This is a genomic window from Sphingobium sp. KKT206 (assembly GCF_055640555.1).
In genome coordinates this window covers 657,870-714,482 of sequence record NZ_CM145765.1, presented here as the reverse complement: position 1 = coordinate 714,482, position 56,613 = coordinate 657,870, and the positions used below count along the sequence as shown (strand labels likewise).

At 62.5% G+C, this 56,613-nt stretch carries 56 protein-coding genes and 2 pseudogenes (2 of these 58 running past the window's edge); 16 read left to right on the top strand and 42 right to left on the bottom strand.

Annotated features, from left to right (window positions below):
• The 3 genes and pseudogenes from ACZ2HM_RS21370 to ACZ2HM_RS21360 all read right to left on the bottom strand — a co-directional run.
• Positions 1-149 (bottom strand): annotated as a pseudogene (locus ACZ2HM_RS21370) (IS3 family transposase); its annotated part reaches 37 nt to the left of the window's first position; the annotation flags it as partial.
• Positions 150-165: 16 nt separating this feature from the next.
• On the bottom strand, positions 166-1,224 hold the full coding sequence (locus ACZ2HM_RS21365) for an IS110 family RNA-guided transposase (protein ID WP_470425396.1): 1,059 nt from the start codon (positions 1,222-1,224) through the stop codon (positions 166-168).
• Between the two features lie 195 nt (positions 1,225-1,419).
• Positions 1,420-2,360: pseudogene (locus ACZ2HM_RS21360) on the bottom strand (IS3 family transposase); the annotation flags it as partial.
• Between the two features lie 74 nt (positions 2,361-2,434).
• On the opposite strand from ACZ2HM_RS21360, the gene ACZ2HM_RS21355 reads away from it, so the two are divergent.
• From ACZ2HM_RS21355 to ACZ2HM_RS21340, 4 genes are read left to right on the top strand one after another with little or no spacing between them, the layout of a single operon-like run.
• Positions 2,435-2,641: a toprim domain-containing protein gene (locus ACZ2HM_RS21355; RefSeq protein ID WP_470426977.1), complete on the top strand. Its 207-nt coding sequence runs from the start codon at positions 2,435-2,437 to the stop codon at positions 2,639-2,641.
• Complete coding sequence (locus tag ACZ2HM_RS21350; RefSeq protein WP_470426976.1) at positions 2,638-3,276, top strand: thermonuclease family protein; 639 nt, start codon at positions 2,638-2,640, stop codon at positions 3,274-3,276. Before ACZ2HM_RS21355 ends, ACZ2HM_RS21350 begins: the two co-directional genes overlap by 4 nt.
• A complete protein-coding gene (locus ACZ2HM_RS21345; RefSeq protein WP_470426975.1) occupies positions 3,273-3,602 on the top strand; it encodes a hypothetical protein in 330 nt (109 codons plus the stop codon). The genes ACZ2HM_RS21350 and ACZ2HM_RS21345 overlap by 4 nt, the downstream gene beginning before the upstream one ends.
• A complete protein-coding gene (locus ACZ2HM_RS21340; RefSeq protein WP_470426974.1) occupies positions 3,599-4,030 on the top strand; it encodes a hypothetical protein in 432 nt (143 codons plus the stop codon). The genes ACZ2HM_RS21345 and ACZ2HM_RS21340 overlap by 4 nt, the downstream gene beginning before the upstream one ends.
• An 85-nt stretch (positions 4,031-4,115) precedes the next feature.
• Here ACZ2HM_RS21340 and ACZ2HM_RS21335 read toward each other — a convergent pair whose 3' ends face one another.
• Positions 4,116-4,388, bottom strand: a complete 273-nt coding sequence (locus tag ACZ2HM_RS21335; RefSeq protein WP_470426973.1) for a type II toxin-antitoxin system YafQ family toxin — start codon at positions 4,386-4,388, stop codon at positions 4,116-4,118.
• The gene (locus ACZ2HM_RS21330) at positions 4,385-5,011 is read right to left on the bottom strand and encodes a hypothetical protein (RefSeq protein WP_470426972.1); all 627 of its coding nucleotides are present in this window, start codon (positions 5,009-5,011) and stop codon (positions 4,385-4,387) included. Before ACZ2HM_RS21330 ends, ACZ2HM_RS21335 begins: the two co-directional genes overlap by 4 nt.
• A gap of 394 nt (positions 5,012-5,405) precedes the next feature.
• Between ACZ2HM_RS21330 and ACZ2HM_RS21325 the strand changes: the two genes are divergently transcribed.
• Together ACZ2HM_RS21325 and ACZ2HM_RS21320 are read left to right on the top strand one after the other, a co-directional pair.
• Positions 5,406-5,678, top strand: a complete 273-nt coding sequence (locus ACZ2HM_RS21325; RefSeq protein WP_272800780.1) for a type II toxin-antitoxin system RelB/DinJ family antitoxin — start codon at positions 5,406-5,408, stop codon at positions 5,676-5,678.
• Between the two features lie 597 nt (positions 5,679-6,275).
• Positions 6,276-7,211 carry an ArdC family protein gene (locus ACZ2HM_RS21320; protein WP_470426971.1) on the top strand — a complete coding sequence of 312 codons (936 nt, stop codon included), beginning with the start codon at positions 6,276-6,278 and terminating at the stop codon, positions 7,209-7,211.
• Between the two features lie 126 nt (positions 7,212-7,337).
• Here ACZ2HM_RS21320 and ACZ2HM_RS21315 read toward each other — a convergent pair whose 3' ends face one another.
• The 10 genes from ACZ2HM_RS21315 to ACZ2HM_RS21270 are packed head-to-tail and all read right to left on the bottom strand — an operon-like array spanning position 7,338 to position 18,875.
• Positions 7,338-9,866, bottom strand: coding sequence for a heavy metal translocating P-type ATPase (locus ACZ2HM_RS21315; RefSeq protein WP_470426970.1), 2,529 nt, complete (start codon positions 9,864-9,866; stop codon positions 7,338-7,340).
• On the bottom strand, positions 9,863-10,468 hold the full coding sequence (locus ACZ2HM_RS21310) for a cation diffusion facilitator family transporter (protein WP_272800783.1): 606 nt from the start codon (positions 10,466-10,468) through the stop codon (positions 9,863-9,865). Before ACZ2HM_RS21310 ends, ACZ2HM_RS21315 begins: the two co-directional genes overlap by 4 nt.
• Positions 10,465-11,148 (bottom strand): ZIP family metal transporter, encoded by a 684-nt coding sequence (locus ACZ2HM_RS21305; RefSeq protein ID WP_470426969.1) that lies wholly within the window; start codon positions 11,146-11,148, stop codon positions 10,465-10,467. The genes ACZ2HM_RS21310 and ACZ2HM_RS21305 overlap by 4 nt, the downstream gene beginning before the upstream one ends.
• Positions 11,149-11,179: 31 nt before the next feature.
• Entirely contained in the window at positions 11,180-11,557 is a 378-nt protein-coding gene (locus ACZ2HM_RS21300) for a hypothetical protein (protein WP_470426968.1), read from the bottom strand.
• Positions 11,557-12,051, bottom strand: coding sequence for an SRPBCC domain-containing protein (locus ACZ2HM_RS21295; RefSeq protein WP_272800785.1), 495 nt, complete (start codon positions 12,049-12,051; stop codon positions 11,557-11,559). Before ACZ2HM_RS21295 ends, ACZ2HM_RS21300 begins: the two co-directional genes overlap by 1 nt.
• 57 nt (positions 12,052-12,108) lie before the next feature.
• Positions 12,109-15,333 (bottom strand): efflux RND transporter permease subunit, encoded by a 3,225-nt coding sequence (locus ACZ2HM_RS21290; RefSeq protein WP_470426967.1) that lies wholly within the window; start codon positions 15,331-15,333, stop codon positions 12,109-12,111.
• A 4-nt stretch (positions 15,334-15,337) separates the two neighbouring features.
• The gene (locus ACZ2HM_RS21285) at positions 15,338-16,516 is read right to left on the bottom strand and encodes an efflux RND transporter periplasmic adaptor subunit (protein ID WP_470426966.1); all 1,179 of its coding nucleotides are present in this window, start codon (positions 16,514-16,516) and stop codon (positions 15,338-15,340) included.
• Positions 16,513-17,802 (bottom strand): TolC family protein, encoded by a 1,290-nt coding sequence (locus ACZ2HM_RS21280; protein ID WP_470426965.1) that lies wholly within the window; start codon positions 17,800-17,802, stop codon positions 16,513-16,515. Before ACZ2HM_RS21280 ends, ACZ2HM_RS21285 begins: the two co-directional genes overlap by 4 nt.
• Positions 17,803-17,859: 57 nt before the next feature.
• A complete protein-coding gene (locus ACZ2HM_RS21275) occupies positions 17,860-18,192 on the bottom strand; it encodes a hypothetical protein (protein ID WP_083217033.1) in 333 nt (110 codons plus the stop codon).
• Between the two features lie 32 nt (positions 18,193-18,224).
• The gene (locus tag ACZ2HM_RS21270) at positions 18,225-18,875 is read right to left on the bottom strand and encodes a cation efflux transmembrane domain-containing protein (RefSeq protein WP_470426964.1); all 651 of its coding nucleotides are present in this window, start codon (positions 18,873-18,875) and stop codon (positions 18,225-18,227) included.
• Positions 18,876-18,946: 71 nt separating this feature from the next.
• On the opposite strand from ACZ2HM_RS21270, the gene ACZ2HM_RS21265 reads away from it, so the two are divergent.
• The 6 genes from ACZ2HM_RS21265 (at position 18,947) to ACZ2HM_RS21240 (ending at position 24,396) form a co-directional block, all read left to right on the top strand.
• Complete coding sequence (locus ACZ2HM_RS21265; RefSeq protein WP_470426963.1) at positions 18,947-19,351, top strand: MerR family transcriptional regulator; 405 nt, start codon at positions 18,947-18,949, stop codon at positions 19,349-19,351.
• 461 nt (positions 19,352-19,812) lie between these two features.
• Positions 19,813-20,004: a hypothetical protein gene (locus tag ACZ2HM_RS21260; protein ID WP_470426962.1), complete on the top strand. Its 192-nt coding sequence runs from the start codon at positions 19,813-19,815 to the stop codon at positions 20,002-20,004.
• A 38-nt stretch (positions 20,005-20,042) separates the two neighbouring features.
• Entirely contained in the window at positions 20,043-21,224 is a 1,182-nt protein-coding gene (locus ACZ2HM_RS21255) for a ParB/RepB/Spo0J family partition protein (RefSeq protein WP_470426961.1), read from the top strand.
• A gap of 112 nt (positions 21,225-21,336) precedes the next feature.
• Positions 21,337-22,851, top strand: a complete 1,515-nt coding sequence (istA, locus tag ACZ2HM_RS21250) for an IS21 family transposase (RefSeq protein WP_021238707.1) — start codon at positions 21,337-21,339, stop codon at positions 22,849-22,851.
• Positions 22,838-23,566: an IS21-like element helper ATPase IstB gene (gene istB, locus ACZ2HM_RS21245; protein ID WP_031304487.1), complete on the top strand. Its 729-nt coding sequence runs from the start codon at positions 22,838-22,840 to the stop codon at positions 23,564-23,566. The genes istA and istB overlap by 14 nt, the downstream gene beginning before the upstream one ends.
• A gap of 242 nt (positions 23,567-23,808) precedes the next feature.
• Positions 23,809-24,396: a hypothetical protein gene (locus ACZ2HM_RS21240; protein ID WP_470426960.1), complete on the top strand. Its 588-nt coding sequence runs from the start codon at positions 23,809-23,811 to the stop codon at positions 24,394-24,396.
• A 167-nt stretch (positions 24,397-24,563) separates the two neighbouring features.
• On the opposite strand, the gene ACZ2HM_RS21235 is transcribed toward ACZ2HM_RS21240, so the two are convergent.
• The 9 genes from ACZ2HM_RS21235 to ACZ2HM_RS21195 form a co-directional block, all read right to left on the bottom strand.
• Complete coding sequence (locus ACZ2HM_RS21235) at positions 24,564-25,082, bottom strand: arsinothricin resistance N-acetyltransferase ArsN1 family B (protein WP_470426959.1); 519 nt, start codon at positions 25,080-25,082, stop codon at positions 24,564-24,566.
• Positions 25,079-25,834: an arsenical resistance protein ArsH gene (arsH, locus tag ACZ2HM_RS21230; protein ID WP_470426958.1), complete on the bottom strand. Its 756-nt coding sequence runs from the start codon at positions 25,832-25,834 to the stop codon at positions 25,079-25,081. Before arsH ends, ACZ2HM_RS21235 begins: the two co-directional genes overlap by 4 nt.
• A complete protein-coding gene (locus tag ACZ2HM_RS21225) occupies positions 25,834-26,157 on the bottom strand; it encodes a YnfA family protein (protein WP_470426957.1) in 324 nt (107 codons plus the stop codon). Before ACZ2HM_RS21225 ends, arsH begins: the two co-directional genes overlap by 1 nt.
• The gene (locus ACZ2HM_RS21220) at positions 26,154-27,440 is read right to left on the bottom strand and encodes an arsenic transporter (RefSeq protein ID WP_470426956.1); all 1,287 of its coding nucleotides are present in this window, start codon (positions 27,438-27,440) and stop codon (positions 26,154-26,156) included. Before ACZ2HM_RS21220 ends, ACZ2HM_RS21225 begins: the two co-directional genes overlap by 4 nt.
• Positions 27,440-27,868 carry an arsenate reductase (glutaredoxin) gene (gene arsC, locus ACZ2HM_RS21215; RefSeq protein ID WP_470426955.1) on the bottom strand — a complete coding sequence of 143 codons (429 nt, stop codon included), beginning with the start codon at positions 27,866-27,868 and terminating at the stop codon, positions 27,440-27,442. Before arsC ends, ACZ2HM_RS21220 begins: the two co-directional genes overlap by 1 nt.
• 11 nt (positions 27,869-27,879) lie before the next feature.
• Positions 27,880-28,212, bottom strand: coding sequence for an ArsR/SmtB family transcription factor (locus ACZ2HM_RS21210; protein ID WP_470426954.1), 333 nt, complete (start codon positions 28,210-28,212; stop codon positions 27,880-27,882).
• Between the two features lie 156 nt (positions 28,213-28,368).
• Positions 28,369-29,001, bottom strand: coding sequence for a cation efflux transmembrane domain-containing protein (locus tag ACZ2HM_RS21205; RefSeq protein ID WP_272800741.1), 633 nt, complete (start codon positions 28,999-29,001; stop codon positions 28,369-28,371).
• Positions 29,002-29,070: 69 nt separating this feature from the next.
• Positions 29,071-31,011: an FTR1 family protein gene (locus ACZ2HM_RS21200; protein ID WP_470426953.1), complete on the bottom strand. Its 1,941-nt coding sequence runs from the start codon at positions 31,009-31,011 to the stop codon at positions 29,071-29,073.
• Between the two features lie 247 nt (positions 31,012-31,258).
• A complete protein-coding gene (locus tag ACZ2HM_RS21195; RefSeq protein ID WP_470426952.1) occupies positions 31,259-31,657 on the bottom strand; it encodes a MerR family transcriptional regulator in 399 nt (132 codons plus the stop codon).
• 379 nt (positions 31,658-32,036) lie between these two features.
• On the opposite strand from ACZ2HM_RS21195, the gene ACZ2HM_RS21190 reads away from it, so the two are divergent.
• Positions 32,037-32,423, top strand: a complete 387-nt coding sequence (locus ACZ2HM_RS21190; protein ID WP_470426951.1) for a DUF3768 domain-containing protein — start codon at positions 32,037-32,039, stop codon at positions 32,421-32,423.
• Between the two features lie 126 nt (positions 32,424-32,549).
• Positions 32,550-34,103 (top strand): Fic/DOC family protein, encoded by a 1,554-nt coding sequence (locus ACZ2HM_RS21185; protein WP_470426950.1) that lies wholly within the window; start codon positions 32,550-32,552, stop codon positions 34,101-34,103.
• A gap of 134 nt (positions 34,104-34,237) precedes the next feature.
• Here ACZ2HM_RS21185 and ACZ2HM_RS21180 read toward each other — a convergent pair whose 3' ends face one another.
• From ACZ2HM_RS21180 to ACZ2HM_RS21145, 8 genes are all read right to left on the bottom strand, one after another.
• On the bottom strand, positions 34,238-34,627 hold the full coding sequence (locus ACZ2HM_RS21180; protein WP_470426949.1) for a copper-binding protein: 390 nt from the start codon (positions 34,625-34,627) through the stop codon (positions 34,238-34,240).
• An 18-nt stretch (positions 34,628-34,645) separates the two neighbouring features.
• Positions 34,646-37,783: an efflux RND transporter permease subunit gene (locus tag ACZ2HM_RS21175; protein WP_470426948.1), complete on the bottom strand. Its 3,138-nt coding sequence runs from the start codon at positions 37,781-37,783 to the stop codon at positions 34,646-34,648.
• Positions 37,780-39,267 (bottom strand): efflux RND transporter periplasmic adaptor subunit, encoded by a 1,488-nt coding sequence (locus tag ACZ2HM_RS21170; protein ID WP_470426947.1) that lies wholly within the window; start codon positions 39,265-39,267, stop codon positions 37,780-37,782. Before ACZ2HM_RS21170 ends, ACZ2HM_RS21175 begins: the two co-directional genes overlap by 4 nt.
• Positions 39,264-39,905: a TolC family protein gene (locus tag ACZ2HM_RS21165; RefSeq protein ID WP_470426946.1), complete on the bottom strand. Its 642-nt coding sequence runs from the start codon at positions 39,903-39,905 to the stop codon at positions 39,264-39,266. Before ACZ2HM_RS21165 ends, ACZ2HM_RS21170 begins: the two co-directional genes overlap by 4 nt.
• 74 nt (positions 39,906-39,979) lie before the next feature.
• Complete coding sequence (locus tag ACZ2HM_RS21160) at positions 39,980-42,949, bottom strand: Tn3 family transposase (protein WP_014072601.1); 2,970 nt, start codon at positions 42,947-42,949, stop codon at positions 39,980-39,982.
• Between the two features lie 91 nt (positions 42,950-43,040).
• Positions 43,041-44,417 (bottom strand): mercury(II) reductase, encoded by a 1,377-nt coding sequence (merA, locus tag ACZ2HM_RS21155; RefSeq protein ID WP_021222959.1) that lies wholly within the window; start codon positions 44,415-44,417, stop codon positions 43,041-43,043.
• A 79-nt stretch (positions 44,418-44,496) separates the two neighbouring features.
• The gene (locus ACZ2HM_RS21150; protein WP_017503487.1) at positions 44,497-44,802 is read right to left on the bottom strand and encodes a heavy-metal-associated domain-containing protein; all 306 of its coding nucleotides are present in this window, start codon (positions 44,800-44,802) and stop codon (positions 44,497-44,499) included.
• Positions 44,803-44,838: 36 nt separating this feature from the next.
• On the bottom strand, positions 44,839-45,234 hold the full coding sequence (locus ACZ2HM_RS21145; protein ID WP_014072602.1) for a mercuric transporter MerT family protein: 396 nt from the start codon (positions 45,232-45,234) through the stop codon (positions 44,839-44,841).
• A gap of 76 nt (positions 45,235-45,310) precedes the next feature.
• Here ACZ2HM_RS21145 and ACZ2HM_RS21140 point away from each other — a divergent pair, with 76 nt between their 5' ends.
• Both ACZ2HM_RS21140 and ACZ2HM_RS21135 read left to right on the top strand, forming a co-directional pair.
• Positions 45,311-45,733, top strand: a complete 423-nt coding sequence (locus ACZ2HM_RS21140; RefSeq protein ID WP_014072603.1) for a MerR family transcriptional regulator — start codon at positions 45,311-45,313, stop codon at positions 45,731-45,733.
• Positions 45,734-45,903: 170 nt separating this feature from the next.
• The gene (locus tag ACZ2HM_RS21135) at positions 45,904-46,464 is read left to right on the top strand and encodes a recombinase family protein (protein ID WP_004213255.1); all 561 of its coding nucleotides are present in this window, start codon (positions 45,904-45,906) and stop codon (positions 46,462-46,464) included.
• A gap of 35 nt (positions 46,465-46,499) precedes the next feature.
• Here ACZ2HM_RS21135 and ACZ2HM_RS21130 read toward each other — a convergent pair whose 3' ends face one another.
• The 10 genes from ACZ2HM_RS21130 to ACZ2HM_RS21085 form a co-directional block, all read right to left on the bottom strand.
• Positions 46,500-47,105, bottom strand: coding sequence for a TolC family protein (locus ACZ2HM_RS21130; protein WP_470426945.1), 606 nt, complete (start codon positions 47,103-47,105; stop codon positions 46,500-46,502).
• A 133-nt stretch (positions 47,106-47,238) separates the two neighbouring features.
• Complete coding sequence (locus ACZ2HM_RS21125) at positions 47,239-47,523, bottom strand: hypothetical protein (RefSeq protein WP_470426944.1); 285 nt, start codon at positions 47,521-47,523, stop codon at positions 47,239-47,241.
• A gap of 103 nt (positions 47,524-47,626) precedes the next feature.
• Complete coding sequence (locus ACZ2HM_RS21120) at positions 47,627-47,977, bottom strand: hypothetical protein (protein WP_470427329.1); 351 nt, start codon at positions 47,975-47,977, stop codon at positions 47,627-47,629.
• A 52-nt stretch (positions 47,978-48,029) separates the two neighbouring features.
• Positions 48,030-48,476: a DUF411 domain-containing protein gene (locus ACZ2HM_RS21115; protein WP_470426943.1), complete on the bottom strand. Its 447-nt coding sequence runs from the start codon at positions 48,474-48,476 to the stop codon at positions 48,030-48,032.
• A 325-nt stretch (positions 48,477-48,801) separates the two neighbouring features.
• Positions 48,802-51,492 (bottom strand): NAD-dependent epimerase/dehydratase family protein, encoded by a 2,691-nt coding sequence (locus tag ACZ2HM_RS21110; RefSeq protein ID WP_470426942.1) that lies wholly within the window; start codon positions 51,490-51,492, stop codon positions 48,802-48,804.
• A 129-nt stretch (positions 51,493-51,621) separates the two neighbouring features.
• Positions 51,622-52,206, bottom strand: a complete 585-nt coding sequence (locus ACZ2HM_RS21105; protein WP_470426941.1) for a DUF305 domain-containing protein — start codon at positions 52,204-52,206, stop codon at positions 51,622-51,624.
• A gap of 198 nt (positions 52,207-52,404) precedes the next feature.
• Complete coding sequence (locus tag ACZ2HM_RS21100) at positions 52,405-53,616, bottom strand: copper resistance protein B (RefSeq protein ID WP_470426940.1); 1,212 nt, start codon at positions 53,614-53,616, stop codon at positions 52,405-52,407.
• Positions 53,613-55,565 (bottom strand): copper resistance system multicopper oxidase, encoded by a 1,953-nt coding sequence (locus ACZ2HM_RS21095; protein ID WP_470426939.1) that lies wholly within the window; start codon positions 55,563-55,565, stop codon positions 53,613-53,615. Before ACZ2HM_RS21095 ends, ACZ2HM_RS21100 begins: the two co-directional genes overlap by 4 nt.
• Before the next feature lie 95 nt (positions 55,566-55,660).
• Positions 55,661-56,230 (bottom strand): RNA polymerase sigma factor, encoded by a 570-nt coding sequence (locus ACZ2HM_RS21090; protein WP_470426938.1) that lies wholly within the window; start codon positions 56,228-56,230, stop codon positions 55,661-55,663.
• Positions 56,227-56,613 carry the 3' portion of a periplasmic heavy metal sensor gene (locus tag ACZ2HM_RS21085; RefSeq protein ID WP_470426937.1) on the bottom strand. It continues 51 nt past the right edge of the window, so the window shows 387 of its 438 coding nt (coding positions 52-438); its start codon lies off the right edge, out of view; the stop codon is at positions 56,227-56,229. The genes ACZ2HM_RS21090 and ACZ2HM_RS21085 overlap by 4 nt, the downstream gene beginning before the upstream one ends.

Sequence of the window (56,613 nt, the reverse complement as noted above, 5' to 3'; positions counted from 1 at the left end):
CCGCCTAGATATGAATGGCGGCGACGGGTGTTGTAGAAGCCATTGATGTACTGAAAGATGGCGGCTTCTGCCTGACGCCGCGTCGGCCAGCTCTGCCGCCAGATGAGTTCCGCCTTCAGGGATTTGAAGAAGGTCTCGACGGACGCATTGAGGCTCCTATATTTGTCAAGCGCTGGTCAGAGATGCTTTTGGGCGACATAGGTGGGTAAAGATTTCGCGAACGATGTATCGCTTAAGGCAGCGTATAATCTCCCGGTTGCTCTTTCCCTCCATTTTTCGTTTGCTGACATAGGCAAGTGTCGGCGGATGGTTGCGCATCCGAACGATTGCAACCCGATATAGCGCGGCATTGGCTTGCCGGTTTCCACCACGGTTGAGTCGGAAGCGGTTGGTCTTGCCACTTGATGCGGGGATGGGACACACCCCGCAGAGCTTGGCGAGTGCAGCTTCGGAGCGGATTCGGGTGGGATCATCGCCGACCAGTATAAGCATTTCTGCCGCCGTCATCGTCGCGATCCCGTGCGATGCCAGCAACGTTGGTGCGTTGGCCATGACCAGTTGCTCGAGCGCCTTGTCGTGCGACTGAATTTCTTCGTGTAGAGCCAGCCAGCGTTGTGCCAAGGCCCGCAAGGCGGTTTTGGCCGATGCGATCGTCGAGGTCATTGCGCCGGGCCTGAGTGCAGCAATATATCGGATCAGCGCGATTTTTCCGTTTATCTGATCGAGCGTGTCGCGCAGCGCCGCAGGTGCGTTGATGATCAGGGTTTTCAGGGTCACCATGGCCTGCGACCGGCATTTGACTGCTGTGTCGCGTGCGATTTTGAGATGCCGGATCATCTCGACGGATCCTGTTTGCGTTTTGGGTTGGGCGATCGCCTGTCCGCCCAGCACCGACCGTGCGGCGCCTTCAGCGTCGAGGCTATCGCTTTTGCCATGTTGATAGCGCAACTGTCGATTAGGTCTGGTGACCTCGATGACTTTATGGCCCTGGGCCAGAAGATGGCGAGACAGCCCGGCTCCGTATGATCCAGTCCCCTCGATGCCAAAGGCTGTGATGGTGCCCAACGCACACGCCCAGTCCTCGAGCAATTTATAGCCCTTTGTTGTCGCTGGAGCCGAAAAGGCCGTCAATCGGCTGCCGTTGTTATCGATTGCCACGGCAACATGGATGGATTTATGGGTATCGACACCGATAATGACGCCGCTGATGTTGGTATTGGTCATGTCCTGTCCTTCTCTGAACGGTGCCCGGGCACCGTTCAGAGAAGGACAGGACTGTGAAGGGGCAAACCCGTCAGGCTCCTATCAAGTCACATCTCGCCCGTTGCCAGGGCGACTTGATGGCCGACACGTCAACGCAATGACACGGGGTCAATCGTAGCATGGGTCAGACCATCAAGCCGCAGCAACATAATCACAGTCGTAGCAATTTCCCTTGCCGCTCATTGATGGACGCAGGCCATAGGCCTGCAGCTTTTTCTGATAGTCGTAGGAGCAATATTGGCTACCGCGATCCGAATGGAAAAGGCAGCCCTCGGGAGGCTGGCGCAGGCGCACCGCCATATCCAGCGCCCTGATCGCCAGGTCTTTCTTCATCCTGTCGCTGACTGCCCAGCCTACGACGCGACGGCTATGCAGATCGAGAATGACGGCAAGGTAGAGCCAGCCTTCGGACGTCCAGATATAGGTGATGTCGCCGGCCCATTTACGGTTGGGCGCATCTGCGGCAAAATCGCCGTCCAGCCAGTTCGCTGCGACACCCAGGCGATGGTGGCTGTCAGTCGTAACCTTGTGCTTGCGCGTGCGGACTGGCTTGATCCCGTTGATCTTCATCAGCCGCCCGACCCGGCGCTCGCCAACATCGAGCCCTACCTCCTTCAACTCCATCGTCATGCGAGGACGGCCGTAGCTGCCAAGGCTCAGCCTGTACTGTTCCCGGATATGGGCCAGCACTTTCATATCTGTCCGCTCCCGCCTGCTGATCGGGCGCGAGCGCCAGGAACGATAGCCGCGTTCACTGACATCCATGACACGGCAGAGCAGTTCAACGGGCCACCGGTGCCGCCAGCTATGCACAAATGCGAACTTCACGGCCTTTGGCTCGCGAAGAACTGCGTGGCCTTTTTTAGCACTTCCCTCTCCTCCCGCAGCACACGGTTCTCAAGGCGAAGGCGTTCATTCTCACGCGCCAGATCTGCCTGCGGCGCTGAAACCAGATCACTGGGCCGATACTGCGATACCCACTTGCCCAGCGTCGACTTCCCTATCCCCAAATCCGATGCAACCCGATCGCGCGGCAACCCGCTGGTCAGCGCGATCCGTACCGCCTCTTGCTTGAACTCTTCTGTATGCTTGATCATCTCGTCGGTCTCCTGTTGCGAGCTCTAATCGCTCAGGTGACCGGCGCAAAACCGTTACAAGTCCAGTATGGCCTGTGCTGGGTATCGAGCGCTATCAGGGCATTGCGATCCCGGAGAGCATCCACACCGTCATCCTCTATAGCCAGCACGGCGTCGAGGCGGCGCGCGCCGTGGAACGCGCCACCCCTCACCTGACCGATAACAGGCGCAGGCTACTCACCAAGCTGCCGCCACATAGCGGCGACTGGAACGACCTCCTGCGCGAGATCCGGGCAGCATGAAGCTGTTTCCCGGCGTCCCGCCCTATCAGCGCTGGATGATGGGGGCGACCTTCGTTGTCGTGGCGGTCTATTCCATCGCGCAGAACAAGGCATCGCTGGTCGAAGCATCGCAGACCCAGCTATCCTCTCCTTCTCCGCGAATTATCGATGGTGATACCGTCGATTTCTCAAACGGTCGCGTGCGGATCGTCGGGATCGATGCTCCTGATGACGATCGGCCGCAGCTCAAGGCGCTGGCGAGCGAGGTGCTGCGTGAGTTGGCGGCCCGCGATGGCGGGCTGACGTGCTCAGCGTCGCTGTTCGACTATGCCCTGCGCCGCGAAGAGCAGTGCCGCGCCACAGCCAAGAGCTATGGGCGATTGAATCTGTCGTGCCGCTTCCCCCGCAACAAGGCGAGTGTCGGGGCGACGATGGTCGCTCAAGGCTATGCCGTCGATTACCGCGTCTATTCGGGCGGCGCCTATGTCGACCTGATGCGCAAGGCGGCAGCGCAGCGCGCAGGTCTGTGGGCCGTCGATTACGAAGGTATGCGGCAGCTTGCCGTGCAGCGTGCCCAAGTGCCGCAAGGGTGCGACATGGGCACGATCAAGAAGGAGCCGGGGCCATTCGCCGGCAAAGGCGCGACGCGGCAATGATCGAACCCGGCACTCCCGTCGCCACCATGATTGGTCGCTGGGGGGGAGCCAGCTCTCTGGTGGTTGGCGCGGTCCTACTTGGGCGCATCATCCGCGACATGCCGTATCTGCTTCCCAACCGCCTGCTCGGCCTGGTTCTCTATGAGTTGGGGCCGGGTTTGCTTCTGGCCGCTGCGATAGGCTCTGCAGTCAGCATCACCCGCGGGCGCTTTCGCGCGCGAACAAGGCTGTTCGCGTTCGTGGCGCTCGCCGGCCTTGTCGGCACGATCGGCATCACCATGGCTTTTGCCGCCTCGCTGGGTGGGGGCTGGATATGGCCGGAGTGATCAGCAGACCGGAACCAGAACGCGCGGTTCGCTATCTGGCCTTCGCCAAAGACTATGCCGATGCGGCGGGCCGCATCCTCTTGATCAATCGGCCAGACGCTGCGGAGATGGCCTATTTCGCGCTGGTTGCGCATGGTCTCGAACTTGCGCTGAAAGCGATCCTGATCGCCGATGGTTGGGACGAAGAGCGGCTTATGTTGATGGGCCATAGCCTGCACCGATGTTGCAGGGCGATCGATCACGGGTCGCTCGATCTTGGCGTAGCTATCTCAGCAAACGACCATGCGACGATCGACGCGCTCGATTGCCCGCACGCCATGCAATGCTTCCGTTATCCTGGCTTGGCCCCGCACGACCTTCCCGCCCCGGCAGCGGCCCATGCCTGCCTTCGGCGTGTGCTGGAGGTGGCTGCCCAGCGTATATACTGATGTTGGATAGGATCGGTGCGCCCTGCGGGGCGAGACAACGGGCCTGCTATGTGGCCGTCGCCTTCGCCCCGGATCGGCGCTCGGATCATCCGAAAAGTTCGCTGTGCGAACCGATACGTGCCAGGACGAGTGCTTCTTCGGTCTTGCGGTAGATCAGCACCAGGTCGGGCTTGATATGGCAATCCCGGTATCCCTTCCACTCGCCGGTCAGCGAATGATCGGACAGGTTGGGCGGCAGCACTTCATCCATCACCAGCATGTCGATGACCAGCTGGAAAATGGCATCGAGGCCGGCGTCGGATCGCTTCTCACGCTTGTAATCGCGTTTGAACCGGCCCGTGATCTCTACTGGTCTCATTTTGCCTCTCCCGTGGCGGGCGCCTCTGGCGTCGCTTGCGGCGCTGGGGCTGCAGGAGCCGGAGGTGGCGGCGGGGGGGGCGGAGCCGAGGCGTCAGGTGGCGCCGGCGTCCACGGGTCTAGCATGTCCTTTGCACCGATTTCCAACGCCATTTCTACGAGCGCTGCATAACTTGTCTGCGTCAGGCCCGGCGTCTTAATCGAATTGTGCCACCGCAAAACGAGGTGCGGATTCCAGATGATCGCATTGCCCATCGCCCCGGACTTGCCCGGCTTGATGTCGATGAACTTCAGTTCCTGAAGTTTCTTCATCCGGTTGGCCCAGGTGTGTTCGCCGCGCTGGCCGCCGAAGCCTGACGCGGTCGACATGTCGCCGTGCTTGTTCAGCACGACGAATGAGTTGTCCCACGTGTGGCACCACAACGTCAGATAGGTAGAGGACACCGGCGCCCCCTTGGTCATGTCGTCCATGATTTTGAGGATCATAGGCATCGTCTTGGGGATCGTTGCGAACCCCTTGTTGGCGAGACGATGCCACAGCATGTCCTCCTTGCCGGGCCAATGCAGCTCGCGCAGGGCAAGCTGCTTTTTCGTGATTGCACTCGCCTCCCTGGTCGTCGTCATGTATTTAACTCCTCATGTCGCCGCCTGATCGCGGCGACAAACGGGTTATGCGAGATTTATCGTAATATTTCAATGACTTAGGTATTTACTCGCGCAGCATCGGATGTGCGCTCGTTGCACTTAGACCATGCGAAATGACCCGATATGCTGCAACTGAAATTTGGTTGTGCAACATATGTTTTTTACGGAGGGTGGTTTTTGGCGTGTTTTCAGGTGGTTATGACCTGACCCCACTGTGCTCATGGGTGCTTATAGTCCTCCCACGTGCTGCATGTGCTTCACGTGCTCCCGGGAGAGTGCAGAGAGGGGTAGTGCTATTGACACTCCGGCGTTAGGAGACCATTTAGGATTTGTAGCTACATTGTGGCTCAAGTGATTATGTGGGGTAAGTGAAGTGGCAGCGGCAGACGTAGTCCGTGCTCGGATTGATTCCGACCTGAAGAAGGAAGCCAGCGCAGTTCTTGCGGGGATGGGCCTGTCTGTGTCCGACGCCATTCGGCTGATGCTGGTGCGCGTGGCCTCCGACAAGAACCTGCCCTTTGACATTCGCGTTCCCAATGCCGCCACCCAGGCTGCGATGCGCGATGCTTCCGAAGGCCGGGTGGAGCGGTTCGCTACCGTTGCCGATCTGATGGGCGCGCTCAATGAGGACGATGACGAGGACTAGGTTCGTTGCGCTGAACCAGCGCCGCGTGCTGCGGTGGGTTCATAGGTAAAAGTGAAAAACACCATGGCCGTCGCCGCTGTCGCTTTGGCAGCAAGGGGCGGCCTTCGTGTTTCAGGGTGCAGAGGGACCTTCTCTTATCTCACCGGGATCGCTTCGAGCGTAGGAGCATCCCACAGGGCGCGGCCCTCGCGGGCACGGCTCTATCGGCGCGAGCACCGACCGAGCCACCGGGCCGGCGTCTCAGCCCATTCGGGTGACGATCCTCGCGCAAGGGGTGTGCCACGTGGCGCACCCCTGTTGCCGCGCCATGGCGCGGTATTGCCTTCTTAGGCGCTTGCGACCCTCCCCCGGAGGCCCGCACGCTTGAGGGAACACCAAGGGCTACTGCCCTTTCGTCCCCGAACGACAATCATGTTCCCCGTGTAATCCGCCAAGCGCGGCACCCGACGCCCTGAAGGCATCGGCCGCGCTAGGGCGGCTCGCCCGCGCCAGGAGCAAGATTCTCGCCCTCCCTCCCCATCCCGTTCCTCGCCGGAAAGGCAGAGCCGCATGCCGCAGAGCAAGCGGCTTTCAGCCTGAACAGGAAAGGACGAAATCATGGGACGCATCACCGACAACCGGGCCGACGTCTATCAGGAGATCACCGACCAGATGATTGCCATGATCGAGGCTGGCACCCGGCCTTGGTCCAAATCATGGAACGGCAGCACGGCCCCCAATATCCCGCTGCGCTCGACCGGGGTTCCTTATCGCGGCATCAACGTCCTGACCTTGTGGGTGGCCTCCATGACCAAGGGCTATGCCTCCCCGCATTGGCTGACCTTCAAACAGGCGCTCGCGCTGGGCGGCTGTGTCCGCAAGGGCGAGAAGGGATCAACCGTGGTCTATGCCAACAAGATCGTGGTGGGCGACGGCAAAGGCGGCGAAGCGAGCAGCGAACAGGGCGAGGCCGGCAGGCGGCAGGTCGCGTTCCTGAAACGCTACACGGTTTTCAATTCGGAGCAGATCGACGGCATCGAAACGCAATATCCCATGCCCGAGCCGATCATCACCGCCACCAATCCCCACGACCGGGACGCCGAGCTTGATACGCTCTTTGGCCGGGTGCCTGTTACCGTGCGCCATCATGGTTCGCAGCCCTACTATCAGCCGACCGGCGATCATGTCGTCATGCCGGCATTCGCCGACTTCCATACCAGCGACGATTATTATTCGACCCTTGCACACGAACTTTGTCACGCCAGCGGTCATGTGGATCGGCTTGCCCGTCCCACCCTCATTTCCACGAAGCGCGAAGACTATGCGCGTGAAGAACTGGTGGCCGAGCTGGGGGCCGCGTTCGTCAGCGGCGCGATCGGCATCAAACTCCACGACCGCGAGGACCATGCCGCGTATCTGGCAAGCTGGCTCCAAGCCCTTCGCAATGACAAGCGGTGCATCTTCACCGCCGCGCGCCAAGCGCAGGATGCAGCCGACTGGCTGCTGAGCCGGATGGGCGCGGAAAGCCCCTTCACGCTGGAAGAGAGCGCCTGAACGGCCAGACCAGCCCCCGCCCTGTGTAGGCGCGGGGCTGGTTCCGGCAAGAAAATCGCGCCTCGTCCGCTCGCGAGCGGACGAGGCGCCGTCGTTTGTGCAAGATCGTTGCGGTCGATCAGCAGGTCATGACGTTTGCTTTGCCACATCGCGATAGGCGAGCAGGCGCAGTGCATTGAAGACGACGAGAAGCGTGGAGCCTTCGTGCATCGCAACTGCCGGACCGATGCCAAGGCCAAGGATCGTTGCTGGCACAAGCAATGCGACGACACCCAGGCTGACGAACACATTCTGCCGGATGATGCCGCGTGTGTGGCGGCTTAGGCCCACCGCGAACGGCAGATGGGCCAGATCATCGGCCATCAACGCTACGTCGGCCGTCTCCAGCGCCACATCCGAGCCGGCAGCGCCCATCGCAATGCCAACGGTCGCCGATGCCATTGCCGGTGCATCATTGACCCCGTCGCCGACCATCGCGACCTTGTCCTCACCCGCGAGCTTCTTGATCGCGGCGACCTTGTCCTCCGGCATCAGGTCACCCCATGCCTCGTCAAGCCCGACATCCCTGGCGACGGCGTCGGCTACCTTCTGGTGATCGCCCGAGATCATGATCATCCGGGTGATACCCATGTCCCGCAGGCGTTTGAGCGCGATCTTGGCCGCCTCGCGCGGCGTGTCCATCAGCCCGATCGCACCGATGTCCCGATCGCCCTTGCGCACCACCATCGTGGTGCGCCCCCCTTCGCGCAGGGCCGCGATGGCGTCAGTAGCGGCCGCATTCAGCGCAGGGATGCCCTCCACGCCGAACATCTCGGCCTTCCCGATCCACACCGTCTCGCCACCGACGGTCGCAGTGACGCCGCGTCCGGTCAGGCTCTTGAGGTCGGTTGCGGTCGGAAGGTCGCGCCCGCCCAGGCGTTCGCGCCCATCCTTGACGATCGCCTGTGCCAAGGGGTGATCGCTCAAACCCTCGACAGCGACGGCGAGCGTCAACAGATCTTCCTCGCTCGCGCCGTCCACCGGCACGACATCAATGATGCGCGGGCGGCCTTCCGTCAGGGTGCCCGTTTTGTCGAACGCGATCGCCTTCAACGAACCGAGGTTTTCGAGCGGAGCACCGCCCTTCACCAGCACGCCGCCGCGTGCCGCGCGCGCAACGCCCGAAAGCACGGCGCTGGGGGTAGCGATGGCGAGCGCACAGGGGCTGGCGGCGACCAGCACCGCCATCGCCCGATAGAAGCTGTCGCGAAATGGCTCATCGATCACGACCCACGCGAACAGGAGGATGAACGATAGAGCCAGCACCGCCGGCACGAAGACACGTTCGAACCGATCAGTGAAGCGCTGCGTCGGCGACTTCTGCGTCTCCGCTTCGCTCACCATCTTCACGACCTTGGCGAGCGCGCTTTCGTTGGAACGCCGCGTCACCTCGATCTCGATCGCGCCGCCGCCGTTGATCGTACCGGCGAACACCCGGGACGTCGCTTCGACACCATCGGGCTTCGCGCGCGCCGCCTCGACGTCGGCCACAGGCTCCTTGTCGACCGGGATGCTCTCGCCGGTGACGGGGGCCTGGTTGATCGCGCTCGAACCCTTGATGACGAAGCCGTCGGCAGGCAGGCGCTCGTTGGGGCGCACGATCACCACATCACCGATTACCAGCTCCTCGACGGCAAGCTCCGTGGTCTGCCCGTCGCGGCGCACCGTCGCCTTGTCGGGTGCGAGTTCGGCGAGCGCTTCGATGGCCCGCTTGGCGCGCCCCATCGCATAATGCTCGAGCGCATGGCCGAGGCTAAACAGGAACAGCAGGAGCGCGCCTTCCGCCCAGGCACCCAGCGCCGCGGCGCCAGCGGCTGCCACGAGCATCAGCGTGTCGATCTCGAATTTCCTGAGCTTCAGATTGTCGATCGCCTCGCGCAGCGTGAAGAATCCGCCAAAACCATAAGCACCCACATAGAAGGCGGTCGGGAGCCATTCGGGCGTGCCCGCTACCAGCTTTTCGACCGCGAAGCCGATCGCCAGCAGTGCGCCGCACGCGAGCGCAAAGATCAGTTCGGTGTTGGGTCCAAGAAAATTGGCATGGGCGTGATCATGCCCGTCACCCGGCCCATGTTTCTCAGCGTCCTCTCCATGACTGGCGTCGCCGTGGTCGTGGTCTGTATGGTCACTGGCGCTGTGATCGTGTCCGACGTGCTCCGAGCCAGTCCGCTGTGCCGGTCTGACCTTGAGCTTGCCGAGCGCCGCGAGGATGAACGCCTCGTCGACCCGCTCCTTGTCATATTCGACACGGATGCTGCCCGAGGCGCTGGCGTCGGCCTGCAGCACGCCGGGCACCCGGCACAGGGTTTCGCCAATGGTGCGCGCGCGGCGCTCGTGGCCGATACCCTCGACCTGCCACCTGGCATGGCCGTATCGTCCGCTAATCTCGGCGCCGGCTGCGCGCACCATTTCGCGCACACGTGACATCGGCAATGCCGCGCTGTCGAAATGGATGCACAGCTTTGCGGGGGTATCGCCATCGACGGGAAGGACATGCGCCTCTTCGACGCCAAGTTTCGCCTTGAGTGTCGCGACAAGCCGGCCAACGCAAGCATCGGCCGCGTCAGGGATCTGCGGCAGCAGGACGGGGATATCGAGTTTGAGCTTGTCGGTCATCGCATCGTCTCCGCGCTGTTTTTCGCTTCTGCACGAGCATCGCGCAGGATTTCTATGCCGCCCTTGATCGCGATGAGCGCGGTCGCCAGGCCGACGATTAGATCGGGCCAGTTTGTCCCCAGCCACAACACCAATGCCCCCGCGATCAGGATGCCGCCGTTGGAGATGAAGTCGTTGAAGCTGAAGGTCGTGGCGGCGCGAAGGTTCACGTCCTTCTGCTTTAGCCGCTGGAGCATCCGCAGGCAGATATAGTTCACGATCGCAGCAACCGCCGACATGACCATCATCGTAGGTCCGATCGGTTCGCTGCCCTGGAGATAGCGGCGTCCAACATCGAGAAGAATGCCGACCGCGAAGATCAGCAGCATCACGCCCGATGCCCGCGCCGCTCGCGTTTTCCAGGTCTGTCCGCGGCTTAGCGCAACAAGGCTCAATCCATAAACGGCCGTATCGGATAGATTGTCGACACCATTGGCGATCAGCGCGCTGGAATCACCGATCAGGCCGGAGGTGAAGAATCCGATCGCAATCGCTGCGTTGAGCAGAAGGACTATCCATAACGTCCGGCGCTCATTGGGCGCCTGTCGGTCTGAGGGCGTCATACCATGATCTCCTCGATAAGCAGCAGTGCGAGAAACCCGACAAAGAACATGGCGCTGATGAGCGGGGAGTCCGGCTTCTCGTGGGCTTCGACCAGCAGTTCCTCGGTCACGAGGTAGAGCAGTGCCATGAGCCCAAAACTCAGGAACCCGGTGATCCATACCGGCGTCAGCAACGCCACTGGCTGCGCGACGAGAGCGCCGAGGGGCAAAAGCAACGCCAGCGCGCAGGTCAGGCCAATCGCTTTGGCCTTGCGATATTTGCCGGCAAGCTCGTTGGTGAGGGTAAGCGCAAGGAACAGCACCTCTAGTGTCAGCGCGACGGCCAGGAGCGCCCCTGCCTTCTCGCCCGCGATGAAGGCGAGCCCCAGAACCAGCCCGTCTATGGCAAGGTCGAGTCCTATTGCCGCAAGAAGCGCGACAGGTCCCTTGAACCGGCTCTCCGCCGCTTTGAGGCTCAGCATGACGGCGACGCCGAGTGCGCCGCCGATCAGCGTCGCGCTCGGAGAACCACCGTGCTTTACCAGGGGCAAGATTTCTGTGGCAGCGGCGGCGAACACGACGCCGGCTGCCAGATGCTGCATGGCCGCGACCAGCTTCTCGCCCGGTGTCCGCCATCCGGCAAGGATGGCCCCGAACATGATCGCGACCATCGGGATGAGGGAAAATTTGAGTGCGGCCATCGTCAGCGCTCCACGATGATGTCTGGACCGGTCACAGGCTCGTCGCCTTCGTGCACACGATGGTTGGCTCATTGGCTTCCTCGATCCTGATCTCGTTACCTCGGAAGGTCGCACTGGCCGTATCGCCAACATATTGGAGGCCCTGTGCTGGTGCGGTCAGGACGATAGGTGCCGCATCGGCATTGCGCCGGATCTCAAGGGTCAGCCCTTCGTTTTTGAAGTCGATGAGAAGCGTGCGCTTGTCGTCGCACTCATACGGATGGCGGCCAGGACTGCCGCTTGCGTCCGCGCTGTCATTCGCGTGAATTTCCTGTTCTGTCGGCGCCTTTGTCGTCGGCTGCTCCGAACATGCAGCCAATGCCATTGGCGCAGCGGCGATCGCCAGCACGCGCGAATATGAGAACGCCATCATGGCCTCCGATTGCTTCTGAAGCCGTTGCGAGCCGGCAAGGTGCGCCCCTTCGCAGCCGGTTGGGCCGACAGCCGCCGCAGATGCCGTTCCAGACCGGCATCCGACTGGGCGAGACTGGCGTGAATTTTGCGGCGCATCATCGCCGCCAGAGGCGCGCCAAGGAGGCCCGAGAAGCGCAGGCTATGCCGCACACGCGTTCCCGTGGCCTCGCTCTCCAGACTATAATTTTCCTCAAACATGAGGAGTTTGGGAACGCCCGCGGTCCAGGTGAACATACGCGGCTTATCGGCGCAGATGATGTTCGCCTTGGCGGTCAGCTCCTTATCGAGCCTACCGATGCGGAAAATGTAGGCGGTCTCGCCGCCCTGGACCGCAGCGCCGGAAAGTCGAATGAAGGGATTCCACCGGGAATGCGCTGGAAAGTCGGTGAGCACCGACCAGATGCGCAGCGGCGATGCCTTGAGGCTGATCACATTTTCGATCACTGACACCTGATGCCTCCTTTCTGAACGTGGTGAGGAGGGCGAAGTTTCGCCCTCCTTTTGCGGTCATGCATGCTGCGGCGGGGCAGCCTCTTCCCTCTCGTCGCCCTCGTCACCCTTCACCGCCTGCTGCCCGAAACGCGCGTAGAGCGTGGGCAGCACGAACAGCGTCAAAAAGGTCGCGGAGATGAGACCGCCGATGACAACAGTTGCGAGCGGCTTTTGCACTTCCGCGCCGGCCCCGCTCGCAAACGCCATCGGCACGAAGCCGAGACTGGCGACCAAGGCCGTCATCACGACCGGACGGAGTCGTTGGATGGCCCCTGTCCGTGCAGCTTCTGCCCGGTCCATGCCGGACCGGATCAGGTCCTGCACCGAACTGACCATGACGAGGCCGTTGAGGACCGCGATACCCGACAGCGCGATGAAACCGACCGCAGCCGAGATCGAGAAGTCCATACCCCGGGCAAACAGCAGCAGCACGCCGCCGACCAAGGCGAAGGGCACGCCGGTGAACACGATCGCGGCATCCCGCGCCGATCCCAATGCCCCGTAGAGCAGCAGCAGGATCAAGATGAAGCAGGCTGGGATCACGAGCTGAAGCCGCTGACTGGCGGACTCCAGATTTTCGAATTGCCCGCCCCATTCAAGATAGCTGCCAGCGGGCAAGCGCACGTTCTGCCCGACGGCCGCCTGTGCGTCCGCCACCACGCTGCCGACGTCACGTCCACGCACGTTCGCCTGCACGACGACGCGGCGCTTGCCGTTCTCGCGACTAATCTGGTTCGGCCCATCGACGACGCCGATACTGGCGACGCTGGACAGCGGCACATAGCCGCCCCCGGCAATCGGCACCTGCACCTGTTCGAGCTGGCGCAGATCGGCGCGCTGCGCGTCCGACAAGCGGATGACCACCGGGAACCGGCGATCACCCTCGAAGATCATGCCGGACTCGCGGCCGCCGATGGTGGCGGTGATCGTGTCCTGTACGTCCTGCGCGGTGACGCCGACCCGCGCCATCGCGTCGCGATTGACGCGAATATCGAGCATCGGCAGACCTGTGGTCTGCTCGACCTTCACGTCCGCCGCCCCTTGCGTCTTGCGCAGAACGCCGGCGATCTGTTCGGCGGTGCGGTTCATGGCAACGAAGTCGTCGCCAAACACCTTGACCGCGATGTCGCCGCGCACGCCGGCGATCAGCTCGTTGAACCGCATCTGGATCGGCTGCGTGATCTCGTAGGCGTTGCCAGGAATCTTGCCGAGCAGGCCTTCTAGTCGCTCGACCAGTTCCTCCTTGGCTAGCTTGGGATCAGGCCATTCATCGCGGGGCTTGAGGATGACGAACATATCGGTCGCGTTGGGCGGCATCGGGTCCGATGCCAGCTCGGCCGTGCCTGTCTTGGAAAAGACGAAGCGCACTTCGGGCTGCTTGGCGACAATACGCTCGATCGGCACCTGCATGGCCTGGCTCTGTTGGACCGATGTCGCCGGGATACGCAGCGCCTGGATGAGCAGATCGCCCTCATCGAGCTGGGGCAGGAAGACTTGCCCCAGCGTAGTGAAGGCCAGCGCCGCCGCGACGAGGCTCACAACGCTTGCGCCGATCGTGAGCGACGGGCGCTTCATAGCCTTTTCGAGACCCGGTTCGTAACGGGCTTTGAGCCATGAGATGATGCGCCCATCCTTCTCCTCGACCCGCTTGGACAGCCAGATGGCAATCGCCGCCGGCACGAAAGTCAGCGACAAGGCAAAGGCGAAAAGCAGGGCGATGATGACCGTCAGTGCCATCGGTACGAATGTCTTGCCTTCCACGCCCGTAAGCGTGAGCAACGGCACATAGACAAGGATGATGATCGCCTGCCCGTAAACGGAAGGCCGGATCATCTCGCGTGCTGCCGTGGCAACGGCTTCGAGCCGCTCCTTCACGCTGAGCAGACGGCCTTCATGGTGCTGTTGCTCGGCGAGGCGGCGCAGCGCGTTCTCGACGATGATGACAGCGCCATCGACGATGAGACCAAAGTCGAGCGCGCCCAGGCTCATCAGATTTGCCGAGACACCCAGACGCAGCATGCCGAACCCGGTGAGCATCATTGTCACCGGAATCACCGCCGCCGCAATCAGCGCGGCGCGGAAATTGCCGAGCAGAAGGAACAGCACGACGATGACGAGCAACGCGCCTTCGGAGAGGTTCTTGGCGACCGTCTTGATCGTCGAATTGACCAGCGCGGTCCGGTCCAGAACGGGTTGCACCACGACATCAGGCGGCAGCGAGGCGTTGATCTCCTTCAGCCGATCAGCGACCGCCGTGGCGACGTTGCGGCTGTTCTCGCCAATCCGCATGATCGCCGTGCCCACGACCACTTCCGTCCCGTTCTCCGAGGCCGAGCCCATGCGGATTGCCTGGCCGGTGCGAACGGTGGCAACCTGGTCAAGGGTGATCGGCACCCCTTCGCGGGTTGCGATGACGGTACGCGCCAGTTCGGCCGCGTTGCGCACCAGCGCGTCGGAGCGGACCGCCAGCCCCTCGCCGTTGCGGTTGACGAAGCCTCCGCCCACGCTGGTGTTGTTCTTTTCGAGCGCGGTGCCAAGATCGGTGAGCGTGATGTTCAGGGAAGCGAGCTTCTGGACGTCGGGGACGACCAGATACTGCTTGGCATAGCCGCCGATGGAATCGACGCCGGCAAGACCCGGCGTGTTCTTCAGGAGCGGCGTGACGATCCAGTCCTGCGCGGTGCGCAGATAGGTCGCCTTGTCTTCTTCGCTCGTCAGCCTCTCGCCTTCCGGCGTGATGTAGCTGCCGTCGGGCTGCTGGCCAGGCTCACCGGGGCGGTGCTTGTCATCCTGCCGATGGTCGAGGCGGACGGTCCACATATAGACCTCGCCCAGTCCGGTCGCGATCGGTCCCATTTCGGGGTTTACGCCGTCGGGCAGGTTCTCCGCGACGCCCGCCAGGCGCTCGCCAACTTGCTGGCGGGCGAAATAGATGTCGGTGGACTCGCCGAAGACCGCGGTTATCTGTGCGAACCCATTGCGGCTGAGCGAGCGCGTGTTTTCAAGGCCGGGAATGCCCGCAAGCGCGGTTTCGATCGGAAACGAAACCTGCTTCTCGACCAGCTCGGGCGACAGCGCCGAGGCGCGGACGTTGATCTGGACCTGGTTGTTGGTGATGTCCGGCACCGCGTCGATCGGGAGCCGGTAGAGGGAATAGGCACCGATGGCGGTGGCGACGGCGGTGAGAAGCAGGACGAGCCAGCGCTTCTCGACCGCCCATGTGACGATACGGGCGATCATGGCATCAATCCTCGTGCGCCGCTTCGCCCTTGCCGAGTTCGGCCTTGAGCGTGAAGCTGCCGGTAGTGGCGATCTGTTCGCGGCCTGTGAGGCCAGAGCGGACGATGACGGTATCGCCGGCGGCATCGCCCAGCGTGACCGGGGTAGCCTGGAACCCCTTGGCGGTGCGGACAAAGACCACCGATTTGCCTTCGACGGTCTGAATGGCCGTCGTCGGCACGCGTACCGCAGAGCTTCCGGCATTGCCGCTCAGCTGCACCGCAGCAGTTACGGGCTCGCCGACACGCCACTGAGCGCCGCGATTGTCGAGCGTCGCGATAACCGGCACCTGCCGCGTTTGGGGATCAAGCGCGGGCGAGACGAAGGTTATGCGCGCGCTGGTCTGCCTGCCCGGCGCCGTTACCGTTACGACGTTCCCGGGCCTGACCCTGCCCGCGTCTTCGGGCTTGAGGTTCAGCGCCAGCGATACCCGGCCAAGATTGGCGATACGGTACAGCTCCGCGTCGGCAGTGACCGTCTGGCCCAGCACGACCGGACGCGAGATGATCTGGCCGGCGATGGGGGCTGTAATACCGAGGCGGTTGAGGCCGCCCCCGCCCCCGCCGCCGCCAGCGGCCGAGACCTGACTTTGGGCCTGACGGTAGGCAATCCTTGCTTCGGTCGCAGCCGTTCGCGCCGCGATCAGGTCTTGTTCGGGCGACACGCGCTGCGCGAACAGGCGCTGTTCGCGTGCGAGGTTGGAATTGGCGAGTGCAAGCCTGGCGCGCGACGCTTCCACCTCTCCCTTGAGCTGTGCCGCTTCCCTGCTTTCGATGACCGCGATGGTTTCCCCCCTGCCGACCGACTGGCCCAGATTGCGGGTCAATGAAACGACGCGGCCTCCGATCGCGGCCGAAACGACCTGCGTCCCTTGCGGATCACCCTCGATAGTTGCGGGCAGTTCGATCGTACCGGCTCCGCCTGTCATCGGGCGCGCGATCTGGACCCCAGCGGCCGTGATCTGGTCGGGCGTGAGCGTCACGGCCCCTTCGTCGGCATGCGCTTCTTTACCGCCGCCCTCGTCGGCATTGGCAGATGCTTCATTGGTTGCAGCAGCATCGCCGCCTTCGGAGCTACCGCCGCAAGCGGAGAGCAGCAAGGCGAGGCCAAGCGGCATCGCGCCGCCCATAAGGATGGTCTTCATCGGTCGGTATCCCCCGAAATCGTGGTCGCCGTCGCGGGAGCGGTCAGCCGCTCCAGTTGCGCGCGGGCATTTTGATAATTGGCGAGTGCGTCGATCGCGGCGACGCGCGTCTCGGCAAGAGTGCGTTCGGCGTCGAGCAGATCGAGCTGGCCGAACTTGCCTTCACGGTAGCCGATCCGGGCGATCCTGGCGGCTTCCTGCGCTGCCGCCAGGGCTGGTCCGGCTGCAGCACGGGCGGTTGTGGCCGCGTTCGCGGCCTCCGCCTGCGCGTTCGTGATCGCTTGCTCGACATCGAGGGCGGTAACACGCCGTAAGGCTTCCGCCTGGCTTCGCTGTGCGCTCGCCTGCGCGATGGCCGCGCGGCCATTGTTGAACAGCGGGATCGGAATCGAGATCGAAAATACCGCAGCGGTGTCGTTGGTCGCTTCGAGCCGCCTTAGAGCCGGGCCGATGTTGAGGTCTGGGACGCGGTTCGCCCGCGCCAGCCTCACGCCGGCATCGGCGACGGCTAGATCGGCGTCGGCGGCGGCGAGTGCCAAAGTGTTTGCCGCCGGCGGCGTCTCGACGGGACCAAAGGTCGGTGCCGGGAGCTGATCGAGAAGCGCGGCATCGAGCATCCCGTCGATAGGTCGTCCAATCCGCCGTGCCAGGTTCGTGCGCGCTGCTTCGGCGAGCCGTGTCAGCCGTTCCACGTTGGCATCGGCGTTGATCCTCGTGACATCGGCGCGCTGCTGTTCGAGCGGCGAGGCCCGTCCCGCCTGAACCCGCACACCCGCGCCGCGCAGCACTTCGGCGGCAATGCGCGCTTGATCGCGCGCTGTTGCGAGCCGGCGTTCGGCCGCAACCGCATCGATATAGAGCTGGGTCACCTGCAGACGAATGTCGCTCGCGGTGATCGCTGCCTGCAGTTCGGCACGCGATAGCTGTGCGCTGGCGACAGCGACACGCGCGCCGCGCTTGCCGCCCAACTCGATCGGGATTGCAACGCCTACGGTCGTCTCCGCACTTTGCAGACCCTTGTATGGGCCAGATCCGGCGACGTTTTCGACCTGCCCCTGAAAGACGGGATTGGGTCGCAGCCCCGCGACCGTCCGTTCTGCTTGAGCCGCTTCGATTGCGGCCGATGCCGCGTCAGCGGCAGGCGCCGCGCCGCCTGCGGCCAATACGGCCTGATCGAGGGTATAGACGCCGAGCGGCTGCGTTGCCGCAGTCGTCGGCGCTTGCTGCGCCTGCGCCATCGAGGCACAGGACGCCGCGGCCATCATGGCCACGAACATCTTTTTCATTATCTGGTGATCCTGACAAAATACGTCTGATCGGCGGATGCCGACCGGCGGGCGATGTCAGGCGGCGGGAGGCCTTAGTGCGGGGCCAGTCCGATAAGACGCCAGGGCGCTTTGCGGCGCAGGGAACGGATGCAAGCCGCTTGCCTCGCCAAGCGAATAAAGATCGCTTGTATCGGGTATGTCCAATGTTGGACCATGGCAGGTGCTGTGGTGATGGGGCATCGCCTTGTCGGCGTCGCCCTGAGACTGATCAGCATCGCCATCTTCATGTACGACGCCGGCGCAATCCACCATGATCTGCCCGGAAACCTCGCGCGCATGGATCGTCGCCGTCAGCACAAGCGACGACGCGATCATAACCAGCAAGAGTGAGCAGAGCCTGCGCAGCATGTGTTGTGACCTAAACGATATCCCGGCCAGTGTCATCGCGTAACTTGGGGAGGCGCTGGCCGCGCGTCGCGCCATGCGGGGATCGCCTCGCCCAGCACGCGCCACGCCGACCGCAGGAAGATGAGCGCGATCACCGCGCCAACGGCGATGTCGGGCCAGACCGAGCCTGTCGCGGCTACCAGTCCGGCAGCAATCAACACGCCGATGTTGGAGGCCACGTCGTTGCGCGAACATTCGAACGTGCTCGACATATTCACATTTTGGGTGCGGAATCGCCACAGCAGCGCCAGGCAAACGACGTTGGCCACAAGTGCGGCGCTCCCGAACGCGAGCATCAGCGTCGATGAGGGCGGCACGCCGTTCACGAGCTTGTCGGCAATCTCGACGACCACCGCGATGCCGAAAACAAGGATGATGCCGCCCTTGGCAAGCGCGGCCCCTGCCTCCCAGCGCGGTCCCCGGCTCAAGGCGTAAAGGCTCAGTGCATAGACGACCGCATCGCCAAACATATCGACGGAGTCCGCCATCAGCGCCGATGAGCGTGCCGCCACGCCGCCGCCGAACTCGGCGATGAACATCACGAAGTTGATCACCATCACGGTGATCAGAACGCGGCGCTGATCCGCCTTTCGGCCCAGCTCAGCGATCGTATCACTTTTTTTCGAACAGCAGTCGTCCGCCATCTGATGCCTCGATTCGTGCGTCGGGCACCCTATATGAACCCTCATCCTACTAGAGGGTCAAGGGACGGCTCATGAAGATCGGTGTCATTGCCAAGCGAACCGGGCTGAAAATCGAGACTATCCGGTTCTATGAGGCCGAGGCGTTGATCGAACCGCCAACACGTAGCGGCGGAAATTACCGGCTGTATGGCCAGACCCATCTCGATCGATTGTCCTTCATCAAACGATCACGCGATCTTGGCTTTACCCTCGATCAGGTTCGCGACCTTCTGCGTCTGGCCGATAATCCTCGGGGGTCGTGTGAGGAAGTGGACAGCATCGTGGCACTCCATATCGACGAGATCGATCGTAAGCTCGCCGATCTGACGGCTTTGCGGAGCGAGGTGGTGCGTTGGGGCGGCGACTGCGAGGCAACGACGATCGCGGAATGCAAGGTCATCGACGCTTTGTCTTCGGGCGCACCGGGGCGCTTGTAACCTCATACGCTGATGTGCGGGCTCTAAGAACACAGGTACAGGGCGCGGCCCTGCCGGGCACGGCTCTATCGGCGGCAGGCGCCGACCAAGCCACCGTACCGGCGTCTTGGCCCATTTAGGGTAACGATCCTCGCGTGAGGGGGTGTGCCATGTGGCACACCCCCAATAGCCGCGCACAGCGCGACATCATCCCTTGGCCCTACGGCCCTCCCCTGGAGGCCCGGGCGCGCGGGGAACACCAAGGGCCGCTGCCCTTTCGTTCCCGAAGCAAAATCGACACCCCCGTGTGGTCCGCCTAGCGCGGCCGACACCCTGACGGGCGTCGGCCGCGCTAGGGCGGCCTGCCCGCGCCAGGCCATCGATTTTCCTCCTCCCTCTCCATCCCGCTCCTCGCCGGAGAGGCAGAGCCGCATGCCGCAGAGCAAGCGGCTTTCAGCCCCGAAGGAAGGAGAACAAGGACAATGGCTTACACACGATACAAGGGCGATCCCTACTGGAAACGGGCCAAAGTGGACGGGACCGGCGCGGACGGCAGCCCCTACCGCAAGGGCGAGCGCGTGTTCTTCTATCCGCGCACTGGCGCGACCTACACAGGCGACGCCGCCACGCGCGCTTCCGCCGAATTTGACGAACTCGCAGCCCTCGAAGGCTGACCTCCCCCAATCGACATTACAGATCAGGAGCATTCATCATGGCTATCATCACCGCCAAGCTGTCGCAGCTTCGTCTTTCCCCCCTCAATCAGCGCCGCATCAAGCCATCGGCAATCGAGTCCATGGCCGACGATATTCACGCGCATGGCCTGTTGCAGAACCTTGTCGCCTATGAGGAAGACGGCCTGTTATGGGTATTCGCAGGGGGACGGCGCTATCGCGGCCTCAAGGAACTGGTGAAGCGCAAGAAGGTCAGGAACAGCGATCTTTTCCCTGTCGAGGTACGCAGCAAGGAAGAGGCCATCGAACTGTCTCTGGCAGAGAATTTCCAGCGGGAAGATATGCACCCTGCCGACAGTATCCGCGCCTTTGCGGCCCTGCGCGATACCGGCATGGACGCCGAGGAAATCGCGGCCCGGTTCGGTCAGGCCGTCAGCTTTGTCTACAAAATGTTGCGCCTTTCAGCGCTCGCTCCGGCACTGATCGGCCTGATCGCCAAGGACCAGTTGACCCTTGAAGCCGCCCGCGCGCTTACCCTCACCGACGATCACGACTTCCAAGTGAAGGTGTGCAAGGCGGCGAACGGGCAGGCCCATACCATCCGCCGGATGCTCACCACCGAGAAGGTCGATACGACCAGCGGCATGTTCCTGTTCGTCGGGCGCGAAGCCTATGAGGCGAAGGGCGGCACGATCACCGTGGACCTGTTCAGCCAAGGGGATGAGGGTTTTGCTGACAGCCCCGAACTGGTGCAGGAATTGGCGGAGGACAAGCTGGAGGCCATCGCTGCCGACTATCGCAGCGTCGGGTGGCACGAAGTGCGCGCGGAAATCGAGCGGCCCTATGACCTCTACATGAAGGGCAGCATGTATCCCGCCACGCGCGAGCCGACCGAGGCCGAAGCGGAGCGCATGGCCGTCCTTGCCGCCGAAATCGAGGCGATTGCCGACGATGAAGGCGAGGACAGCGAGCGGATCGAACCGCTGGTGGACGAGCAGGAAGCGATCATGGAAAGCCAGCGCGCTTTCACTCCCGAGCAAGTATCGGTGGGCGGCGTCGCGCTATGGATTTCGCGGGACGGGACGCTGGGCAAGAGCATCTATCGCGCCAAGGCCGAACCCAAGCCCAAGGCGAGCCAGAGTGGACCGGCACCGCTCTACAGCAACGCGCTGTTTGCCGAACTGTCGCGCATCAAGACGCGGATCGTGCAGGAAGCGTGAGGATCAGCGTGCAATAGGCACCCCCTTCGTGGGGTGATCGGCGTGCAAAAAGGACCCCTTCATCCCGGGGATTTAGTCGGCCGACTGGTTTTGATCAGTTGGCGAGAACGGGATGTTGATCGTGGAGACAGTGGTTCGGATTCGGCGTGAGCATGCAGCGGGTAAGGCGATCAAGGCGATCGCTCGTGACCTTCGTTTGTCGCGGAAGGTCGTCCGCAAAGCGATCCGGTCGCCGGAGGCGGCGTTCAACTATCAGCGCAAAGTCCAGCCGCTGCCGCGGATCGGTCCTTATCAGGATCGTCTCGATGCGCTGCTTGAGGAGAACGAAGGTCGCGGCCGCCGCGATCGGCTACGGATGACGCGTATCCATGACCTGCTGGTGCGCGAGGGGTTCGATGGATCCTATGATGCGGTGCGCCGCTATGCGGCGCGCTGGCGTGCTGCGCGGCGGAAGGATGCTGGCGAAGGCGCACCGGCGTTCATCCCGATGACCTTCCAGCCGGGTGAGGCCTACCAGTTCGACTGGAGCCACGAGGATGTGGAGATCGCCGGCAAGCCGATGCGGGTGAAGGTGGCGCATATGCGTCTCTGCGACTCGCGCGCACCCTATGTCCGGGCCTATCCGCGCGAGGGCCAGGAGATGCTGTTCGATGCCCATGCCCGGGCGTTCGCGTTCTTCGGCGGTGTGCCGCGACGCGGTATCTACGATAATATGAAGACGGCGGTGACGGCCGTGTTCACCGGCAAGGAGCGTGTGTTCAACCGCCGCTTCCTGATCATGACCGATCATTACATGGTCGAGCCGACCGCCTGCTCGCCGGCGGCGGGATGGGAGAAGGGCCAGGTCGAGCAGCAGGTCCAGACAATCCGAGGCCGCTTCTTCCAGCCGCGGCTCCGGTTCGCCAGCCTGGCCGAGCTCAACGGGTGGCTGGAGGCCGAGTGCCGGCGCTGGGCCGAGCATCATGCCCATCCCGAACGCGGGGATATTACCGTCGCCGAGGCGCTGGATATGGAGCGACCGGCCCTGCAGCCGATCCTGGCACCGTTCGACGGCTTCCATGAGAGCGAGCATGCCGTCACCGGCACCTGCCTCATCAGCTTCGATCGCAACCGCTACTCGGTCATGTCGACGGCCGCACGCCGGACCGTTCAGGTGCGCTCCTATGCCGATCGCATCGTCATACGCTGCGGCGATGCGATCGTCGGGGAGCATGAGCGCCACTTCGGTCGGAACCGCACGATATACGATCCCTGGCATTATCTGCCGGTCCTCGCGCACAAGCCCGGCGCGCTGCGTAACGGCGCACCGTTCCAGGACTGGGATCTGCCGCCCGCCCTGCACCGATTACGGCGAAGGCTCGGCACCGGGGACGAGGCCGATCGCAGGTTCGTGCGGGTCCTCTCGGCGGTGCTCACCGATGGCCTGGAGCCGGTAGAGGCTGCCGTGCGCGAAGCGTTGGCGAACGGAACGGCCAGCGACGAGCTGATCCTCAACATCCTCTCCCGGCGCCGCGAGCCGGCGACACCCCACAGCATCGTCACTTCGGAAGACCGGATGCTGCAGCATCCTCCGCTCGCCGACTGTGCCCGCTATGATCTGCTGCGAGGCTATGATGCAGCGGCATGATATGATCGACACGATGCGCGGCCTCGGACTCAAGGGCATGGCGGCGGCGTTCGACGAGGCGGTCACCACCGGCCTCCAGCGCAAGCGCACCACCATGGAGATACTGACCGACCTGCTCCGTGCTGAGGCGACCCACCGGGATGCAGCCTCCATCCGCTATCGGATGACGGCTGCGAGGCTGCCCGTGGTGAAGGACCTGGAGCGGTTCAGCTTCGAGGGCACACCGATCAATGAGGAGATGATCCGCTCCCTTCACGATGGCTCCTTCCTCCCGCCTCGCCGCAATATCGTGCTGGTCGGCGGCACGGGGACAGGCAAGACCCACCTCGCCATCGCGATCACCGCCAATGTCGTGCGAAGGGGCGCTCGCGCCCGCTACTTCAACACCGTCGATCTGGTGACACGCCTCGAAGAGGAGACCCGGATCGGCAAAGGCGGGACCCTGGCGGCGCAGCTGTCGCGGCTCGACCTGATCGTTCTCGACGAGCTCGGTTATCTGCCGTTCGCCCGCTCGGGAGGGCAGTTGCTGTTCCACCTCATCAGCAAGCTTTATGAGCGGACCAGCGTCATCATCACCACGAACCTCGCCTTCGGCGAATGGCCGACCGTGTTCGGCGATCCCAAGATGACCACGGCGCTGCTCGACCGCGTCACCCACCACTGCGATATCGTCGAGACGGGCAACGACAGCTGGCGCTTCAAAAACCGCAGCTGACAGCCACCTTCGGCGCCTTCAAAAATCTATCTTGCGCTGCGCGCGCCTCCGGTCGGGCTACGCCCGCCCTCCGCCGCACGCAGCGCAAGGCCATCTTCAACAAACCAGCATCATATTATCTGAAAAGGGGGTCCCTCTTCGACGCCGATCGGGGGTCCCTTTTGAACGCCGTTTGACAGGAAGCGGTCGCGGCCGACCCGGCGCTGGCTCTCGATGTTCTGCTGGACAGCCTTGTCGGGCAGTTGCTTCATGGTGCCCACAGCTACCAGATGGCGGTCGAGGTGCAGGCCAAGGCCATCGCCACCGACGTTGCAGACGAGTTGATGGCGACCAGCGACGTTCAGGCTGTTGAGGAAGTGATGGCTAGCCGCTTCGCTTCCATCCCCGAAGAAGGCCGGTTCGAGACGATCCGGGCCATGACGGGCGAGGATAAGATGACGCTGCTGGCGGGCCTTGTCGCGATGATGGTGGACGGCACCGTATTTTCGGGTGGTTCCCCCGGTCAGCGGCATCACCAGTTCGAGCAGATCGCGCGCGCAAGCGGGGTGGACATCGCGGCTCGCTGGACCGCCCCGATTGCCCTGTTCGACAAGATGCGCCGCGCTGCCTTGATTACTCTTCTGACCGATGAAGTCGGTGCGGCAAGTGCGGAGAACTGCGCAACCATCAAGAAGAAGGCCGACCTCGCCGTCAACGTGTCAGGACGCCTGCCCGCAGGGTGGCTTCCCGCTCCCATGAAGATCGGTGCCTTCGATCAGGCGGACGAGAGCATGGATCAGGAAAGCGACATGATGGATGAAGAGGAGCTGGCCGAGAACGAAGACGCCTGACCGAGCGGGGGCTGGTGCGAACCGGCCCCTTCTCTCTCCATATCAAGATCCGGTGCGGTACGCCCGTCGCCCCGGCGCGCCCGCCATGCCACGGCATGACGGGCGCGCTCGCCGGTCCTGGCGGACCTGCGGCGCCGCGCGACCAAGGCCGCGCGGCGCTGGGGCGACTATGCAATCCAGTCAGGCCCTTTTCGCAAAAGACGCTGCCACCAGCCTACATCGTGCCACTTTCCGAGCTTGCGGCCTACTTCACGGTAGATCCCGAGTGGTGTGAAACCCATTCTCTCGTGCAGAGCAATGCTGCCCTCGTTGGGTAATGCGATGCCAGCGAACGCTGCATGAAAACCGCGTCCGGAAAGGTCAGGTAGCAGCTTGCCATAAAGGGCACGCCCGACCCCCGTCCGCCTTGCCCCTTCGGCAATGTAGACCGTCACATCGACGGACGTGCGGTAGGCCGCGCGAGTGCGATGCTGGCTGGCATAGGCATAGCCTACGACCTCGCCGCCCTGCTCTGCCACCAGGTAGGGATAATCCTGGATGGTGGCCTCGATCCGTGCCGTCATCTCGGTCACGCTGGGCGGCGTTTCCTCAAAGGAAATGGCGGTATGCTCGACCATAGGCGCGTAAATCGCCTGTATGGCGCGGGCGTCGCCTGTTGTGGCAGATCGGATCTGAGTGACGATCAAGGGCGCTGTCCTTGCGCCGCAATAGCGATGCTCGACAGATCCGTAGCCGGATCGACCGGCACGCCCGATGATCGACGCTCGGAGTAGCGATCCACGAGCTGGTCCGCGTGCGGGCGCAACAGGACGGTGAAACGCACCAGTTCCTCCATAACGTCGACGATGCGGTCATAGTAGCTGGACGCTTTCATGCGGCCCGCCTCGTCGAACTCTTTGTATGCCATTGCCACGGACGACTGATTGGGGATGGTGAACATCCGCATCCAGCGGCCGAGGAGGCGAAGCGAGTTGACGGCATTGAACGACTGCGAGCCGCCGGAAACCTGCATGACCGCCAGAGTGCGACCTTGCGTCGGTCGCATCCCTTTCATTTCCAGCGGCAGATGATCGATCTGCGCCTTCATGATGCCGGTGATCTGGCCGTGCCGCTCCGGGCTGCACCACACCTGCCCCTCCGACCACAGCGCCAGGTCGCGCAGTTCGTGGACGGCGGGGTGATCGTCTCCCGCCACCTGGTCGGGCAGCGGCAGGGTCGATGGATCGAAGATGCGCGTTTCCGCGCCGAACAAACGTAGAAGCCGCGCGGCTTCCTCCACGGCGAGACGGGAAAATGATCGCTCGCGCAGACTGCCATAGAGCAGCAGAATGCGCGGCGCGGGATCGAGCGCGCCCAGCCCCAGGGCGGGGCGCTGATGGACATAAGCCGTATCGAGCGCCGGAAGATTGTCGGCGTCGTGGAGATCGCGAAGAGGCATCAGGCGGTCCTTGGTCCTAGCAGGATGACACAGGTGCCAATGAGGCAAAGGGCGGCTCCGCCGACGTCCCAGCGATCTGGACGCACGCCTTCCACAGCCCATAGCCACGCGAGGGACGCACAAATGTAGATGCCGCCATATGCAGCGTAGGCGCGCCCCGCCGCGTCGCTGTCAACGCGGGTCAGAAGCCATGCGAACAGCATCAGCGACGCGACACCCGGCGCTAGCCATAGGGGGGACTTGCCCAGTCGAAGCCATGCCCAAAAAGCAAAGCAGCCGGCGATTTCTGCGATTGCTGCGCCAAGATAAACGAGCGCCGTCATACCATGCTGATCCTGATTGCGAGGGCTGCGAGCGTCACCAGTAACACCGGAACCGTCAGCGTCACGCCGACCTTGAAATAATAGCCCCAACCGATGCGAATGCCCTTTTTCCCGAGGACATGAAGCCACAGCAGCGTGGCAAGCGATCCGATGGGTGTGATTTTTGGGCCAAGATCGCAGCCGATCACGTTGGCGTAGATCATCGCTTCCCTGACCGCTCCTGTGGCGTGGGTGGCGTCGATCGACAGTGCGCCCACCAATACCGTCGGCATGTTGTTCATGACGGATGACAGGACCGCAGCGATCACGCCGGTCCCCATCGCGGCACCCCACACCCCGCCCTGCGCAGTGCGATCGAGCAGCGTAGCAAGATGGTCGGTCAGTCCTGCATTGCGCAGGCCATAGACCACGAGATACATGCCAAGCGAGAAGATGACGACCTGCCAAGGCGCGCCGCGCAGTACCTTGCGGGTCTCTATGACGTGCCCCTTCCCCGCGATTGCGAGCAGCACGATTGCGCCGGCGGCGGCGACCGCGCTGACAGGCACGCCTAGCGGATCGAGCAGGAAGAAACCCACGAGAAGAAGTAGGAGGACGACCCAACCGGCGTGAAAGGTTGCGGCGTCGCGGATCGCCGCGCGCGGCGTGCGCAGCGCGGCAATATCATAGTTTGTCGGTATGTCGCGCCGGAAGAACAGCGTCAGCGCGCCGAGCGTGGCGGCGATCGCGGCCAGATTCACCGGCACCATCACGCTCGCATATTCGCCAAAGCCGAGCTTGAAGAAGTCGGCCGACACGATGTTGACGAGATTAGAGACGACAAGCGGCAGACTGGCGGTATCAGCGATGAAACCTGCGGCCATTACGAATGCCAGCGTCGCCTTGTCGCCATAGCCAAGCGCGCGCAGCATCGCGATGACGATGGGTGTCAGGATCAGGGCCGCGCCATCATTAGCGAACAGGGACGATACCGCTGCGCCGAGCAGCACGACCAGGGCGAACAGGACGCGGCCGTTGCCCTTGCCCCAGCGAGCGACATGAAGCGCCGCCCATTCGAAGAACCCGGCCTCGTCGAGCAGCAGGCTGATGACGATGATCGAGACGAATGCCCCCGTCGCGTTCCAGACAATGTCCCAAACCACGGGTATGTCGGACAGCGACACAACGCCGGCAAGCAGTGCCACGAGCGCCCCGCCCATGGCGCTCCACCCGATGCCGAGGCCCTTGGGTTGCCAGATAACGAGCGCAATCGTGGCGATGAAGATCAGGATTGCTGGCAGCATCAGGCGATACGCTGGCCTGCGCCATCTACGACCTGTTCGCCATCTTCTTTCGCGAATGCGCCAAGCTGGCGTGTCGGCAGCAGGTCAAGCACCGCTTCGGAAGGACGGCACAGTTTTACACCGAGCGGCGATACAACGAGGGGCCGGTTGATAAGGATCGGATGCGCCATCATCGCGTCCATGAGCTGTTCGTCGGACAGTGCCGGGTCGGTAAGGCCCAACTCGTCAAAAGGCGTTCCCTTTTCGCGCAGCAGATCGCGCGGGGTCATGCCGGCGCGGCCGATCAGTTCGACCAGCAAGGCTCGCGTGGGCGGCGTCTTGAGATATTCGATCACATGCGGTTCGATGCCCGCGTTGCGGATCATGGCGAGCGCGTTGCGCGATGTGCCGCATTCGGGATTGTGGTAGATGACGATATCGATGGCCACGGGGCATCCTTTCAGCAGCAAGGTGAGAGTTCAGCGATCAGCGGCGCGCACACTTGCGCGTTGCCGCCGCAGCAATCCTTGAGGAGAAACAGGGTCAGCGCCCGCAGCCCGTCGAGATCGGCGCGGTAGATAATTGATCGGCTATGGCGTTCGGAACGCACCAGGCCTGCCCGGGTGAGAATACCAAGATGCGCCGACATGGTGTTTTGCGGTACATCGAGCTGGCGCGCGATTTCTCCGGCAGCCAGGCCATCGGGTTCGTGCCGCACCAGTAGCCGGAAGGTGTCGAGCCGCGTCCCTTGTGCCAAGGCGCTCAAAGCGGAGATTGCTAACTCATTTTCCATATATCCAGCATAATGGATATATCTTTGAGCGCAATTGCCGTTTAGCAGTAGCATCGTGAGTTAGTTCACGAGTGGTGGCAGCGCCGGTCGGCTCCCCTCCTGCGTCGGGTACGCAAAGCGAGAGCGCCCGCATCGGCGCCCGCGCATTATCGCCCGTTATGGGCGATTGTTCATCTCAGCCATGGCTCCCTGCGTGATTTCCCATGCCGAATGCAGGAATAGCAGCGCAATAATACCAGCGACAGCAAGGTCAGGCCATGCTTGTCCAGTCCAGGCGACCAGCCCTGCCGCAGCGATAACGGCGATATTTGCTAGAGCATCGTTGCGGCTGAACAACCAGATTGCGCGGACATTGGCGTCACCTTCACGAAAACGAGAGAGGACAAGAGCCGCGCTTACATTGATTATCAGCGCCACCACCCCGATCCCGCCCATTAGATCGGCGTCAGGCGCGACAGCGTTCATCGCACGCCAAATGGCAAATCCGATAACACCCAGACCCAGCGCTCCGAGGAAAAGGCCCTGTACGAGGGCAATTCTCGATCGCGCATGAGCAGTCCAGCCCAAGGCGATAAGGCCGAACAGGGAAATGGTCCCGTCGCCGATAAAGTCGAGCGCATCCGCCTTGAGCGCCTGGCTATCAGCAATAAACCCGCCGACGATCTCGACCAGACCGAAACCAAGGTTGAGCAGGATGACGATCCACAGAGCACGGCGATACGCGGGGTCGCGCTCCGCCCGCTTGGTATCGCCGGTACAGCCGCATGAGGGGGTTTGGATTTCACTCATACGTATTTCCTACAATCTACAGTTACTATAGAAGCAAGTAAAAAATTCGGTTTTTACGGAGCACCTGCCTTACGCAGATGGCGCAAGATCGACGGTCTTATCTCGTTTGCGACGATTGAATGAGAAGCCCGTGGCAATTGCCAACACCATGAGAAGCTGGGCTATGATGGATTGCCAAGTGGGAAATATACCTAGCATGGAAAGACGGGGGCCGTTGGCGATCGGCGCTATGCTAATGATGCCGGCCTCTTGCAGTGCCCCCACGCCTTTGCCGGCAAGAACCACTGTCAGCCCCGCCATCAGCCACGAACTGTAAGCGAAGACCTTAGCAATCGGGAGCTGGCGGCTGTAGCGAAGCATGGCCCAGGCGATCACGGCGAGGAACGCGACCGCTGATCCTGCCCCGGCGAGCAGCGCGCTACCATTCCCTTGCGTCCACAGCGCCGCGTAGAACAGGATCGTTTCAAACACCTCACGATAAACCACCACGAAGGCCAGCCCAAACAGGAACCAGGCGGAGCGGCCCGACAGCGCGCGCGCCATCTTTTCTCGGATGTAACGTTGCCATTGATCGGCTTGCGCCTTGCCGTGCATCCATATCCCCACCGAGAGCAGGACCACTGCTGCAAATAGCGAGCCGAACCCCTCCGTCAGCTCTCGGCTCGCGCCGCTGATGCCGATCGCATAGGTGGCCACCACCCAAGTGAGCAGGCCGACCACAAGCGCTCCGACCCAGCCACCATGTACATAGGGTAGCACTTCCGAGCGTTCCGCTTTGCGCAGGAACGCGATCATGGCGACCACGATGAGCAGGGCTTCCAAGCCTTCCCGCAACAGGATCGTAAACGCGCCGAGGAAGGTCGATGCATCGCTGGAGGCGCCAGGGGCCAGCGCGGCCTCGGCATCGTCGAACAGATTGTTGAGGATGAGCGCGCGGTTCGCCAGATCATCGGACCCGGCACCCTGATCGATTGCAGCACGATACTCGCCCATTGCGCCTTCGATACGTGCGAGCAGCGTTGCATCGCGTGCGCCCAGCGTCGGCTCTACCGGTTCGAAGCCGTCCAGGTAGGCGGAAAGCGCCAATTCCTTCGCCGCACGCCGATCTCCCCTTTGGGCGGCATCGAGGCTCGCCGCCAGCTTCTGGCGCACAAGTGAGAGCGACGCAGGAGCCTGTTCGATCACAGCGTCAGGATGGCGGCGGAGATAAGCCATGACGGCGAAAGCCCGCTCCTCGCCGATATGATCGGCGAGCGCGGACGGCGTGAGCGCCACGAGTGTCTGAAGGTCGGGGACCTGTTGGCGGAGCGACGGATCGGTCTTCCACAGCCGCTCCCCTTCCCGCGCCTGATCGTCGGTCAGGGCGAAGCTGCCGGCGCGGAACGCCAGCGCCCAACGGTCCTGACTTGGCAAGTCGGCGAAGCTCTGCATCGCCGTTCCGTCGATGCCTTGGCCTATGACTTGGTATAGCGCAAATACGCTACGCTGGCGGGCGCGCTCGATGTCGGTGAACGCGATCGGCGGCGTCGTGAGCTTGGCCGCGTCGGGGCCATGCCCGTTCCCTGTCGTGCCGTGACAGGCTGCGCAGCTGGAGCCAAACAGTGTCGCCCCCCTGGCAAAGCTGGGCGGCGTCGCCGGGGCAAGCGGCACAGGGTAGGCTTTCAGTAGGTCGGCCGCGAGTCCGCGAGCCAGCGTTGCGACTTCCTGCGGCGTTCCCTTGCGCGCGATCACGCTTTGGAGGCGTGCCGCTCTTTCAATCAGCGCTGCCCGTTCAGGCTTGAGAGGCAGAGCGACGAGCTGCGCCGACACGGAACCTGTGAATTCCTTCATTTCGGCATATTCCGAAGCGCTTGTAATCCGCCCCCCAGCGACCGCGCCACCATAATCGACCGCGACGTAGTCGAGCAGCCGCCATGCGGTTTGCACGCCATTCTGGTCGGCAGTCGGTGCAGCGCGCAATGCAGTAAGCGGCAACACCAAACCTAGTAAAATCGCGACCGCAACGAGCATCAAGCGCCTCGAGACGGCGCGGACCGGACCTGTGGAGGGCGCTGCGATGGAAGGGGTGTGGTGGAGTGACGGCGTTGACATGAACGCCCTCTACAACCTCTAGCTACTGTAGGATCAAGGGATTTGCGATCCGCTCGCATTAATAATGTTGGCGATCGGTGAGGCTTGTGTCCCGGGTCGCTTTGAAGAGGATAGCGATCAAATCCTCAAGCGCGTGGAGGATAGAAGGTTATCGATGTCGCTCGAATCATACTGCAGGTCGAGCGATGGCCTGTATGACTCGGCATTCCGCCATCGTCTTGGCGCAGCAACCCGCCGCGCTCATGGCTGCGAGCTCGTCGCGGAGAGCGCTTAGCTGTCTAAGCCGCTGTTCTACATCGGCCAGATGGCGTGCTGCGATGTTCGCCGCGTCCCCGCAATCGCGCTCTGGCTGATCGGCAAGTGCAAGCAGTGATCGAACCTCGTCGATCGAAAAACCAAGCCGACGAGCATTACGAATGAAGTTCAGCCGATCAGTATCGGATAGCCCATAGGTCCGCCGTCCCGAGGCCGTTCGCACTGGTTGGCCCAGCAGTCCGATTTCCTCATAGAAGCGGATAGTCGTCACTTTGGTGTCAGTCGCACGCGACAGCTCGCCGATTTGCATGTGGTTTCCACGATCTTGAGTGCGACGCGCTATGCTCATTCTACAGCGACTGTAGTTTATACGGAAATGGCGTCGAGCTGGTCAAGGCGGATGCGCGCCAGCGCGCAAGAGCTTCACCCGTTCCGCCAAGCCTTCCGAGGCTCGAGGCGGACAGGGAACACCAAGGGCGCTGCCCTTTCGTTCCCGAACGACAATCTTGTCGCCCGTGTAATCCGCCAAGCGCGGCACCCGACGCCCTGGAAGGCGTCGACCGCGCTAAGGCCGCTCGCCCGCGCCAGCGGCAAATTCTCGCCCTCCCTCCCCATCCCGTTCCTCGCCGGAACGGCAGGGTTTCCCGGCCCACGGCCTTGCAACCCATGCCAGATGAAAGGAACGAGTGATGCAGAACCCTGACCAGATCGATGCTATCCGCCGCTTGAACGATGCCGCGCGTGCTATCCCCGGCGTCACGTCCGTCACCAATATCACGATGGGGTTTCAGGCCCTCTCCGATGCTGACCGTTCCGCCGCATTGGCGTTGATCGCGCGGTTCTCGAAATTCGACGACAACAATGACCCTTATGGTGAGCATGACTTCGGGGCCGTCTTCCGTCTCGCATCGGGTGAGTGGACGCAGGACCGGCCCGATGATGACCAGGTGATTGCAGTGACCGTTTTCTGGAAGATCGACTATTATGAGCCAGATCTGGCTTTCGGCAGCGATACCCCTTGGGACAAGGATCGCACCAAGCGCGTGCTCACGATCATGTTATCGAATGAATACTGAAACTTATCCGATCGGACCGGCAGTCTGGTGACGCTTATATTCTTTTGACCTTGCAACCGGCCAGCCAAGTGATTTGTTGAGAAATCACGATAGACAGAGTAAAGTTAACGGGGAAGGATGATTGGGATGGCGCAGATCGATCTTGAGACATTTCGTGAGCGCGTTCGAGGCATGGACTTCGAGCGCGGCACACCCGAGCAGGTCGCCCTCTGGCGCGAAGATGTTGCCGATGCGCGCGCCAATCTAGTGATCGAGGACATGACGCCTACCGATGGCGACGATGCCCTATTCGCCATAATGCTCGACGAGGGCGTTCCGCCCTCGCTGATGGCATCGATCATTCTCGGCCTTTACAAGCCGGGAATGCATCCCGCCGCATCCCGCCGCAGGCTGACGTTGGGCGACGACCCTTATACCTATCCCGGCACCGATATCCTGCGGAACCGGCTTGGGATCATCGATGATGCCACGCTCAACGAAGCCGAGCGGCGGTTGACGCTGGCGCGCGGCGCACAGGCCGCTCGCCAGACGTTCCCCGCTTCGGCCGATGGCTATCGAACGCTGCACAAGCACTTGTTCCAGGACCTCTATGATTGGGCAGGCGATGATCGCAGCGTCAACATCGCGAAGGGCGGGTCGAGCTTTGCCGCACCCCTTTATATCGCTCGCGAACTCGAAAAGCTTTTCGCAGACATGGCGGCGAAGAATGGCTTTCGCGGCCTCGCGCGCGACGAGTTTTTCGACCGGCTTGGCAACCACATCAATGAACTGAACGCCATTCACCCTTTCCGCGAAGGCAATGGGCGCACCATGCGCCACCATGCCGCCCATATCGCGCGCGAGGCAGGCCACCCCATCCGTATCGCCTCGATCGACAAGACACTCTGGATGGACGCGTCGCGGCATGGCTTCCTGATGGGCGATCATCGCGCGATGGCGTCTGTGCTCGCTGCTGCTGCGGTTCAGCGCGACGCCGCGCCGGAAGCGCGCATCGGCGCGCATGGGATCGCCTTGCTCCCCCAGCGCGCGCCCCCGACAGCGCAGCGTTACCGCATCACCTTGAACAAGGTGCGCGAGGAACTGGAGCTGTATCTTCCGACCGCTCGCCAACAGGCTGGCGAGCGTCTGAGAACGCTGATCGGGCAGGATGCGCCGTCCGAGAAGATTGCCGCCGCGCGCATTGAGCTCGCCTATGTCCGGCACGCCAAAGGACCAGTCTATCAATCTCATCTTCTGACTTATCTCGGAGTGCGGCAGGTCGATGCCGTTATCTCGGCCGAGCAAACGCCGCTAGAGCGCGTGCGGGAGATTGGGGCAGCCTTGGGCGTGCAGATCAATGCCCAGCAGCCGGTACAGCTTCAGCGCGCTGTTCGTGCGGTGGAACGACCGATCCTGCCGCCCGGCCATGCGCCGGGTCAGGAACGTCTTGCCGCCGCGTTCCTGAAGAACTCGCCGGAAAACAATCTGGCCGACACCCGGTTGGCAGCGGCCCAAGGCATTGTCGATGCTGCCATGCAGACCGCGCGTGAGCGCGGAGAAGGTGCACGTATGGTTGCTTCCATCGGGGAATCGACCCGCCAACTAGTTGCCGACCGCATCAGAAGCGGCGGCGCGCTCGAAGCCGACTTTGGCAATTCGCTCTCGCCGGCCTCGCCGCCGACTAAGGATCGGAGCCGCTAAAGTCGGCGGCTTCCACCTTGTCAGGGAGCCGCATCGGGTGGCAACTTGCCGACTTGCCGACTTGCCGACTTGCCGACTTGCCGACTTGCCGACTTGCCGGTGGCGCCGGAGCAGTCCGACGCCATCGAAGCTGGTCAGGGTTGCTTGTGAATGGCGGTCACTTCACCCGCGCTGCCGGTCAGCGTTAGATCAAAATCAACTTTGTCGCCGACCTTGGTCGCATCGATGATTGCAGGCGCTGCTTTAAACGCCATTGTCATCGCCGGCCACTTCGCTTCGGGGATCGGGCCATGGTCGAGCGTGATCGTGCCGGCCGTTTTATCGATGGCCGCGACTGTGCCATTGCCCTTGGCCTTGATCGGCACAGTCGGAGCCATTGCCATGTTGCCCATGTCGCCGTTCATGACGGTAGCTGCAGGTGCCGCCTGGTTAGTCTCAGTCGAAACCGGCGTTTCCGCTTTTTTGCCGCAGGCGGCGGTCAGAGCGGCGAGGCCAAGGGCGATAGTCAGTCGTACAGAATTCATGGGTCTTCTCCTTGCAGGTTAAACAGGTTGGTGGAGGGGCTGTGCCCGCCGCCGGCGGAGCAGCAGATAGGCGGCGGGCAGGACAAACATGGAGAGCAGCGGCGCTGTCAGCATGCCGCCGATCATCGGTGCGGCGATCCGGCTCATCACCTCCGAGCCTGCACCCGATCCAAGCAGTATCGGCAGCAGGCCGGCGAGGATCACCGCGACCGTCATCGCCTTGGGGCGAACGCGAAGCAGTGCGCCCTCGCGCACCGCCGCCTTGACTTGAGCAGTATCGGGATCGGCACCGCGTTCTTCCAGCGCGTTCTTGAGGTAGATCAGCATCACCACGCCGAACTCGGCCGAAACCCCGGCTAGCGCAATGAAGCCGACCCCGGTCGCGACCGATTGGTTGAAGCCAAGCAGATACAGGATCCAGAACCCGCCAGTCAGGGCGAACGGCAAAGTGCCCATGATCAGCGCAGCCTCGTCGAAACGCCCAAAGATCATGTAAAGCAGCACGAAGATGATCAGCAGCGTCGCGGGTACGACCAGCTTGAGCTTGTCGACGGCCCGCTCGAGATATTCGAACTGGCCCGAATAGGTGATGCTGACCCCCGGCGAGAGCTTGACCTGTTTCGCGACCGCGCGCTGCAGGTCGCCGACCACGGAGGCCAGGTCGCGCCCTCGTACATCTACATACACCCAGGTCGAGGGGCGGGCATTCTCGGTCTTGAGCATCGGCGGCCCCTCAGCGATCGAGACCTTCGCCACCGTGCCAAGCGTGATCTGCTGGCCCGCTGGGGTCAGGACCGGAAGCGCGCGCAATCCTTCTAGGCTGTCACGCAGTTCGCGTGGGTAACGAACGCTGATGGGGTAACGCGCCAGTCCCTCGACCGTCTCGCCAATGGTCTCGCCGCCGATCGCGCCCGAGACGATAGCCTGGACGTCGGCGATGTTGAGCCCGAACCGGGCTGCGGCGGCGCGGTCGATATCGACATCGACATAACGCCCGCCGGTCAGCCGCTCAGCGAGTGCGGAAGAAACGCCGGGCATGGTCTTGGCTACCGTTTCAACATCATGGGCGATGCGATCGAGCTGGACGAGATCCGGGCCGGAAACCTTGATCCCAATCGGGCTCTTGATCCCGGTAGCCAGCATGTCGATGCGGTTTCGGATCGGCGGCACCCAAACATTGGCGAGGCCTGGCAACTTCACGGTGCGATCCAATTCCTCGACCAGTTTATCGGGCGTCATGCCCGGCCGCCACTGGTCGCGTGGCTTGAACTGGATCGTGGTCTCGAACATCTCCAGCGGTGCCGGGTCGGTCGCGGTCTCGGCCCGCCCGGCCTTGCCGAACACACTTTCGACCTCGGGCATGGTCTTGATCAGCCGGTCGGTCTGCTGGAGCAATTGCGAGGCCTTCGCCGCCGACAGCCCCGGCAGCGCCGAGGGCATGTAGAGTAGGTCGCCCTCGTCGAGGTTCGGCATGAACTCGCCGCCGAGCCTGGTGAGCGGCCAGACCGTGGTCGCAAACACGAGCGTTGCAATCAGCAATACCGTCTTGGGCTTTCGCATCGTCCAGTCGAGCGCGGGCCGATAAGCGTTCGTCAGCCAGCGATTGACGGGATTGGCCTGCTCGGCCGGGATACGGCCTCGGATCAACCATCCCATCAGGATCGGCACCAAGGTCACCGACAGGATCGCGGCCGACGCCATCGCATAGGTCTTGGTGAAGGCAAGCGGCGCGAACAGCCGCCCCTCCTGCGCTTCCAGCGTGAAGACGGGCACGAAGGAGAGGGTGATGATGAGCAAGCTGAAGAACAGCGCCGGGCCGACCTCGGCAGCGGCATCGGTGACGACCGTCCACCGTGTCGGGCTATCGAGCGCCTGATCCGGATGGTCATGCTCCCAGCGTTCGATCTTCTTATGGGCATTCTCGATCATCACCACGGCCGCATCGACCATCGCCCCGACGGCGATGGCGATGCCGCCCAGGGACATGATGTTGGCGTTCACCCCCTGGAACCGCATCACGACGAATGCCGCCAGGACGCCAATCGGCAGCGTCAGGATCGCGACCAGCGCCGAGCGGACGTGCCAGAGGAACAGCCCACAGACGATGGCGACGACGATGAACTCTTCGACCAGCTTGTGGGTGAGGTTCTCGACCGCGCGATCGATCAACTGCGAGCGGTCATAGACCGGCACCACCTCGACGCCGGGCGGCAGGCTCTTTCTTAGATCGGTGAGCTTGTCTTTGATTGCCGAGATCGTTTCGCGCGCGTTTTTGCCCGAGCGCAGAATCACGACACCGCCCGCGACCTCGCCCTCGCCGTTCAGCTCGGCGATGCCGCGCCGCATCTCCGGGCCGATCTGGATGGTGGCAACGTCACCGAGCGTCACCGGCACGCCGCCGGCGGCGGCTCTGAGCGGGATCGCGCGAAAATCGTCGAGTGTCTTTAGATAACCCGAGGCGCGGACCATATATTCGGCCTCGGCCATCTCGAGCACCGAGCCACCCGCTTCCTGGTTGGCCTTTTGAATAGCATCGACCGCCTGGGCATGAGTGATGCCGTAAGCGGCGAGCTTCACCGGATCGAGCAGCACCTGATATTGCTTGACCATGCCGCCGATGCTCGCGACCTCGGCGACGCCAGGCACGGTTTTCAGCTCGTAACGAAGAAACCAGTCCTGAATCCCGCGAAGCTGCGACAGGTCGTGCCGGCCACTGCGATCGACCAGCGCATACTCGAAGACCCAACCGACGCCGGTGGCGTCGGGACCGAGCGCGCTGCGGGCGCTTGCGGGCAAGCGCCCCTGCACCTGGTTGAGATATTCGAGGACGCGGCTGCGCGCCCAATAAAGGTCGGTGCCGTCCTCGAAGATCACATAAACGAAGCTGTCGCCAAAGAAGGAATAGCCACGCACCGTCTTCGCGCCGGGCACCGACAACATTGTCGTGGTGAGCGGATAGGTGACCTGGTTCTCGACAATCTGCGGGGCCTGACCCGGATAAGGTGTGCGGATCACCACCTGCACGTCGGAGAGATCGGGCAACGCATCGATCGGGGTCGATCGCACCGCCCACAGCCCCGCCCCGACCAGCGCCAGCATGCCGATCAGGACGAGGAAGCGGTTCTTGACCGACCAGCGTATGAGATGGGCGATCACTGGCCTGCCACCTTGGCCATGCGCCGCACGGTCGGTCCGGCAGGTGGCTGGTCGAACCCGAAACGGACACGGTCTCCTGTCTTCAGGCCGCGAGCGAGCCCGGATGTGCCAAGCTGAAAGGTCATCGTCATCGCGGGCCAACCAATCGAAGGCACCGGCTCATGGCTGAGCGTCACTGACGTGGCGGTGATCTGCTCGATCTTGCCCGTCGTCTCATAAAGCGACGTGGAGGAGCGGGCGGCGGGCGCTGCCGATGCGGTCCCGCCGATCGGCCGCGCCTCGACGCCCGACAGGCTCGCTTCCGAATCGATCAGGAACTGGCCTGACGCGATGATCTTCTCGCCTGCGCTCAGGCCCGCCAGAATCTCGGTATCGCCGCCGGCTTCCCGTCCGGTTTGCACCTCGGCCGGCCGATAGCGGCCCTTGTCTAGCGCGAGCATCACCAATGTCCGCTTGCCTGTGCGGATCAGCGCTTCGGATGGCACAAGCAGCGCCGGCTGCGAGGCTCCGCCAAACGAGACGGTCGCGAACATGCCGGGTCGTAGGCGTCCACCGCGATTGGGCAGTTCGATCCGGACGGTCAGCGTCCGGCTGTCGGCCTGGGTCTGCGGCAGAATCGCGGAGACGCGGCCCGACAGAGTCTCGCCGGGGAACGCGGCAAGCGAAGCCTTCACGGTCTGGCCGGGCTTGAGCGGTCCAGCGATCGCCTCGGGTACAGCCGCATTGAGCCAGACGGTGCCAAGGCCGTTGACCTCGGCAAGCGTCTGTCCCGCCGCCATGGTCATGCCGGCACGGACATCCAACGTCTTGATGACCCCGCCGGTCGGCGTCGAGATCGTGACCACATTATGGGGCCGTCCACTCCGCTCGACCGACGCGATGGTGCCGGGCGGCATGCCGAGCAACAGGAGCCGCTGGCGCGCCGCCTTCGTCAGCGGCGCGTTGCCGGTACGGCGAACCGCCAGAAACTCGGCCTGTGCGCCGCCCCATTCGGGGACGAGCAGGTCGGCGAGCGGTGCGCCTGCGGCGACGATGTCGCCGGGCGCCCGGGCATAGACCCGTTGCACGAATCCGCCGGCGCGTGCCTGGACGATCGCGACGTCGCGCTGGTTGAAATCGATCGTGCCGGTGGCGGTCAGGCTATTGGCGAGTTCCCCGCGCCGGACGACGACCGTGCGCAGGCCCAGCGTCTGCGAGGTCGCTGGATCGATCCGCACGCCGAGTGCGTCGCTCCCGCTCCCATCGGCATATTTGGGGACGAGCTGCATATCCATGAATGGTGACTTGCCAGGCGCGCTGAAATGCTGCGACGGCACCATGGGATCGTAATAATAGAGCGGCTTGCGGCCTTCACCGGCGGACTGCATCGCGGGAGCCTCGCCGCCACCAAGACGGGCGATGCCATAGCCTGCTCCGCCGGCAACCAGCGCGAGCGCTGCTGCGGCCAGTCCCAGTCGGACGCGCGGTGAAATTTCGAGGCTCATCGTGCGTCGCTCCGATAGGTGATGGTCAATCGGACGCCATCGGCGGCGACCAGGGCTTCGCGGTCGAGGGTATTGAGGCTCGCATCGGCAAGCGCGGCATAGGCGTCGGCGATATCGACCAGACTGGCGCGCCCCGCGCCGTAGCTGGCGGTGTCCAGTTTCACCCGCTGCTCGGCGAGCGGCAGTAGCGTGCCCTGCGCCCGCATCCATTGTTCGTGGTGCATGAGATGATCGGCAATATCGGCCTCGAGATCAGCAGCAAGCTCACGCCGCGCAGCCTCGCGTTCAGCCATCACTCGTCCGGCATTTGCCTGGGCTGCTGCGATCCCGGCATTCTGGCGACTGCGCGTGAAGAACGGCAGGCTGACCGTCACACCGGCCGAGACATAGTCGCCGAACCGGGGATCGCGGCGCTGGTAGGCCAGGTTGACACCAAAATCGGAACGCCGGCCGGCATCGGCTACGCGCACATCGGCATCCGCCTGCCCGGCCTGGGCATCGATCATCTGGATGGTGGGGTGGCGGTCGAGTCCTGCGCGCAGACCCGCTGCGTCGACCGCAAAATCGGGGATCGGTCCGGCGATCTCCGGCGCGGGGTCTCCGGTCCAGCGCGTCAGTGTCGCGCGTGCCCGCGCCACGTTTGAAACCAGTTGGCGTCACCTCAAGGTTTGTTCGCCAGACAACGATTTCTCGGACATAAGCGGAACATGGGCTACGCTACACGCTTCAACCGCGCCATTGGCTCGTTGAGTGGGTGGAATTCACCTGCTGGAAGTCGCCTGGCCTGCTCCCAGAGGTAATCGCCGGTCAGACTGATGTGCGCCCAGCCCATCGGAGAAAGGTGCGCAAGCAGTGCCGCATCGAACGTCGTGCCGACAGCGTTGAGGTGCTGGGCGGCCCGGTCGAGATAGACCGTGTTCCAGTAGGAAATCGCCGCAATCAGCAGGTTCAGCCCAGATGCGCGAAATTCCTGATTTTCCAGCGAGCGATCGGTGAACCGACCCTGCCGGTTGGTATAGATGGCGGCGGCAAGCGTGTGCCTCGCCTCGCCTTTGTTGAGACCGGCCTGACAGGCACGTCGCAGTTCCGGTTGTTCAAGCCAATCGAGCGTGAACAAAGTGCGCTCGATACGGCCCAGTTCAGCCAATGCAAAATCCAGCCTGTTCTGGCGTTTGTAGGCGGCAAGTTTTCGCAAGATTACTGACGGCGCCACCGTGCCATCCTTGATTGAGGCGACAATCCTGACGATGTCATCCCAATCGGCCTCGATCGCTGCCGTTTTGATGGTGCGGCCCATCAGATTTTCGATGCCCTTGTATGTCGATGGCGCAGCGATCGAACCCAGCTTGCGGTCGCCAATATCGCGCAGCCGTGGCGCGAAGCGGAACCCGAGTAGGTGGCAGAGTGCGAAAACATGGTCGGTGGCGCCGCCGGTATCGGTATAGTGCTCATGCAACGGAAGGTTGCCGGCGCCCAGGACAAGCCCGTCGAGCACGTAAGGCGCTTCACCTGCCGTCGCGGACATGATCCGTGATCCGAATGATGCGAAGTGATCGGAAAGGTGAGAATAGATTTTCACGCCAGGTTCGGCGCCATATTTGGCATTGACGTCCGCCGCCCCTGAACGGCTCCGCCCCGACCGGAAGAACTGGCCATCGGACGACGAACTGGTGCCAGCGCCCCAATGCCGCGCGAAGGGTAATTCGTGATGGGCTGAGATGATCATGGCCAGCGCGGCCTGATAGTTCTCGGGTGAAAGATACCAGTTGTGGGTCCATGCGAGTTGGGCATAGCTGACGCCTTCGCTGGCATTGGCCATCCGCTCCAGCCCGAGGTTGGTGCCATCAGCCAGAATTGCGGCGAGTACCGTGCTGGGGTTGTCGTGCTCCTTGCCTGAGCGCAGGTCACGGAATGCGTTCAAAAAACCAGTGCGTTCGGCGACTTCAAGCAGCAGCTCGGTGATGCGCACGCGGGGAAGCAGGGTATCGAGCTTGCGATCGAGGGCTTCAGCTTCCGGTGGGGTGACAGGCGGCATTTGCTGAAGCTTGAGCCGGTCTCGTTCGAGCGACACTCCCTCAAGCTTGTTTGTTTTCAACTGCTTGGCAAATCGGCGCAGCCGCCAGTCAAGATTTCGTGCCCGGTCAGCGAGGTAGGATGCAGCATTTGAATCGAACGGAAGCACATCCGCCACTTTGGCGGCGTCGCGCCGACCCAGCAAATAGGCATCGAAGCGCTGATAGTTGCGGGTTCCCTCGATCCATACATCACCGGCGCGCAAACGATCACGCAAGGTTGCCATGATCGCAATTTCATAACGTCGGCGGTCGATACGGCCGCTTTCGGTGATGAGACGCTTCCACTGCCGATTGGGGAATGGCAGTGGAACGCCATCGGGAAGGTCGCGCGACTTTCGTGTGTTCGCATCGCGAATGACATCGATGGCTTTGATCAGTGCCGTCCCTGTTCCAGACGCCTTGAAGGTGAAGGCGTCCAGAAATGCCGGGCTGAAACGCCGTAGCGTGGCGTAACGCTCGGTTGCCGTTACCAGTGCGTCCTCGCCGGCAAGATCAGCAAGGGCATCTACTTGGGCCTTTGCCGCAACAAGCCGGTGCCAGCCCACCGCTTCGTCAATCAATTCGAGCGGATCGCCGCCATTCTGGACAGCCTCATCAAGTGCTGTAATCGTGGCGCCAAACAGCCGCATGAGTTGCCCCACCGACTGAATACTATCTTGGTAGCGACGCTCGCGCCCACGCCGCGCGCGCGTGAACATGCCGCCGATAAGTCGGTCAAACATTTGGATCGCGGCATCGGCAAGTCTGGCCTCAAGGTCGATCACTGCGGCCGTCAACGTCGCCCGCCTGCGATTGACGCTGTAATCCGAAAGCAGGAATGCCGGTGCCACGCCGCCCTCGCGGACAAATTGGGCAAAGCGGAATTCCGGAATGGCGCCCCCAACTACCGGGTGGATACCTATGCCGCGAACATAGCGCAGGCGCTCAAGCAAGCCATTGATATTGGCCGCAGTCGGGGCTTCTTCGAAATTACGCAACCACGCCAGCGGTGTCATGCCGAAATCCGGGTTGTTGATTACGAGTTCGTCTAGCCGTGTCAGTTCAGCAGAGCTGAGGCCTTCGACGATTGCGGCTGCGGCAGCTTTGCGTGCGCGTGCCCGGCCAGCAAGACCGGCGCGTTCCAGTGTGTCGCCTGACGGAAGAATGAACCGCTCACCCTTCAGGCCAACCATGAGGGCGCGAACAATCGGTTCACCTCTGTCTGTATACTCGGCGGCTTGCGCGGCAAGATTCAGGGCAAGTGCCAGGTCGCCGCGTCGAAACGGGCGTATGCCAAGATAACGCGCCACGAGATCGGCATGATCGGTACGGGTTTGCGCGCGCTGACCATATGCAGAGAAGGAGGAAGGATCGACGAATAACTGTGCCGCGAGGTACTGAAGAATGACGTCGGGAAGCCCGATCTCGGGTTGCAGACCAAAGCCGGGATGTCGCATCAAAGCGATTTGTGCAGCCAGACCGAGGCGATTTGCTGGACCATAGCGGCGCCCAACCAATTCAACATCTTCCGCAGAAAGGGTATAATGCCCAATGATCGCGGTTTCTTGGACAGGAGGATCGAACAGGCGCCGGCGCTCGTCTCCGGTCAGAAGTCGGCGTCGTGCCATTTTGCTCTCCCGCTGAGGCGAATAACAAAATTGACACCAAAGCGGCTTGCACTGGAGGGAGGCCATTCGTTGCCGGTTGATCCCCGAGCAATCACCCGGCGCAGCAAGACAGTTTGGCGACATCCTTATCAAACGTTTGGGCCGCCAGTTTGAGGCCTTCCACAGTGGTCAGGTAAGGAAATATCGTTGCACCCAATTCCAGGGTGGTCATGCCGTGTTTGATCGCCAGCACCAGTGTCTGGATCGAATCCGCGCCTTCGGGTGCCATGATCTGGCCGCCCAGCAAACGGTCGTTCGCCTTGTCGGCAATCAGTTTGATGAGACCCCGCGTATCGCGTGCTGCCAGTGCCCTTGGCACAGCATCGAGCGGGAGCAGCGAAACCTTGATGTCCAGGCCTTGCGCCCGTGCTGTCGTTTCAGTGAGGCCGGCGCTGGCGACTTGCGGGTCGGTGAAGACGACGGATGGCATGGAGGAATTGTCGTAGCGGTATTGGTTGCCCGTCACCGCGTTGCGCGCGGCCAGTTTTGCGCCATAGGCGGCCATGTAGACGAACTGGTCCCGTCCCGTTACATCGCCCGCCGCGTAAATGCCTGGAACCGACGTTTCGAGGTGGTCATCGACGACGATTCCACCATTACGGGCAAGCACTATGCCGCGCTCCTCCAGCCCAAGCCCGTCGCTATTGGGTCGGCGTCCGGTGGCGATGAGCACCTGTTCCGCCGCGACGGTGTCACAATGCCCCTCGCAGGTCAATTCGACCCCGCTCTGTGTTTGGGCGATACGCTGATAGCCGACACCTGCGCAAACCCGCACGCCCTCGGCTTCCAAATAGTTTTTCAGCGCGGCACTCACTTCCGGGTCCATTTCGGGGAGCAGGCGGCTTCGGCAGCAGATGGTGACATCAACGCCCAGACGCGAAAACATCTGTCCCAGTTCTACCCCGATCACCCCGCCACCGATCACCAGCAGCGATTTGGGCAAGCGATCCAGCGCCAGCGCCGATGTGCTGGTTAGGTAGGGCACGCTGTCCATCCCCGGAATCGGCGGCACGGCGGCGTGCGCACCCATCGCCAATATGACCTTGCCGACCTTCATGGGCGCATCGCCGACAATCAGCGCACCATCGGCAAAGCGTGCCTTGCCCTCGATATAGCTCACACCGTCATAGGCGGGCAGCAGATCGACATATTTTTTTTGGCGCAGCGTCGTGACAAGATCGTCCTTCGACGCCGCCAATACGGACCAGTCATCCATCTGGACAGCGCCCCCAAGGCCGGGAAAGCGCGCGGCGGCAAGCCCACCATGCACCGCTTCGGCGGCGCGGATCAGCGTCTTGGAAGGAACGCAGCCAACATTGACACAGGTGCCGCCAATCGTGCCGTGACCGACGAGCGCCACTTTCGCGCCCAGATCGGCAGCGGCGATCGCGGCGGAGAACCCGGCAGAACCCGCGCCGATGACGGCCACGTCAAATCCTTCCTGCCCGGGGCGGTTGCAACAGTCGTTCATTGCTTATCGCTTTCTTGAGGCGCTGGCGGCGCCCCGCTCAGTTTTGAATAGCGCGCGCCGGATAACCCGCGTTGGTTGATGCAGCGGCAATCGCAGCAGCATTGGTGCGGCGCGGGTTATAGGTTGCGCGCGCGGTCTTGGCTGCGAAATCGACCGTGACCGCCGTTACCCCGGCGACGCCTTCCATCGCCTTCTTCACGGTGATCGGGCAGGTGGCGCAGGTCATGTTCTCTATGGCAAAGGTGGTTTGCTTCTGAGCGGTTGCGGTAGCCGCGGGGCGATCTTGCGCCGTGCCACTAACTGCATAGGCGACCCCGCCGCCAGCCATAGCCAGCACGGCCATAGCGATACATACTGTCTTTTTCATGGGTATTTCCTTTCAATAGAACCAGGGTGCCCACCAGTCGATGGTGAGCGCCAGGATGGCGACGGCAAGGCCCAGCCACAGCACCGCCTTGGTGGTCCAAGCCGATTGTGGACGAGCGCAGTAGGAACCGTCTTCACAGGGCGGTTTCGGCTTGAAATAGACATGCCAGAAGCCGTAGCCGAGCAGCGCGAGCGTTACGCCTGCGACATAGGGCTTGTAAGGTTCGAGCGCCGTCAGGTTGGCGATCCACGCGCCGGAAATTCCGAGCATAACCAACAGTAGCGGGACGACGCAGCAAGCCGAGGCGAGCCCCGCGCCGATCAATGCGCCCGCCGCAACCCAGTTTGCCTGCTTCGGCTCGTGGTTTTCGGTGAGGGCTGGCTGTCCCGCTTCCGGCGTTGAGACCATGGCTTGAATCCCTTGTTCCAACTGAGTGATTCGCAGTGTAGGCTCTGTAGCCACTACAGACTCAAGAGGTATTTTCATGGAGCAACAGGTCGGCATCTTGCGTGCCCAGCTTGCCCGGAAAACAGGCTGCAATCTCGAAACCATCCGCTATTACGAGAAGGTGGGATTGCTGCCGGGGCCGCCTCGCAGTTCCAACGGCTACCGCGTCTATTCGCCGGAACTGGTGCAAAGGTTGCAGTTCATCCTGCGCGCGCGCGACCTTGGCTATGCAATGGATGAGATACGGTCATTGTTGTCGCTCACCGATACCGGTGCACAAACCTGCGCGGAGGTTATGGCGAGAACCGAACTCCACCTTGAAGATGTCCGCCGCCGCATTGCAGATTTGCAGAAGATAGAGGTGACGCTGGCGACCACGTTAGCCAGATGCACTGGAGATGACGTTGCCGAATGTCCCATCCTGGAAGCACTCCAGTTTTTACCCCATCAAGGCAATTGACGCCATCTTTGAGGGATTTGATTTTGTGATGTCAGCTTGGAGTATAGCCTAACCGGACGTCAGGGCGCTACCGCGGTTTCTGTCAGATTAGGGTACTAAACGGAATTTGTTGACGAATGTCGTTGCGTATCATAGATTTCAACCTGACATTTTGATGGAGAGAGTGCGCAGTGAAGGGGCAACGGATCGGCTATGTCCGGGTCAGCACGTTCGATCAGAATGTGGATCGCCAATTGGAAGGTCAGTCGCTCGATCGGACCTTCACCGACAAGGCATCGGGCAAGGACGTCAACCGCCCCCAGCTTGAGGCTCTGCTCACTTTCGCCCGCGAAGGCGATACCGTCGTCGTCCACAGCATGGATCGGTTGGCCCGCAATCTGGATGACCTGCGCAAGCTGGTCCAGGGCCTCACCAAGCGAGGTATCCGGATCGAGTTTGAGAAGGAAAGCCTGTCCTTCTCGGGGGAGGACTCCCCGATGGCCAATCTGATGCTCTCGGTCATGGGTGCGTTTGCTGAGTTCGAGCGCGCCCTGATCCGCGAACGGCAACGCGAAGGCATTGCGATCGCTCGGCAGCGCGGCGCCTATCGGGGGCGGAAACGGTCGCTCTCGGATGAGATGATTGCCGATCTGCACCGCCGCGTTGCCGCCGGTGAACGCAAGGCGACCATCGCGCGCGACATGGGCATCAGCCGCGAAACCCTCTACCAGTACCTTCGCGCCGCTGCCTGACACCAATGTTCACATTATGTCCGGAAAATCGTTGTTCAGCGTACAAAGCTTGAGGTGACGCCCAGTTCGCTTCGGCGATCCTGCAACATCGCTATGGCCTGCTGTCCGGCCAATGTCTGGCCTGGTCGTGTGCTGCCAGACGCGACCGCGCTCGGTGTCGTTCCCACGACATGCTCGAGACGGGATAGGACGTCGTCGAGCGCGGCAAGCCGCCGCTCGGCATAGGCGAGAGTAATCCACGCCAGCGCCGTCCCGACCTCGACCGTGCGGGCCTCGACGGCGGTGTCGGCGTCGGCCGCCCTGATGTCGCTGTCGGCGCGCGCCTGCTGGGCATGGCGCCTGGCGAGATTGGGTATCTCCTGGGACACGCCGACCCGCGCCATGGTGAAATCGTCACGCTGCGGTTCGAACGCGAGCGGTCCCGAAATGGGGAAGCTGTCGACGCCGACCGCCAGGGTCGGGTCGGGCAGCGCACCGGCTGCACCGCGCGCCGAACGCGCCGCGTCAACGCCGAGCGTCTTCGCCTTGATCGACGGCGCTTCCTGCCGGGCGCGCTGGAGGGCCGCGTCGAAGGTGAGCGGCTCGGCGAAGGCAATGCCGGGGATTGCCGCTAACAGCGGCATACACAAAAACAATCGCATGGAGATCTCCTGATCGGAGGTTCAGGCAAGCATGGCACACGATACCAGGCATGTCAGTGGCGGCAGGAAGGGGCATCCCGCCGCCACTGCTGGCCTAGCCGTCTATGCGACCTGAAGGGGCCAGAACCTGCTGCTAGCCAGCCGAGGCGCCGGACGGAGACATCATGCCATGCATCTCCTTCATGCAATCCGCGGCGCTCATCTTCATCATGTCGCAGTTGCAGTTTGCCATCTGGGCGTGGTCTGGAACCCACACTCGCTTGGACGTTTGCAGAGGTGCGCGGGGGCCATATTGCGGCACCGTGCGCCACTCGTAGTGACCCGATCTGGCGGCGCTGTCCTGCGCGAACGCGGGCGCAAAGGTGAAAGCAGAGGCGGAAGCCGCAACGATGGCAGCGACGATTTCGAGCGTTTTCATGTTAAAAATCCTTGGCAAATAATCGTTGGACAGCCGCAGGTCTGCCAGGGGTCCGCTTTGCGCTGAGGGCGCACGGAAACCGCCAGCCTACGGCTGTGGTCGATCAGCCAAAGATAGTCGGTGGTTCAGGCTCGGGGGTCAAATCACTGCCATACAGGATCGATGTCGTGGTCCAGAATGCCATAGCTTCGTGAGCCACCGGCGATGCCGGGACGGGCGACGCGTCGCGCAGAACCATCGGAACGACACAGCCCATTGATGCGATGCAGTCGAGCGTCAGCCCCTTGCAGGGCTTGCCCGAGGGCTGTTGTTTCTGAGCCATCGCATTCATGCAATCTGCGCTCATTCCCGAAATCGCCATCGGCGCGGAAACCGGGGCCGGGGTAGAGGCAAAGGCCGCCTCTTGGCCCAACAGGCCAAGCAAAGCTCCCAGCAGGAGAAAGAGAGGCAGCATCCGTTTCACAACTGTTACTTCTTACACCCGTCCTTATCGTAGAGCAACGACATCATCGCCCGCCATGCCGCGCAAAGACATGCTGTCTGCCTGGACCGAAGGCGATGACATCATAGGCGTCGGCGCGTTGTCCCGGGACTTCCATCCCTGGCGAGCCCATCGGCATCCCGGCAACCGCTAGTCCACGCACGCCGCGTGGCTTCTGAGCCAGCAGACGCTTCATGTCCGCGATCGGGACATGACCCTCGAATGCCATGCCGTCTACAATCGCTGTATGGCAGGACGACAGGCCCGAAGGAACGCCTTGGGTCCGCTGGAAGCTGGAGCGCTGGCGATCGTCGATGATCATTACCTGACGTCCGAATTGCTTACGCACCTGCGCCGCCCACTGCGCGCAGCAGCCACAGCCCGGATCGCGGTGGACCACGATAGGCGTCGCCGCCGCGCTGGCGACCGAAACCGATGCAAGGACCAACGATAATGCGACTTTGAGTTTCATATCGTCCTTCACCGCACCCATTCTTTAAGGCTACTACTGTTCATATTACGCGCGACCGCCGCCGACCCCTCAAAAAATTGCAGACGGTCGCTAGATTACCGTAGCGATCACGAACCGACATTCGACGATGGGCAACCGAGGGTCGTTGCAGACCTCTCGCACTCGCGTCGATTGATGCAGTCGACAACCATTATTGCACCCGAGTAGGGCGCATTTCGCATCTCGGCGACCCGATCGCACAACCGTAAGTTGACTATTTCGAGTCCGCCTTCCCGACAGGCGTAACGATCCTTTCGTGTTCGATTCCGCATCGAGTAGAGCGACCTCAAATCACATACTTGTCCCAGCTCGCATAATGTTCAGCGCTGCGTCGGCCGCGCGGAAGGCTGAGACCGGCAAGGGCGAGCCCTATGACCACCGAAACGATCGTGCCGAGGTGGCCGGCCCCCGTCAGCAGGAACGGGGCAGCAACCAGCCAGGCGCCGAGCGCGCTATTGATGAAGCGCACGGCGCGGGCAACTTCGGCGGTGGCGATGATCGCAACGGTGATGACCAGGGCACCAATCACATGGTCGCTGTTCGCCATGGCGCCCTCATTGCCCAGTGTCACCCGCGTGAGCATGAGGAATGCGCCGAGCGCGATACTGACCGCCAGCGTCCACGGCAGAGTCAGCCCCCGCTTTGCATCGGCCCAAAATGCGGCAGGCGACGACATCACGTCGGACGCGTCCTCACTGCCGGCCTCGATCGCGTCGCCCTGAAAGAAGGTGCGGATCAGCGGCTTGCCGCGGCATTTCGCCCACACAAGGAACTGACCCATGGCGATGACCTCGTCCAGCGCGAAAGGAATCATGATCAGCATGGCAAGGGCGGCGATCAGCGCCAGCGTGCTCCAGGTACCGATGACGATGGGCTGGCTGATGATGAAGTAGATGCTGACTACGCCGAGCGGAATGACCAGGATGCCGAAGAAGGTCACCATCCACGGCATCGTGCGCCAGCGGTCGCGGGTGCCCATCACCGCCATCAGGATCTCGAGCACATAGCTCACCGTGCCGAGACCGCCGTCGGGAATCGGCCACGCCTTTGACATGTTAGACGTGATGATCTCCTCGGTACCGTTGCGCGGGTCGCTCAGCGAGCCGGCAAAGAAGGGTTCCCAGACGCTATCGATGTGGCCCAATTGGTATGCCGTCAGGATGCGCGAGGTAAGAAGACCTATCAGACCCATCACGACGATCGGCAGCCGCTGGGCATCGGTAGACGGGGAATAGGTCCAACCGGGTGGGATGTTCTTGGGGTCCATCATCCCTGCCATGCTCATGCCCGGCATCATCGGCACGAGCACCGACAGCGCGATGACGGCCGAGCCGATGAGCAAATCGTTGTTGTACTGCGCGGCGCTCGGGCTCCAGAAGATCAGCGGGGCGAAGAACAGCCAGATTCCGACGAACGCGACCGCCCACTGCGCCCACGTCTTGGTGCGCGGGGCGAGCGACAGCGCGCCGAGCAGCGCGATGGCAAGGCCGCTGACGACATCGCTGATGGCCAGTGCGCTCGCACGCCACTCGATCGACGGCAGACCGCGGTCGAGGGTTACGAACCGCGCCGCCTCACCGACGCTCTGCGTGGTCATGGAGTCGTAGATGAGCGGGCTTGAAGCAAGCCACAGACCGAGGCCGATGTTGGCGTAAAGCGCCCAGCGCGCACGGCGCTCGTCGCGGTCCATTATGGCCATGTGATCGACATGTGCAGCGTCACCGGGCATCGCCATGTCCCCAGCCTCGGCCCCGTGCCCCATAGCGGCATGGTCCATGTTACCATGGTCCATAGCGCCGGGATCCATGCCGGGCATCGCGCCGGCTGCCGCTTCAGGCGGGCGATGGTCCAACTCGGCCAGCTTCGGATCGGACTTTTCGTTCCAGGCGACCAGGTTTTCGTTGAGCTTGTTGTTCCGGTACCAGGCGCGCGGGTGGCGCTTTAACGCCCCAACGATCGTCGGAAGCGTTTCGCGAAGACTGTGCTTCGGCTCCCACCCGAGCAGCGACCGGGCGCGCGAGATGTCGAGGATGTAGTGGTCGTTGCTGCTGTCGATCATCCATGGCTGGATGAAGTCGTCATCGCCGAGCGCCTCGTTCTGAAGGATGATTCCGGCCTTCGCGAGCGACTGCGGAATGCGGATCGTCTTCCAGCCCTCGCCGTGGAGCGCCTCGCCGACGATGTCCTGGATTTCGGCGTAGCCGGGGGCATCGGGTTCGCCGATGAGCAGGGGCAGTTCAGACGGAAGATCGTGCCGCCGATCGACCAGGCGCACCATGGCTTCCGCCAGGTCATCGCGGTGCACCGATGATTGCGCCGCGCACAGCATGCCAGGATAGAAATGCGAGATCAGGCGGTGCTCGTAGATCTGCGATATCTGCTGTGCGAGGAACGCTGAGCGTCCCTCGTCGGCATAGACTCCGGCGGGTCGCAGGTAGACGACGGGTATCCGTCCGTGACGCTCGTGCAGCAGCGCCTCCGTGTCGACTTTGGACTGCGGATACGCCCAGGAGGCACCGATCGGCGATTCCTCGTTGATGCGCTCCTGCGGAGTGGCGGTCGGTTTATGGACCAGCATCGTGCTGGCGAAGACGAATTGCTCGACATCGAACGACTGGAGCCCGTCGATCAGCCGCCGTGTGCCTTGGACGGTGACCTTGTCGTAGAGCGGATTGGGATCGCCAGAAATGTCATAATACGCGGCGAGATGAATGACGGAAGCAATGCGATTGCCGTATCGCGCGCGAACCTCCTCGAGCGCAGCGTGAACCGCTTCATCCGAGCCGACATCAATGTCGATCGAGGCGGCGGGCGGTGGTGGCTCGGGCGGACCGGCGCGATCGAGACCGACGACTGTGTAGCGCTCGCCGAGCCGGGCGATCAGGGCCGCGGCGATGAAACCGCTCGCTCCGGTGACGAGAACGATCTCAGAAGCGCCTTTGGCGCCACTCGGACCGCTGCGCTCGATGTCGGTCATAAGTACACCATCCTGCTTCTTTCGCGGAGAGCGCCGATCGCTGGGGCGTTTGAGCACGATCGCGCATGACGAAGCCTTTCCGGCAGTACCCGGTCATGTGCCATCCTGTTTTACTTCGAAGAACCGACCTCAGGAAATCGGCTTTCGAGTATCTACACCGGTGCTTTCGTCGGTTTGCGGCGGCGGGGGCGACGCTGCGCGATCGCGGTAGGAGGGCAGGTCCGGAGCGCCATCCGGCGTCGGGTTAGCTTGCAAGCGCGCGATCATCTGTTTCATCTGGGCGATCTCGCGTACCTGCGCGTCGATGATGCCATCGGCCAGCTTTCGAACCTCGGGGTCCTTGATGTGCGCGCGCTCGCTGGTCATGATCGCAATCGAGTGGTGCGGGATCATCGCCTTCATGTAGGAGACGTCGTCGACCGTCTCCTGGCTCCGCACCAGCCAAAGCGCTAAACCAAAAATGGCAGCACTACCGAGCAGGATGCCGATATTGAGGCGGGTGTTCTTGTACATGCCCCACATGAAACTGAGCATGATCACCGCCATGACCGCGCCCATGACGAGCGCCATCCAGGTGCGAGTCTGGCTGAACTGGACATGGCGCAGCGCATAGGTGTTGAGATACATCAGCCCGAACATCACGACCGTAGACGTCGCAATCATCGCCACGAACCGGCTATAGCCCATGCCCATGCCGCCCTTTTTGTCTTCCATTTATCGTCTCCGTTTTACGTCTGCCGTTTTCCCCCCGAATTGACGCGCCGCAGCGCGCATTACTTCAACTCTTTTATGCCAAACATGATCCCGCGATCATCAGTACTGATCTGCAAAGCGAGATCGAGATCCTTCAATTGCATATCTCGTTTCGTTCAGCAGCCTCTCGCGGCGTGCGAACGCAACGCCGCATTTGGGTCAGAACCATATCCGTACACCCGCCACGAGGCTCGTCGTCGTTGGATCCTGACCATCGGCACGCGCATAGTCCGCGGTCCGCCCGGTCTTGGCTTCATAAGAGACCCCGACATAGGGCGCGAACTGCCGGGTGATTTCATATCGTAAGCGCAGCCCCAACTCCGCATCGACCAGTCCCGAACCGATCCTATTTTCAGGGATATTCTGCGCCGACAGATTGAGTTCCACGCGGGGCTGGAGGACGAGCCGCTGTGTCAACCGTTGGTCATAATAGCCTTCCAGGCGGCCGAGAACGTCGCCCTTCTCCGACAGAAAGGCGGCGCCTTCGACCTCAAACCAGTAAGGTGCGAGCCCCTCGAAGCCGATGGTCGCGTAGGTTCGGGAGGGCGAGGGCCGGAAATCATGCCGAATGCCGGCCTGCAAATTGAAGAAGGGGCCGACGGCACGGCTATAAAGTGCCTGGACTTCGGCGCTTTCAATTCCCTGCCTGAAAACGCCCTCGCCTTCAGATTTGATGGTCAGCCGGTTGATGTCCCCTCCGAACCAGGCTTCGCCATCCCAGCGATAGCCATCTCGCCCCTGCCGCACCTGCACCTCGGCAAGATTGAACATGACCTGATAGAAGGCTTGCCCCCCCTGCTCGTGCATCATAGCCATTCGCGACTGTGTCATCGCAGCGGGCGGGAACTGCCGATCTGCGTAGTGGTCCATGGGGGGCTTGGGCGCAGGAGCATTCCCGGCCGGGAGTGCGGTTCCGGTCATTTCGATGCCCGGCATAGCCGCCATATCGTGGCCGCTATGATCCTCGGACATATTCATGCCGGGCATGCTGCCAGCCACCGGTGTAGAACCGCTGTTGCTCATATCCATGCCTGGCATCGCGCTATGGTCCATAGTCGGCACCGTTGCCGCGGCTGCTGGTCCCGGCTGAGGCATCGCCATTCCAGGCATGGTCGAATGATCCATGCCTTCCATATCTTGGCGAGCCGCGGGCTTTGCCGGGGCCGCTCTGACCGGCGCGGCCCTTTTAGGAGCCGGCTTCTTTGCCGCAGGCTTTTTGGCAGGCTTGGGGGAAGCCGGTTTTTTCGCGGGCATCGCCATACCGGGCATGCTGGAATGATCCATACCCTGCATCGACTGGGCTTGCGCGGTCACCGGAATGGCGAGCAACATCGCCGACCCGCCGAGCAGTGTCGTCAAAACGCGCTTCATGCCGCCTCTCCCTTCGGCCGCACACTGACGACGCGCATCATCCCCGCGTGCATGTGGTAGAGAAGATGGCAGTGGAACGCCCAGTCCCCGACCGCATCAGCGGTAAAATCCCATGTCACCTTCCCGCCCGGCTGCACGATGACGGTGTGCTTGCGCGGCGCATGATCGCCATGACCCGTGACCAGTTCAAAAAAGTGGCCGTGGATATGGATCGGATGACCCATCATGCTGTCGTTGATCAGATTGATCCGAACCCTCTCACCCTCGATGAAGGGGATCGGGTCATGCACATCCGACATCTTCTCGCCGTCGAACGACCACATGAACCGCTCCATGTTGCCGGTGAGATGGATATCGAGACTGCGGTCCGGAGCACGCACGTCAGGATTGCGCTCCAGCGCCACGAGATCCTTGTAGACGAGAACCTTGTGGCCGACATTCTCGAGACCCTGACCGGGTTCTCCGGTGCGGTCCATCGGCATAGGCGAGATCGTCTGCACGCCCGGTGACCTTTTGACCTGCGGCGCTTTTGAAAAGTCACGCATGTTCATCGGCCCCATTTCCATGGAGCCCATATCCATGCCCGGCTGCCCCGCCATGGCGCTGTGATCCATGCCGGCCATCGCACCCCCGCCTGCCGCCATGCCCGCCATATTGGAATGATCCATGCCCGCCATGGCGGTCCCGCCAGGGGCCGCGCCCATGGCCATGGGCGCGGCACCAGCCACCGTCAGCTTCGCCGAGGCATTTTTCTCCGCAGTCGGGTCGACGCCCCGCATCGGCGACATGCCGCCTCCGGACATGTCCATCCCTTCCATGCCTGGCATTGATGACATGTCCATACCCATGTCTTTCATCGTGGCGAGCGGCCGTTCACGCAGCGGCGGCACTTGAGCCGTCATCCCAGCACGCGGCGCGAGCGTGGCCCGCGCCATGCCTGAACGGTCGATGGCCTCACCGACCAGCGTGTAGGCACGATCATCGGGCGGAGTAACGATCACGTCGTAGGTTTCAGCCACTCCGATCTGGAATTCTTCGACCATCACGGGCCGCACATTCTGGCCGTCAGCCTGCACCACCGTCAGCGGGAGGCCCGGTATCCGCACATTGAAGGTCGTCATCGCCGAGGCGTTGATGAAGCGCAGCCGGACGCGTTCGCCCGGCGTGAACAGGGCGGTCCAATTGTCCCGAGGCCCGTAGCCATTGACGATGTAGGTATAAGCCGAACCCGTCGCGTCGGAAATATCGGTTGGATCCATCCGCATCTTGCCCCAATCGAGGCGATCCTTCAGAGCCTGGTCGCGCTTGGACAGCAGACCGGCAAGCGTCTGGCGCTGGAAGTTGAAATGCCCGGGGTCCACTTTCATCGCCCGAAAGATCGCTTCTGGCGAAATGGCGCTGTGATCGGCCAGCACGATGACATGCTCGCGGTCATATTTCACCGGGTCAACACCGGCAGGGTCGATCACGATCGGGCCATAGTGCCCGAGCTGCTCCTGAAGGCCCGAATGGCTATGATACCAATAGGTGCCGTTCTGGATGATCGGGAATTCATAGACGAAAGTGGATTTGGGCCGAATGCCCGGGAAGGATATACCTGGCACGCCATCGAATTGCGGCGGCACCAGCACGCCATGCCAGTGTATCGAGCTATCCTCATCGAGATCGTTGGTCACATGCAGGCGAACAGTCTGTCCCTCGCGCAGCCGGATCAACGGCGCCGGAACTGTGCCGTTGACGCCAATGGCCCGCATTTTCCGACCGTCGATCGTCATCATCTGCTGAGCGATTTTAAGCTCGATGTCATTGCCGGAAACCGTCGGGAGCGGCGTCGCGATGCCGGTTGATACGGGCTGCGCCCATGCCGGCATCCACGCGGACAATGCCAAGCCACCGCCAGCAAGCGAGGCTCCGCGGATTAAATCGCGGCGGGTCAATACCGGGCTCATGTCGTCTCCCTTGTTCCAAATCAGGCGCAAGGCTCAGCGAACGCCTTATGCACCATACTCTCTGAGGCTTACGCACGACCTGGGCGGACCCCTCATCAATCCGCCAATATTTCCGCGAGCCGAGTTCGAGCCCTGTACAGGCGCGTCTCGACAGCCTTGCCACTGATCGCAAGCGCGGCCGCAGTTTCCGCCTGGGTCATTCCCTCTACCGTCCTCAGCAAGAGTACCTCGTGCAACGGAGCCGAAAGCTGTGCGATCGCCGCATTGAGGCGTGCGAGCTCTATCCTTCCCGAGACCGTTTCATGGGCAGAGGGGCTATCGTCCGGGACCGCTTCGCGCTCCTGCTCTGTTGGACCCGCTCCGATAGTGAACAATCGCCGCACTTTTTGCCGGCGACGCCAATCTCGGCATTTGTTGATCGCGATGCGCGACAGCCAGGCGCGCAGCGGGCGATCGCCATCATATTTCTGCAAATGGCCGAAGGCGGAGACAAAGCAATCCTGCGTGAGATCAAGCGCCTCGTCCGCGTTGACCACGAGACCGCGAACCAGACGGAAAATCGGTGTCTGATGGCGATGCATAATCTCGGCGAACGCCGCCTGGCGACCACCCAAGGTCAACGCCGCGAGTTCACCGTCCGAACACGCCTTGAGATCCAGACTCACCGCACATCGTCGGTGAGCGCATGAACCACCGCCTGATCGAACGTCCTGGCCTGATCCGGGCGCAGGATCTGGCGCATGGCGAAGATGTGGCCAAGCGTCTCTTTCTGAAGTTCGCCCATTGCCTGGTGTGATTGATCGACAGCGGCTGTTACCCGCGGACCGTTGCCGTGCTCGGCTTCAATGGCATCCGCAAGCCGTGCGTTGTCGGCCCGCAATTCAAGTTCGAGTGCCCGCCGGCGGACAGCAAAACGCTGTTCAAGAAGATCGATCTGGCTCTTTTGACGAGCGTCCAGATCAAGTTTTCCGTGCAACACCTCATGCAGTTCGACACCCGCAGCCACCGGTTGCGGAAAAAAATACCGGCCCAGAAAGACGCCAGCGAC

Bases quoted from the DNA above. Each gene is read 5' to 3' on its own strand.
- ACZ2HM_RS21095 (WP_470426939.1), bottom strand. From the start codon at position 55,565: ATGAGCCCGGTATTGACCCGCCGCGATTTAATCCGCGGAGCCTCGCTT.
- ACZ2HM_RS21350 (WP_470426976.1), top strand. From the start codon at position 2,638: ATGAAGCTGTTTCCCGGCGTCCCGCCCTATCAGCGCTGGATGATGGGG.
- ACZ2HM_RS21210 (WP_470426954.1), bottom strand. From the start codon at position 28,212: ATGGAAAATGAGTTAGCAATCTCCGCTTTGAGCGCCTTGGCACAAGGG.
- ACZ2HM_RS21205 (WP_272800741.1), bottom strand. From the start codon at position 29,001: ATGAGTGAAATCCAAACCCCCTCATGCGGCTGTACCGGCGATACCAAG.
- ACZ2HM_RS21335 (WP_470426973.1), bottom strand. From the start codon at position 4,388: ATGAGACCAGTAGAGATCACGGGCCGGTTCAAACGCGATTACAAGCGT.
- ACZ2HM_RS21120 (WP_470427329.1), bottom strand. From the start codon at position 47,977: ATGCTGCCTCTCTTTCTCCTGCTGGGAGCTTTGCTTGGCCTGTTGGGC.
- ACZ2HM_RS21300 (WP_470426968.1), bottom strand. From the start codon at position 11,557: ATGGCGTTCTCATATTCGCGCGTGCTGGCGATCGCCGCTGCGCCAATG.
- ACZ2HM_RS21150 (WP_017503487.1), bottom strand. From the start codon at position 44,802: ATGGCCGTGCTGGCTATGGCTGGCGGCGGGGTCGCCTATGCAGTTAGT.
- ACZ2HM_RS21365 (WP_470425396.1), bottom strand. From the start codon at position 1,224: ATGACCAATACCAACATCAGCGGCGTCATTATCGGTGTCGATACCCAT.
- ACZ2HM_RS21260 (WP_470426962.1), top strand. From the start codon at position 19,813: ATGGCTTACACACGATACAAGGGCGATCCCTACTGGAAACGGGCCAAA.
- ACZ2HM_RS21275 (WP_083217033.1), bottom strand. From the start codon at position 18,192: ATGCTGCGCAGGCTCTGCTCACTCTTGCTGGTTATGATCGCGTCGTCG.
- ACZ2HM_RS21145 (WP_014072602.1), bottom strand. From the start codon at position 45,234: ATGGTCTCAACGCCGGAAGCGGGACAGCCAGCCCTCACCGAAAACCAC.
- ACZ2HM_RS21195 (WP_470426952.1), bottom strand. From the start codon at position 31,657: ATGCAAATCGGCGAGCTGTCGCGTGCGACTGACACCAAAGTGACGACT.
- ACZ2HM_RS21345 (WP_470426975.1), top strand. From the start codon at position 3,273: ATGATCGAACCCGGCACTCCCGTCGCCACCATGATTGGTCGCTGGGGG.
- ACZ2HM_RS21315 (WP_470426970.1), bottom strand. From the start codon at position 9,866: ATGACCGACAAGCTCAAACTCGATATCCCCGTCCTGCTGCCGCAGATC.
- ACZ2HM_RS21140 (WP_014072603.1), top strand. From the start codon at position 45,311: ATGGAGCAACAGGTCGGCATCTTGCGTGCCCAGCTTGCCCGGAAAACA.
- ACZ2HM_RS21170 (WP_470426947.1), bottom strand. From the start codon at position 39,267: ATGAGCCTCGAAATTTCACCGCGCGTCCGACTGGGACTGGCCGCAGCA.
- ACZ2HM_RS21310 (WP_272800783.1), bottom strand. From the start codon at position 10,468: ATGACGCCCTCAGACCGACAGGCGCCCAATGAGCGCCGGACGTTATGG.
- ACZ2HM_RS21320 (WP_470426971.1), top strand. From the start codon at position 6,276: ATGGGACGCATCACCGACAACCGGGCCGACGTCTATCAGGAGATCACC.
- ACZ2HM_RS21190 (WP_470426951.1), top strand. From the start codon at position 32,037: ATGCAGAACCCTGACCAGATCGATGCTATCCGCCGCTTGAACGATGCC.
- ACZ2HM_RS21265 (WP_470426963.1), top strand. From the start codon at position 18,947: ATGAAGATCGGTGTCATTGCCAAGCGAACCGGGCTGAAAATCGAGACT.
- arsH (WP_470426958.1), bottom strand. From the start codon at position 25,834: ATGCCTCTTCGCGATCTCCACGACGCCGACAATCTTCCGGCGCTCGAT.
- ACZ2HM_RS21270 (WP_470426964.1), bottom strand. From the start codon at position 18,875: ATGGCGGACGACTGCTGTTCGAAAAAAAGTGATACGATCGCTGAGCTG.
- ACZ2HM_RS21285 (WP_470426966.1), bottom strand. From the start codon at position 16,516: ATGAAGACCATCCTTATGGGCGGCGCGATGCCGCTTGGCCTCGCCTTG.
- ACZ2HM_RS21110 (WP_470426942.1), bottom strand. From the start codon at position 51,492: ATGACCGACATCGAGCGCAGCGGTCCGAGTGGCGCCAAAGGCGCTTCT.
- ACZ2HM_RS21105 (WP_470426941.1), bottom strand. From the start codon at position 52,206: ATGGAAGACAAAAAGGGCGGCATGGGCATGGGCTATAGCCGGTTCGTG.
- ACZ2HM_RS21280 (WP_470426965.1), bottom strand. From the start codon at position 17,802: ATGAAAAAGATGTTCGTGGCCATGATGGCCGCGGCGTCCTGTGCCTCG.
- ACZ2HM_RS21220 (WP_470426956.1), bottom strand. From the start codon at position 27,440: ATGCTGCCAGCAATCCTGATCTTCATCGCCACGATTGCGCTCGTTATC.
- ACZ2HM_RS21100 (WP_470426940.1), bottom strand. From the start codon at position 53,616: ATGAAGCGCGTTTTGACGACACTGCTCGGCGGGTCGGCGATGTTGCTC.
- istB (WP_031304487.1), top strand. From the start codon at position 22,838: ATGCAGCGGCATGATATGATCGACACGATGCGCGGCCTCGGACTCAAG.
- ACZ2HM_RS21180 (WP_470426949.1), bottom strand. From the start codon at position 34,627: ATGAATTCTGTACGACTGACTATCGCCCTTGGCCTCGCCGCTCTGACC.
- ACZ2HM_RS21255 (WP_470426961.1), top strand. From the start codon at position 20,043: ATGGCTATCATCACCGCCAAGCTGTCGCAGCTTCGTCTTTCCCCCCTC.
- ACZ2HM_RS21200 (WP_470426953.1), bottom strand. From the start codon at position 31,011: ATGCTCGTTGCGGTCGCGATTTTACTAGGTTTGGTGTTGCCGCTTACT.
- istA (WP_021238707.1), top strand. From the start codon at position 21,337: ATGTTGATCGTGGAGACAGTGGTTCGGATTCGGCGTGAGCATGCAGCG.
- ACZ2HM_RS21225 (WP_470426957.1), bottom strand. From the start codon at position 26,157: ATGACGGCGCTCGTTTATCTTGGCGCAGCAATCGCAGAAATCGCCGGC.
- ACZ2HM_RS21125 (WP_470426944.1), bottom strand. From the start codon at position 47,523: ATGAAAACGCTCGAAATCGTCGCTGCCATCGTTGCGGCTTCCGCCTCT.
- ACZ2HM_RS21115 (WP_470426943.1), bottom strand. From the start codon at position 48,476: ATGAAACTCAAAGTCGCATTATCGTTGGTCCTTGCATCGGTTTCGGTC.
- ACZ2HM_RS21330 (WP_470426972.1), bottom strand. From the start codon at position 5,011: ATGACGACGACCAGGGAGGCGAGTGCAATCACGAAAAAGCAGCTTGCC.
- ACZ2HM_RS21130 (WP_470426945.1), bottom strand. From the start codon at position 47,105: ATGCGATTGTTTTTGTGTATGCCGCTGTTAGCGGCAATCCCCGGCATT.
- ACZ2HM_RS21160 (WP_014072601.1), bottom strand. From the start codon at position 42,949: ATGGCACGACGCCGACTTCTGACCGGAGACGAGCGCCGGCGCCTGTTC.
- ACZ2HM_RS21305 (WP_470426969.1), bottom strand. From the start codon at position 11,148: ATGGCCGCACTCAAATTTTCCCTCATCCCGATGGTCGCGATCATGTTC.
- ACZ2HM_RS21185 (WP_470426950.1), top strand. From the start codon at position 32,550: ATGGCGCAGATCGATCTTGAGACATTTCGTGAGCGCGTTCGAGGCATG.
- ACZ2HM_RS21290 (WP_470426967.1), bottom strand. From the start codon at position 15,333: ATGATCGCCCGTATCGTCACATGGGCGGTCGAGAAGCGCTGGCTCGTC.